Source organism: Phycobacter azelaicus, assembly GCF_014884385.1.
Lineage (GTDB): Bacteria > Pseudomonadota > Alphaproteobacteria > Rhodobacterales > Rhodobacteraceae > Phycobacter > Phycobacter azelaicus.
On the sequence record NZ_WKFH01000002.1, the window covers coordinates 1 to 57,671 of the forward strand.

Below are 57,671 nucleotides of genomic sequence, written 5' to 3' on the forward strand. Positions count from 1 at the left end.
CGATAGCCGGTCAGGGCGTTCAAGAGATCCGCATTGGCCCAGGTGGCGGGCACATCGCCCTTCTGCATCTCCATGTAATTGCGGATGGCCTTTTGCCCCAGCGCCTCTTCGATGGCCTCGATGAAATCCAGGAGGCGCACCTTGTCGAATTGCCGATATTGACGACCGGTAGGGGGCCACCGGCGACAGGCTGTCCCCGGCGGGAATGTCCTCGGGGGTTTCGGGGGCGGCGCGGCACCGCATCGATCAGCAGGCGGATGGCGCGCACAGATCGTCGATATAGGTAAAGTCGCGGTACATGTCGCCGTGATTGTAAATGTCGATGGGCCGCCCATCGAGGATCGCATCGGTGAATTTGAACAGCGCCAGATCCGGCGCCCCCAGGGGCCGTAGACGGTGAAGAAGCGGAACATGGTGGTGGGCAGGTTCCACAGGTGCGCATAGGAGTGCCCCATGCTTTCGCCGGCCTTCTTGGTGGCGGCATAGATGGTCAGCGGGGTGTCGGCCTTGTCGGTCTCGGCAAAGGGCATCTGCGTATTGGCGCCATAGACCGATGAGGTCGAGGCCATCAGCAGGTGATCCACCGCATGCTGGCGGGCGATCTCCATCACGTTGAAGGTGCCCACGATATTGCTGTCCACATAGGCGCGCGGGTTTTCCAGGCTGTAGCGCACCCGGCCTGGGCCGCGAGATGCACGATCACGTCGGGGCGAAAATCGCCTGCGACCTCGGCCAGCAGCTCGGCGTCTTCGACCATGCCTTCGGTGCAGGCAAAGCGGGGCTTTGCGCCAGCATCTGGTGACGGCGCTGTTTGAGGGTGACATCGTAATAGTCGGTCATGCCGTCATAGCCATGCACCGGAAGCCTTCGGCCAGAAGCAGCCGGGCCAGGTGAAAGCCGATAAAGCCGGCGGTGCCGGTGATCAGCACCGGCGGCCCGTTGCCGGGGCGGCGGAAGAGGAAGACGAAAGCGGATCGATCATCGGCGGGCAGGTTTCCAGAAAAGGCGTAACGCTGTGAGGCCTATAGGGAAACGGGGGCAAAAACCATGCCCGATTGCAGGGGATTTTGGCATATATTTACCATAACAATGATTATGGAATTATTCTTGTGCGCGCAAAGCTCCTGAGACCATCAGCGGTAGCCCTCCACCGTGGCCTCGATCGCGCTGGGCGGTTTGGCCAAATTATATCGCGCTCTGGTCGATTGAGCGGCTAAAGGGAAATGCGTGCTTCTTGAACCTCAAAGAGCCATCAGAGATCATCGCCAAACGTCTGATATAATAATATATTACAATTACTTGGTCGATCGATTTCGATTTCGAGGGATATGGCTCCTTCAACATTCTCACTGCACACGCAAGATGTGTTAAAAACTGTTAATGTTTTTGAAAAAATTTCTGAGGAGCACAGGACCGCGATTTGTCATGGATTTGCCGACAGCCCCTGCCCGCCCGACAGGTAGAACCGGAAGGCGACCAGGATGTGATAGAAGGTCGAGGCGGGCATATTCTGCGACAGCAGATCGCTCGCGCTGCTGCGCTTGTCGTACCAGCCGCCGGGCACCGGGGTTTGCAGGTAATCCCGCCACATCAGCGCCAGCACCTCTTCGGGGCTGCAGCCCGCGGGCAGCGCATGGCCGCGGCGGCGCAGGGTAACGCTGGCCTTCAGAAATTCGGTCTGCGGCCACATGCGGCGACTGCCCGAGAGCGGATCCGCCCGGTCCGGCAAGAGACCCGCCGCATCGCGCCGATCAATCACCGCCTGGAACAGATGCGCCAGGTCCAGGCCACTGTTCTGCCCGGTCAGCACCTCGTAGCGGTCGATCAGGTAGATCCATTCCGCCATATGGCCGGGCTCAACCCTTTGCAGATCGGGTGGAAGCGGTAGCCAGTCGGGGTCGAAATACTCCAGCACCCGGCCATCCTCGGTCAGGAAGACCTCGCGGTAGAGCGTAAGACACTCTTCGGCCATGCTGCGAAAGCGCGCCTCTCCCGTGGCCGCAAAAAGCGCGGTTGCGGTCTCGAACATATGCATATGGGGGTTCTGGCGGCGGCGCGCGGGAGCCTCGGCGCTTTCGAACCAGCCCCGGGGCGCCTTGAGCCGGGCCAGTTCGGCCTCAAGCCGGGTCAGATCCGCTGCGACGTCAAAGCCCGCTTCGATCAGGGCGGCGGCGGCCAGCAGCATGAAGGCCAGATCATAAAGGTCATGGGGTGCGCTGATCAGGCTGCAATCGGGCGCAAGGCGGGCGCCGAGGTTGCCGGTGTCGGGATCAAAGCCCTGGTCCATGGCAAAGCGGAACAGCTGCAGCGCCAGGGCCTGATGGTCCGGCTCCTGCGACTGGGCAAAGCAATAGGCCTGGCGCACCTGCACCCGAAGGCGGCGCTCCATATCCGCTAGCGGGGCGCCCGCGTGGTCCAGCGCCTCCCAGACGGTGCCGGTGGCCGCATCCACGCCAGTGCCGGTCCACAGCGGCAGGGCGTCATCAGCCAGCCAGCGGGGCAGCTCGTGGTGCCAGTTGTGGTCTTGGGTCATTGTGAGTGTCCTTTTGTCCGTCGGATCAGGGCGCTGCTCTTGCGCAAGACCTTCAACAGGGAAATCGGATAGACCCCACTGCGCGAGACCCAATCCTGCGGGGGAGTTTTGCGTGCCAGCCGCAAGGAAGGCCCGCCCCGCAGCGGTGCCAAATCCGTCAGCGGTGCCAGTACCGGATTGTCCGCAGCGCGCAGCAGGCGGCAGTCGCCCCGGTCACGCAGGGCCCGCAGGATATCGAGATCCAGCTCCAGCGCATGGAGGTGCTGATCAAAGCCGCGCTGGCCCAGGTCCTGCCCCATCAAGGCTCGAAAATGGGGGCCTGGCTCGAATGGGTAGCGGCGTTTGCCGGTGTAGAAATCAAGACCGGCCAGAATGATCTCTTCAGCGCCCATGGCATGGGCCATGAGCAGGGCGTAAAGGCCGGTGGTGGGGTGACGCTGATGGCGGGCGATCAGGCGCTGCACCTCGGTTTCGATATGGACATCGCGGTAGCGCATCGGCTGATAGAGCGCAGCAAAACGGCGCTGCCCGGCCCGCACCACGCGCGGGTTGTGGCTGGTCCAGCTGCCCAGGTCATAATCCTGGCGGCAGCGATAGAGGGTTTCGAACATGAAGGGGGCCACGCGGGGATCGCCTGCCATGAAGGCCAGATCCACCCGTCGACCAAGGTAGAAGTCCGGTTCAAAAAAGAAGTTGTTGGTGCGGATGATGAAATCATCTGGCAGGATGCGGCCTGGCTCCAGGTCCGCGATCGAGGCACCATTGCTGGCCACCACGACCGGGCGGTCCCGCAGCTGTCGCGTGGGGTCTTTGGTCACGGAGTCGTGGCCTCGGCAGAGCGCAAGACATCGGCCATGGCGCGCAGGGCACCCTTGCCGCCGGGCAGCGGCAGGATCCAGTCGGCGATCCCCAGGATCTCGGGGTGGGCATCGCTGGGGCAGGCAGAGAGGTCGGCCCGCTCCATCGCACCGCGGTCATTGATATCATTGCCCACGAAAAGAAGATCTGCCCAGGTCAGACCCTGTTCCTGCAGCCAGGCCTCAAGCGCGGCCACCTTGTCATCGACGCTGTGGTAGACCTCAAGTTGCAGTTTCTCGGCGCGCCGCAGCACCACCGGGTTCTTTTCCTTGGAGAGGATCATCATCCGGTAACGCCCGGACTGGCGCAAAAGAGAAATTCCCATGCCGTCCCGGCGCGAGGTGCGCACGCTTTCCACCCCGTTCTGATCTGTCAGCACCAGATCGTCCGTATGGACCCCGTCGAAATCCATCACGATGGCCTTGATCTGCTTCAGGCGCGCAGGGGCCAGCTCGCTCTGCCCGCCTGCCTGGGCGATCTGCGAGCACAGGGCGAAATCCTGCAGGGTATCGATCTCGATCGGCGGGTGATCCACCGGGTAGAGCGCCACCGTGCCGCAGAACCGCTGGCCGGTCTTCAGGAACGGCTCCAGCGCCACGCAGTAGATGGCGCCGCTTTCGCAATACTGCGGCGGCAGATCCTGGCGGCGCTTGCGCTGCTCGCGCTCGTTGTGGTTGATCCCCACGCCCAGCCCGGCGTCATCCAGCCCCCAGAGGAAGGAGTGATCCTCGGTCACCGACAGGGCGCAATCGGCGCCGCGCGCCTCCATCTCGGCCAGGCAGCCATCGATGTCATCGCCGCGGGTAAAGGGCGAGGTGCACTGCAAGAAGACCAGCTTGTCGAGGGCGGGAAGATCGGCGCGCACCAGAGGCACCGCATGTAGCCAGCCGGCCTCGGAGGTAGCGGTGTCCCCAGAGAGATCCGCAGGGCGATCAATGATGCGGGCACCGTGCAGGCGGGCCTCGGCCGCAATGGCGGCATCATCGGTGGAGACATAGACTGCCGCCACACGTGTCGCCGCCCGCGCCGCCCGCACCGAACGACCGATCAGCGAGACCCCCCCGACGGGGCGCAGGTTCTTGCCCGGCACCCCCTTGGAGCCGCCCCGAGCCAGGATGATGCAGGCGGTGTCCTGACGGGACGCTGTGGGCATGTTGGAGGGGGAAGGCTGGGTCATACGGTGGTTCTATCTGCTCATTCTTAAATAGGCCTGAGGCCCCAAGAGCCCACCCGGAAACCGGATTAATGTGGACCGTTGACGGCAGCTGGCGCAATCGGCCCTTGTTTACAAAGCCCATAGCGGCGTGTAAATCCCACCACAGTTTCCCCCGACCTGACCCATGTGTTCAATATCCGGCCAACATGCTGCAAAGATTAAAACAGTCTCGTCTTGGCAAGGTCCTTTACCGGCTCTCGCGCAGCTCCTTTGGCAGCCCTTTGCGTCTTTTGGCCCGCCTGGTTCAACATGAGCGCCTGAACCCCAGTCACCTTGCGTGGCGCAACCGGCGCCACAACCGGCAGCAAATGCAAATTCTGGCCCGTTTCGAGGCCAAAACCCGGCGGCCCGGATGAGTGCCCTGCCCGCGCAGCCCGCAGGCCCGGCGCAGGTGCCTTTCGAAGCGCGCCCGGTGCTCTTGCTGTTCTGCGATGATTCCACCCTGTTCTTTGCCCGGCGCATGCGCGACTGCCTGCACGCGGCGGATCCGGACCTTCAGGTACACATGGGCTGGGTGGCAGAAGAAAACGCTCTGTCCTATCGGCAGATGGAACAGCTCCTGCCCGAGGGGCCGGATCTGGCAATCCATGGCGAGACTGCTTTTGAAGAGCTGCTTCTGGGCGGGCGCTATCGGGCCATCCTGACCAGCCGAGTCTACGGGGCGCTTGGCGCCCAGTTGCGCCGCGTCGAAGTCTCCGCTGCGGCCGGGCGTCCTTGCGTTATCGCCTTCCTTGGCGGGCTCGATTTTTTCCCCGAGAACGGCTATTTCCGCCGCCGCAACTGCGATGGGGTTTACCTGTTCCCGGCCAGCGAAATCCCGGTCTATGAACGCCGCGCGGCCACCTGGGGCGATCGCATGTGGCAGGAGGTGGGATTTGGTCATCCGACCTTCCTGGCACCCGAGGCGCTGCCGCCCGAGGATCTGGCGGCGCGGCGCGACATCTATTTCTTTACTCAGGCCCTGTCGCCGACGACCCGGCGCGGACGCATGCACATGCTGGCGGCGATGGCGGCGATCGCCCGCGCCAACCCGGACCGCACCGTCTGGATCAAACTGCGCCATCTGCCCCATGAGAACCAAAAGCATCTGCATCTGGAAAAATACGACTATCCGGGTCTGCTCAAAGCTCTGCCTGATGCGCCGGACAATCTAAAGCTCACCGCCTGCACCATGGATGAGGCGCTAAAGACGGCGGCCCTTGGCATCACCTGCACCTCGACCGCGGCCATCGATGTGATCCGCGCGGGCGCGCCCTGCATGGTGCATCTGGATTTTGTCGACAACTACGTTGACCCTCTGGTCGAGCCCATGCGCAAGCTCTTTGCAAAAAGCGGCCTGATCACCCCGCTTGAGGACATGCTGAACCTGCGCGCGGCGGCCCCGAACCCCGAATGGGTCGCCGACATGTTCTGCCCGCGCGACCTGGGCGCGCGGGTGCTGGACACCGTAACCCGCTTCAATGACCGCGCCTTTCAGGTTGAGGTTTTCGGCGGGGCGAAAAAAGCTGCATTTATCGCTTAGCGAGCCAAGTTGTCAGAGGCTGGTGCCATGGCTTCAATCGTCTAGCAGGTCCCAGCTCATTGGGGTGCCTTTTGCCACGTCGCGACCGACCTTTCGGCCCAAAAGCACGTCGTAATACCGGGGGGCAAGACCCGAGCCTGGGCGGATACGGCGCAGATTTCGTGAGGTCAGCTGATCTCCTGCTTTCATATCCTCGCCGATATAAAGAGAGCGACGTTTCTTGCGCCCTTTTTGCTCCGATTCCGTACCTCCAAACCAGATTTCTCCCATGGCTTGGGCCGCACGTTCAGTTTCAACCACCAATGCGGTGAATTCATCCGGTTCGAGTGAGAATGCACTGTCCACGCCCCCTTCGGAGCGGTCGAGGATAAAGTGTTTTTCAATGACAGTTGCCCCGAGCGCGGTTGCTGCGACGGAAACGCCCGTTCCCATTGTGTGATCGGACAGCCCGAAATTGCAGCCAAAAGTCTGGCCCAGAAGCGGCATGGTTACAAGGTTCGTATTCTCAGGGCTTGCAGGATAGCTCGAGGTACATTTGAGGAGCGTCAGGTTTGTGCACCCCGCGCTCAAAGCGGTTTCCACCGCTTCACCTATTTCGACGGGTGTTGCCATCCCGGTCGAGATGATCATGGGCTTGCCGGTCTCGGCCACACAGCGAATGAGTGGCAGGTCGATCGCCTCGAAGGAAGCAATTTTGTAAAGCGGTGCATCAAGGCTTTCCAAAAGCTCCACCGCGTCTTCCGAGAAAGGAGTGGAAAAAGGAATGATCCCTTTCTTGCGCGCCCGGTCGAATATGGGCTTGTGCCATTCCGCCGGGGTGTGGGCTTCCTCATAGAGTTCATAGAGCGTGCGTCCGGCCCAAAGCGACTTGGGATCGGTAATTGTGAACTCACCCTCGCTCAGGTCCAGAGTCATGCTATCTGCAGTGAATGTTTGGATTTTGATCGCATCGGCACCAGTGGCCGCTGCTGCATCTACGATGGCCAAGGCCCGTTCCAGCGACTGGTTATGGTTGCCGGACATCTCGGCAATGATGAAGGGGCCCTTGCTATCGCGGACGACTTGGGTTGCACTCAGCGCCTGACGTAGGTCCTGCATGAAACTTGCTCCTGCCTGTAGTTACGCGCCCAGCTCCGAGCTCGTAGTATTTAATGTAGTTTTGAAATCGGTGATGCCGGTTTCAAGGGAATAGCGTGGCTGCCAGCCCAGAACGGCCTTTGCCCGATCCAGCGCCATGACGGTTTGCGGCATGGGCGCGTCGCTGTCGGTTTTCAGGGCGACGGGCTGCGGATTACCAAAGATACGGTTGGCCGTTTCAGCGATTTCCGCCACCCGCCATGGCTGTCCGCCGCCGATATTAATCGTGCCCTGCGCATGCGAGGCAAGCGCGGCCTCAATGGCCTCAACCACATCTCGTACATAAATCTGGTCGATCACGTAGTTGGGATTGCCCGTCAGGGTGATCTGCTGTCCGTTTTGGGCGAGGTTGACGAACTTCATCAGCGCTGGCGTGCCTTTTTCTCCCGCCCCGTAGACGGCAGCAATTCGCAAGGCGATGGCGGACACGTCTGTGCCGCGTGTCAGCATTTCGAGATATTGTTCTGCCATCAATTTGGAGAGCGCATAGGCGTTGATAGGAGCAGTATCCGCAGTCTCACGGTAAGGCAGACCGCTGGCCGAAGAGTAAATCGCGATGGTGGAAGCAAGAACGATACGGTTTACTCCGACCGCTTGGGCCGCTTGCACCAGATCACCAATCACGCCCACGTTGGGTCCGTAGAAAGGACCCAAATCCATGGGAGCATCCTCGCGCGTCATACGCCGACCCGCCAGGTGGACTACTGCATCGACCCCCTCGAGTACCCGGGCAAGACTGTCCGCTGTATAATCCGTCTCTTGGCGGCTCAAGGGGCGCACCGAGTGCCCGGCCGTTTCCAGAGACGGACAGAGATAGCGTCCAATGAAACCCGATGCGCCGGTGACGGCAACGACACTCATGCCATCCCCTCCGGCTTATTCCCGGTTCCAGGCCGCACGTAATAGCCGACGACTTCGAGGGTGCCGTTGATGGGACGGACTTCTTCTCCCGGCTGATACCGGTATTCGTGATACAGGCAGTCCGCTGGCGGTGGATAGGTCGACGGATCAAAACGGGTGCCCGGAGGGACCTGCTGGAACATCAACTCAAAAGGTACGTCAGGTGCCTGCCCCTCACCTGCATTGGGCAGGCTGTGCACCGGAGCCGCGCCCGTCAGGACATCAATGGCCATGGAAATTTTGTCCGCGCCGGTAACGGCTTTGATCAATCGCCACATATGGCAGCCATCAAGCCTCGGTGCGATCTCGACAACGCGCGGACCATCTTGTGTTACGATCATCTGAAAATAAAGGACTCCATCGCGCGCGCCCAAGGCTGTCACGATGCGCCGCACCAGATCCTGGGCAACCGCCTGATCCGCAGGGCTAACATGAACGCAAGGTATCAGGTGGCCACGTGGAACCCCCAGAGCATGGGCACCATGTACCAGACGTTCGGAGAGAACCTGCATGCGGATCTGTCCGCCCGCAACAAGCACATTGCAGGAAATCTCGACGCCATCGAGAAATCCTTCGACGATAGCCTGCCCTGTGCGTGAAATCTCCGTGGCCCTGGCAATGGCGAGCTCAAGGTCCTCAGGCTGGTCAATACGCACGACACCGCGTTGGCCTTGCCCATCGGTTGGCTTAACGATGCAGGGAAACGTCGACCATTCTCCAAGCGCTGCAACACTGTCCACCTTGGCAAAAGGTACTGGACCCAAATCATGCTCGGCCAGAAAGCTGCGCAAGGCAGCCTTGTCGTCGAGCAGGCTGATAAAGGCACTGTCATAGAAATGCGGCAGGTTCAGGCGTTCGCTGAGAGCAACGACACTGCTCATGGCAATATCAGACGAGATGGAATAGACCAGATCGACGTCATGCCGCCGTGCAGCGTTTTCAAGCGCGTCCAGGTCAACAATGTTTATGTGCTCAACCACATCACAAAAGGCCTGTCCCGGCTCGCCTACTACAGGCGAGCAGCCAATCACGCGCCAGCCGCGATCTTTCATGTGACGGATGAGATCAGCCTGCCCGGCATTGGTGCCAAGCACCATGATCGTTCTCTGTGCGTCTGTCATTGACTCACCTTATCTTTTTGCCTCGACTGCAGGTTCAACAGAGCATCTACTAGGCGCTCTGCCCCAAGCCCGTCGACCAAGGCGCGACCCGCCCGGGACATCGCGGCTCTTTGGTCAGCATTCTCGATTAATTTCATAACAGCATTGCGCACCATGGTCCCCGATACCACGCTTATATCCCCAAGATAGGGAGCGCCAATACGATCTGTCCAACCGCGACAGGGGCGCTCCTGATTTGGGGCAAGCCCTATGAATATCATGGGCACACCGCAGATTGCGGCTTCATAGCTCATGGTGCCGCCGGCAATCAGCGCAAGATCGCAGTCGGCCATGAGGCTCGCCATGTCCGCAGGTGCTACATGCAATTCGATACCCGGCAAAGATGAGACACGGGCCGTGATGTCTGCAAGGTTTGGATTGGCCGGACCGCACACGACCACCAGGGTGATGCCGTTCCCCAGGTGACCGGCCAGTGCATTGAGGCTGAGAGCAATTGCTCCCCTGTCGTCCCCGCCACCGAAAGCCACAAGGATGCGCCGTACATCCCGTGTATCGGGTTGTGGTGTGATTGTGAGAAAGGCCGGACGCAAGACTGCATACGCCGGGCCAAAAAGGGTCTCTTGTGCCTCTGGTCGTTGTAGCCATCGCATGTATTGAGAGCGTTTTTCATAAGGCGAGGCATTGACCAGCAGGTCGCACCAGTAGTCGAAAGGCAAGCTTGCGTCGAACTGTTGCAACCAGCGTATTCCTGCCTTCATGAGCCGTTGTTGATAGGTCGGCGTGATACGGTAATCATCCATGACGGCAAGGCTCGCCTCATGGCGGGCGCAGCTCTCCAAGACGATGGCGCAGTCTTGATCATCGCTTCCGCGCTCCGGAATTTCCTGCCATTCAATGAACAGATCCATATCCTGTGCTGTCTGAAGGCTTGTCGGAGGGCCGAGGATTACACTGTGCCAGCCGCGCAGTTTCAGAACGCGGGCCATTTCTCGGCACCGCATGAGATGGCCAAGTCCGACCCGGGCGTTTGCATTGCAGCGAAAGACAACGGTGCGTGTCATTACTGCATGTCCTTTAGCGCGGCAAATAGCGCTTCAGCCAGAGCCCAGTCCTGGGGCGTGTCAATATCGACGGCGCGTGTGCGCGGGATCATGAAGGGGCGTGATCGGGGGGAGAACATCGCTGCGCCGCTGATAAAAGCATCCCGGTGACCCCAGTAGAACATACCCAGATCATGGAAGCACTCCGGCAGATCCTGTGTTCGCGTGCCACGATGTTCCGGAAACAGCATTTGCACGCCGCCTTGAGAATCTTGCGTCATGGCCCGATGGACCGGATGAGGATACTCGGCTGCCGCGAAGATGAAATCTACCTCGGATCCTTCCTGCCCAAGTGCGTGGCGCGCTGCATGCAGGTCTTCGGCACGTGCAAAAGCGGCCGTGGCATAAAGGGTGCAGACCCGATCAATCCGGCAACCCATCTGCTCTTCCAGGGCCGTAATGGCGTGGATAATGACTTGACGCGCCGTGGCGTGATCATCGGCTAGTTCTGCTGGGCGCATGAAGGGAACTTCAGCCCCCAGGTCACGCGCGACATCGGCAATTTCCACATCGTCTGTTGAGACGATGATGCGATCAAAACAACCGGCTTCCCGCGCCGTTTCAATCGGCCAGCCAATCATGGGTATGCCGCCGAACAGTTTGATGTTCTTGCGGGGAATGCGTTTGCTGCCACCGCGGGCTGGGATCAGCGCAATGTCCACGTGCGCGTCCTTTCTGGCCTTTGCCGTCTGCGCTAGCCCAGCACCCTGTGCATCGCTGCAACGACAGTGGACTGCTCTTCTTCTGTCAGCTTGGCGTACATGGGCAGGGCCAGCATCCGAGCATAGTAATCCTCGGCGACCGGGCACAGTCCCGCCTCAAAGCCCAGTTTCGCATAGTAAGGTTGGAGATAAACTGGGATATAAAGAACGTTCACGCCGATCCCCAGTGCACGTAGCTGATCAAAGGCTACTTCCCGATTCACAGGTGCCTCATCGCGGAGCAGCACAGGATACAGGTGAAGCCCTGAGTGCTGGAAGTTTGGTTGATGAGGGAGCTTCACAGGAAGATCCGCCAGGGCTTGATCATAGACTTTGCGCCGGGCGTGGCGTGCTGCAGTATAGTCTGCCAACCGAGACATCTGGCTGACGCCAAGGGCGGCCTGCAAATCGGTAATACGATAATTATAGCCGAGGCTGATTTGCTCGTAATACCAAGGACCATGGCTTTGGCCGAGCATGCGCGCCGGATCACGGGTAATCCCGTGGCTGCGCAATTCGGTCAGGCGTGTGGCCAAGTCCGGATCACGAGTGGTTGCAACCCCGCCTTCTGCTGTGGTGACGATCTTCACCGGATGAAAGGAGAAGACACAGATGTCGGAATGGGCGCAATTGCCCACTGGCGCCCCACGGTAGGATCCGCCGATGGCATGACTAGCATCCTCCACCACGCGAAAACCGTAGGTGTCTGCTAGGGCACCTAAACGTTCCATGTCGCAGGACTGTCCTGCGAAATGGACCGGGACGACCACCTTGGGCAACGCCCTTGTCTTTGCTGCCGCCTTTAGCCGTGCTTCCAGCGTATCGAGGCACATCACATAGGTGTCGGGATCAATATCGATGAAATCGACTGACGCACCACAATACAGGGCTGCATTGGATGTGGCCACAAAGGTGTTGGGAGAGGTCCACAAAAGATCCCCTGGCCCCAGATCAAGCGCAAGATAAGCAATGTGCAGTGCAGCCGTAGCCGAACTCACCGCGATGGCATGAGTCACATCGCAGGTATCGGCTATGACGTTTTCGAACTCCGCAATCTTGGGGCCTTGTGTAATGAAGTCGCCAAGCAGAGTTTCGCAGACGGCATCTACATCCGTCTGGGTGATGTCCTGGCGGCCATAAGGGATCATTCCATTGCCATCTTGTTGAAGGCAACAATCTCTTCCACAGTCAGGAAGTGAGGATTGGAGCCCGAGTTATAGGAATATCCCTGTTCGACCGGAACGCCTTTTTCACCAAGCGCATTCTCGTCGAAAGCAGCCTCTCGTTCATAGAATTTGATTGTAGGCTGCAGCACAAAGTGATCATCGAATTCCAGTGTCAGATGGCTGTCATCGGAGGGACACATGACTTCATGTAGTTTTTCACCGGGACGAATGCCAACCACGTGCTGCTCAAGATCGGGTGCAATGGCTGTAGCCAGATCGGGAACACGTACAGAAGGAATTTTCGGCACGAAAATCTCACCACCATACATACGTTCAAAGTTCTTAAGAACGAAATCGACCCCCTGCTGCAACGAGATCCAGAAACGGGTCATGTTGACATCGGTAATGGGCAAGCTGGTGGCCCCTTCGGCCTTGAGCTTTTCGAAGAACGGGACAACAGAGCCGCGCGAACCCACTACGTTACCATAGCGGACAACGGCGAAACGTGTGCGCTTAGAACCAGCCATGTTGTTGGCCGCAACAAAAAGCTTGTCAGAGGCCAGCTTGGTGGCGCCATAAAGGTTGATGGGGTTGGCTGCCTTGTCAGTGGACAGGGCAATCACTTTCTCCACCTTGTTGGCCAAGGCGGCATGGATCACGTTCTCAGCACCATGCACATTGGTGCGAATACACTCCATGGGGTTGTATTCAGCGGCTGGCACCTGCTTCAGGGCTGCAGCATGGATCACGTAATCAACGCCTTCCATGGCCTGGACCAGTCTGTCGCGATCACGCACATCACCAATCAGATAGCGCATCTGCGGCTGGTCAAAAACTTGAGCCATCTCGAACTGCTTGAGCTCATCCCGCGAATAGATGATCAGCTTACGGACCTTGTATCGTTCCAGCAAGGTCTTGACGTATTTACGTCCAAAGCTTCCTGTACCACCGGTAATCAAAACCGTCTTGTCATCAAACATATAGTGCACATCCCTCTGCTTCGATGCCGGGGATAGAGTATCTATTTTGATATTTCAACGCTCTTTGACGCGCTCGCTTTCACATAGGGTACAGGTATATTCTTCATCATTCTGCCGGTCTGAATACAGTCGGATTTCAAGTCTGAAAATTCAGTCAATCTCCCGATTTTTGGAGTTTTTCTTCAAGGCGTTTCAAGTGCTGCTTATATTTTGGATGGTACTGTGAGATGGTAAGGGCCCGACGAAACGACGCCTTTGATGCCAAAAGGTTGTTTTCGGCCTCCTGGGCAAGTCCGAGTGCGGCCCAGGCGCGGTGTTCTCCGGGGTAACGGTCCAGCACTTGCAGGCACACCGCCCGCGACCGGGTCGGGCTGCCACTGCGTCTCAGGGCTGCTGCAAGTAGAACCATACTATCCTTGTCGTCCGTTTCGGTCAGGCAGGCAATTGCAAGCGTAGATGCTGCGGCATTGTACTGACCGAGCTGAAATTGCGCGTGTCCAAGGAGAGTGAGTGCGGCCTCGCCGTCAGGCAGCACCTCTAGTGCCCTTTGAGCCTCGTGTATGGTGTTATTCCACTGCTTTTCGGCTCGGACTTCCTGTGCTTTTCGCAGTGCCTCGGTATACTCGGGGTACCCTAGGGCGCGCCCAGAGAACGGGATACTTGGTAATGGTTTGCCCCCTACGAATGCACGCAGCAACGGACCAAGGAGCGCTTTGCGTGACAAAAAGGATGGGGTGATATGCCCCGCTCCCAAGATAGAGATCGCAGTTACATGTGTCTCTGCTTGCGGGTGGGCATCCATCAATTTTCGAGTCGCCCAAAGGTCGGAAGCATCCCGTTCACCAGCGATCAAGGTGATTTCGGGCGCGTGCTCTGCAACAAGCGGCCTTAGAGAGGTGGTCCTGCTTTTTCGACCAGAATGCAGCCCAGTTAAGGTGGATCAGGGTTTCACATCAGGCTGCCATTTTCATGGGTTCCGGTTTGCTGACATGGACCTCTTCGGGGGTCAATATGCCATGGGTCGAGTGGGGCCGCTCGGCGTTGTAATAGGCCAGCCATTTCCCAATACCGTCTCGGGCCTGTGACCCGGTCTCGAAGGCGCGCAGGTAGACGCATTCGTATTTCAACGACCGCCACAACCGCTCGATCATGCGATTGTCGATCCAGCGGCCCTTGCCATCCATCGATATCTTCACCTTGGCCTCCTTCAGCTCATCGGTCCAGTCGCTGCTGGTGAACTGCGATCCCTGATCGGTGTTGAAGATCTCCGGCGGGCCATATTTGGCCAGCGCCTCTTTCAGCGCCGCGACACAGAAGTCTGCCTCCAAGGTATTCGACAGCCGCCAGGCCAGCACCTTGCGGCTATACCAGTCCATGATCGCCACCAGATACAGGAACCCCCGCTCCATCCGGATATAGGTGATGTCGGCGCACCAGACCTGGTTGGGCCGGTTGATCGCCAGTCCCTTGAGCAGGTAGGGATAGATCTTGTGCGCCGGGTGCTTCTTGCTGGTGTTGGGCTCCTGGTAGATCGGCACCAACCGCATCAGGCGCATCAATCGCCGCACACGATGGCGGCCACATTTGTGACCCTGCCGCTTCATGTGCCGCGCCATCTGGCGAGAGCCATACCACGGGGTCTCCAGGAACTGCTTGTCGATGATCTCCATGAAGGCCAGGTTCTCAGCGCTCTCCCCCTTGGGCCGGTAATACAGCGTCGAGCGCGACAGTTGCAGCAGCCTGCATTGCCGCCGCTGGCTCAGCTCATGATCCTTGCTCACCATTTTTTGCCTCGCGTCCCGAGCAGTTGAACCGAGGCATTCGCTAAAAAATCCCGTTCCACCACCAGCTGCCCGATCTTCGAATGCAGCTTCTCGATCTCTGCCTCCTTCCCCTTCCCGGGATCAGCGCCTCGCCGGGTGAACGCCGTGGCCATGTTCTCGATCGCCGCCCGCTTCCACGTGCTGATCTGGTTCGGATGCACGCCATACTTCTTCGACAGCTCGGCCAGCGTCATCTCTTCTCGGATCGCTTCAAGCGCAACCTTCGCCTTGAACTCAGGCGTATGCGTCTTTCTCTTTGCCATTTCGGATCGTCTCTCTCGTCATACGATCCACCTTAACAACTGGTCCGAATTTCCGCGACCACCTCTTAGGTCCGGAGCGGATAAAGGCGTATTTTTCAGCATATATTTCGCGCTTTGGCTATAAGGTTCGCCAAGGCACACATCCGAAGAAAATGCGAGGATACGTGCTTGCAACAAGCAGCCATAATGGATTGCAGCATACCCGCCCATGGAGGTTCCGATGGTGCAGACCTGCGTCACACCCAACCTCTCCATCCAAGCCTTCAGAGAGGCGACCACCTCCTGTGGCGACGAACCCAAGCCGGGTATGCCATCCTGATACCACCGGTTTGCGCCGTTATTCAGAAAAACGGTGTGTGTTTCTGTCTCACGTCCAGACTGGAAAAAATTGAATGTTTCAGCCCTCAAATCCTTAGCGCCAAAATAGATGGCCAAGCGATCTGAGCTGTCATTGAGGACGATGCGATGACATGGCCCTTCCAGCGGTGTCGGCAAGTTCATTTTCATTCCATTCTGTTGCGATGAATGAACTGATGGCACAGGCATTCGGCACGCGCTAGCATAACTCTGTCATTTAGGGCTACATACCTGTTGTGGGTTTTTCCGGCTTTGAAGCCAATAAGCTTACAGGCCGCGCCTGCGTAGAAAATCACAGGATTTGGCTTTTGCATTGGGCAAGGCGGCGTTAGAAACGCCGAAGGAAAAAATAAGGTGTTCCCCAATGCGGCTCGTTCTATTTCGAATAGCGACCAAACTGCATATTTTGCCCTTGCTGCGGGCTGTGTTTCACAAGCTTCCTCTTGCAATAGCGCGCGGATGTCTGCGCTTGGGGTTGCCACGTTTGGCACTGCTTTTCTGCGCTCTTGCCGGAAAATTTTCCCGAGGAGCGCATCGTGTTGCCTGGGTTAAAGCACAAGCGTTCGAGGCTTTGGGCGAACAGGAAAAGGCGCGGCAGCAGCGGATCTTTCGTTTGCGCCTCCTTCTGGCCGAACAAACTGCGCGCAAGGATCTGGCCAAAGTCCTTGTCAGCATGGCGGATTTGGAGCGCCTTGATGCAGCAGCACCATTGGCTACGGGACGTATCATTGCGGACCATATCGTGCGCGACAAGGGACGCCCAAAACTGCTTAAGGCCGCGCGCAAAGCAAAGAAACGATTTCGTGAAAGCGCGTTTTTGGATCACATTATCGCCTTGTGCGAGTCGATGGATGGAAAGTTTCATGGCGCAGCACAGCGAATTTCTCGGGTCATCGCTTCGCCCTATCCCACTCCTCGATCGGTTAACGCTCTGCAACTGAAGCTGTTGGAAAGCACGTGGCGTGTTGTGGATCAGATCGCCAGAGAACAGATGGACTGGGCCGAAGCACCCGATGTGAAGGTTCCCAAAATTGCCGCGCAGGAACAGCAACCTGCAAACATCCCATCACTTTCTTTTAAGGAACGAGCTTTGCAGCGTCGGCAACGGGATGAATATCTCGAGATGTGCCAGCAGGATTTCGAAATAGCAGATACGCTGGAAAAACGCTTGGCTGCCATCAGTGACATGTTGCGGAGCGGTGTACGGCATGTACCGGATTATACAGCCTCCTATGAGCAAGCCCGCCGATGCCTGGAGCACGTACATCCCGAAATCGAGGCGCTGCAGCAGCCAGGTGCCCTATCTGATCTTAAAAAGGTAGAGTCCGCCGTTCAAAGCATGTGTACCTACATGCGCCTTGCAAAGCGGCTTGGTGAATTAGGCTGCGTATCACAGACCGCAACCTATCTTGGACACCTTTCGGAAAACCCCGAATTCTGTTCGGCCATGTGGATTGCACCGACTGTTTTGCACAAAGACGCAGAGGTCCCTGAGCTCGCTGCCCAAGTTATGCAGCGGGTTCAGCAGGCTCCACCAAAGATCAATGCCGATGTACGGGCGTTTTTCCAATGGGCCATGCATGCGCACCGATACGAAGAGGCCGATTCATTTTTCGAGAAGCTACCCGAGAAGCTGCGCAGCCGCCATGGTGTATTGTACTATGTGAACATTTTGCAGCGCCAAGGACGGTTTGCACAGGCCCTGAAAATACTGCGCGTGGTTCACGCTCAGATCCTACTCAACCCATTGCGCGTTAACGCTTATACGAATTACAGCCTCATCAAGCGCACCGGAGAATTGAGGTTCCTGATAGAGACTGCTCGGCTCTACGAAACGGTACCTCAACCTCAAGATCCCAAAGGTCTGGTCCTCGTTGCCCCGCGCAATATCGATCAGTTGCGGCGTCAGCCCCTGATGGTGCTTCAGGAACTGAAAAAACAAGGCTGGGCGGTGGTTCCCTTGGTCGAGGGGCTGCTTCCTCGTCAGGAAACCGGCATCCCCGGGATCGATTTGCTCAACGGCGCCATACACGCCAATACTGAGCTGTCCACTGCCGCCAATCTCGCCTTGCCAGAACTTGAGAACTTCAACTTTGTACCGGAAAAAGGTCACCTGTCCTGGGGGCAAATAGACCTCTCCCATGCGCTCTGGGAAGATGCCGCAATCAATCGACGACGCCATTCCATTCACTGGACTTGCCCTGAGCTGATTCATTATTTGAGTGGGCTTGCCAAGTGGACACGATCGACGGGTCGGGTGCTGAGTTATGTCACAAACCTGCAGCGTGCGCGGGGTATTCCGGTTTGCAGCTTGGTCCCGTTCAACATTCGCCTCCCGGATGTCGTTTCGCGATTCTATTGTGATTCTTTAGGAAAACCGGATGATTTCTTTTGTGTCCAGTTCGCGAACGGATACCAGAATTACTTCACGAACTTCTCCACAAACGTGTCGCAACGCATGGTCGTGCGCAATGTGACGAAAGCATCCCATGTCAGGTCTGTTGCATTTCCTATCCCGGAAAATTTCGAACGCTATTATGCAGCCAACACCCACCGACTGACCGAAGTCATGGAACGATTTGCTCCGATTACGACGGTCAAACGGTCGACAGAAGGCTCGAAGGGGCGCCCGCCTGAAGCCGATATGCTAGATGAGCGGATCGCAGCATGGCGTGCAAAGGGCGGCAAGGTTGCTTGCGCCTTTGGTAAGGTCGTCTGCGACAGCGGCGTTCCCTTTGATGGAGGTCCTGCGCATAAAGATATGCGCGACTGGATCAACCATTGTATCCGTGCGGTCCAAGGATCAGATACCCTGCTCTTGATCAAGCCTCACCCGCATGAGCTGAACAACCAAATCGCAACCTTCCCCACAGAATATTTTCGCGATCTGATCGACGAGCCGCTGGGAGACAACGCAGTCTTTCTGGGCCACCGCTGGTTCGACATGGATGATATGCGCAGTCGGATGGATGTCGGTGTGATTTATAACGGAACCACCACGATCGAACTCGGGCTCATGGGGATTCCTGCGATTTTGGCAGGACACTATAGCCCAATCGATTATCCGATCGGCCAAGTCACTTTTGATGATGCGGCAGAGTTCGAGGCGCTTTTGCGTTTTGAAAAACCCGCTGTGTCGGCACCGGATGTGCAGGAAAGAGCGGCCATGTGGCTGGATTACATGGCAAATGAAAACTTCACTCAGCCTTACCGTTTCCATGCTCGGCCAGTGACAAACAAGGTGCTCTATCCTCCATATTGGTTCCAGTCGGACTTGAAAGAACATGAGAGGGAAGGCAATCCAGCTGTTGCTGAGCTGGCTGGACGGATTATCGGAACACATTTCGAACCAGGAGATGTCCATGCGACCCACTCGCTGGAGCATCGCGGTCTCGCTTTCTCCATATAATAATGCCATCGCGGACAGGAGCGACCGCGCTACCGCAGATAACGATCGGAAACCGAAATGAACGCTAACCTATCATCCCTGTTTGATCGGCTCTTCCCGATCTGCCGCTCCATTACCGGTCCCGGCCTGCGGGAAAGTCTGGAAATCTTTGCAGAACATATGCCGTTGCAAATGCATGGAGTGGCGAGCGGTACAAAAGTGCTCGACTGGACTGTTCCCCCCGAATGGTCGGTACAACATGCACGGCTCATCGGTCCGGACGGCCAGGTCATCTGTGATTTCGACGATCACAACCTTCACCTAGTGAACTATTCACAGCCGTTCCAAGGTGAGATGAGCCTCGAAGAATTGCAACCGCATCTGCACTCTCTGCCTCATCTACCGGATGCTATCCCCTATGTGACCAGCTACTATCATCCACGCTGGGGTTTTTGTCTCACTCATCGGACGCGTGAAACCCTGCCCCAAGGCACTTATAAAGTCGACATCCAGACGACACATACTCCGGGAGAAGTCAGCTTCGCCACATGCGATCTGCCGGGCGATAGCGATGAAGTGGTGCTAATCTCGTCTTATCTGTGCCACCCCAGCATGGCGAACAACGAGTTGTCAGGTCCTTTGGGGCTGCTTCGGCTCTATGAGCGCATTGCTGCATGGCCCAACCGTCGTTTCACATACCGGTTCCTGCTTTGTCCCGAAACGCTGGGTTCTATCGCCTACCTAGCACGTTTTGGAGCCGACCTGGCCCCCAAACTGCGAGGTGGCATGGTACTGACATGTCTGGGAGGACATCGCGACACCCTCAGCTTCAAGCTCTCGCGGCGTGACTGGCTGGACCGCCCCAGCACGATGGACAAACTCGCCCGCAGCATGGCTGAAACCTACCCACAGGAATTCGAACTTCGCGACTTCACCCCCACTTCGGGATCGGATGAGCGACAATTTTGTTCACCCGGATTTGATTTCCCCATGATCCAGGCAGCACGCACCGTCTACGGTCAGTTCGTGGAATATCACACCTCGGCCGATGACAAGCGCTTTATGCGCATTGAGCAGGTCGAGCGTGCTGCTGACCGGTTGGCCGAAATGTTGGAAGTCTTCGATTATGACGGTGTCGGCCTGCGCTCCCTTGCCCCTTATGGCGAACCACAGCTGGGGCGGCGTGGACTTTACCCTACGATGAACTCACCAATGAATCGCGGCTCTTCCCGTGACGGTGCAACAGACCAGCGCCAAACGCTGAACCGGCTTTTGATGACCTTGTCTTTGGCAGATGGAACACATGACCTAGTCCAGATCGCCGAGCGCATTGGATGTGGGCCGGATGCGCTTTTGCCAATTATCCGTGAGCTGCGTGCCCAGGGCATTCTGAGCCTAGATGAGGAGAACGCGCAATGACCCGCCCTTTAAATGACCTTGTCGAGAGTTGGCAGCGCGCCGGGATCGCGCCGGGCGATACGGTTCTGATTCACAGCAGTATCCGTCGAACCAGTGCGCTTGGATATTCCGCCGAAGACATCAAAACGTCTTTCCTGGAAGCGGTCGGCCCTGAAGGAACCGTCCTGTTTCCTCTGTTCAACTTCGACTTTTGCAAGGGGGTCCCCTTCGATATGCGCAGCAGCCCCTCTCATATGGGAGCGCTGACGGAAGCTGCGCGCCAAGACCCAAGGGCCATACGTACGGGGCATCCGGTTTATTCCTTTGCAGTGATCGGTGCGCATGCAGAAGTGTTCCGCGATTTGTGTAACTCAAGTGGCTATGGGACCGACAGCCCATTCGCCATGTTGCGCCGCATGCAGGGCAAGATCGCCGTGCTGGACTTGATGGGTCAGAACAGCATGACATTTTACCACCATGTCGAAGAAATTCTGGACGTGGATTATCGCTACCACAAGGCTTTCACCGCGCCCTACACGGATCACAATGGAATCGAGACCACGCGCACCTTTTCGATTTTCGTCAGAGACATTGAGCGTGGTGTGCTGACCCATGTTAATCCGATGGATGACAAATTATGGGAGCTTGGGCTCTATAGCGGTTGCAAGCCAAAGGAAGATTACGGCCTACGCGTTATCGACGCCCGCAGCCTTTTTGATGCCGTAGCCGATGTCATCAGGAAAGGACGAGCCGAAGGCCAGCTCTATCGCATCGATAGCACTTAACTCCGGGCATCGAACCAAAGATCTATGCCCAGGCTTCAGTTGCGACGTCCATTCGCCAAAACAAAGCGCACGGCCCTGCCCACCCCTCCCATTCTGCGGCGATGCTTGAGGGCGTAGGCCAGTCGCATCAGGGGCGCCCAAGGTCCGAATACTCTGGAAATCATGGCCTGGCGTGCGCGCATCAGATCGGGATCCGACCAGTTGTCGCCGGTGCTGTCATGGGGATGAGACCCCGTCACCACCGGCAGGGACATCCCGGCAAGACCCGCGCGCAGGATATCGCAGACAAAGATGTAATCCTCGGCCACGGGATAACGGGCGCCAAGACCGAATTCGGTGTCAAACCGCAGGTCCGCCGCGCGGATGGCCGCCAGGCGCACCATGAATTCCGGGGCGCAGATCCGGCCGCTGTTGAGCCGGGTCAGCCTGTGGGCGCGCGCCCGCGACGGCAGGCGTTCGGCGCGCCAGCCCGCAGCCAGGGCGAGCCCCGGATCCTGCACAAAGGCCTGCGCCAGGACCATGATCCCGACCGGATCCAGCACCTGATCATCATCGGCAAAAAGAACCAGCGGCTGATCGGCCTGCGCCAGGGCTGCATTGCGGCTGCGCGACAGCCCCCTGCCCTCAAGCGCCAGCACCCGGGTATCGACTCGTGCCTCAAGCACCTTGCGTATGCCCGGATCCGCCGCCTCGGGGCATTGCAGAAGGATCAGGTAGGTCAGGCCCGGGCGCGGCGCGGGCAGACGAATGCGGGCAAGCCCTGCGCCAAGGGTCGAGATCGCAACCGCAACCCCAAGGGGCGCGGCCCCCGGATCAGCGTTTGAGGCCGGCATAGTTCACCCGGACATTTTCACGCCAACCACCCAGGGCATCGCATTCGATGAGGTTACCGTCGCGCCCGCGCAGATCTCGGCGGCGCTCAGTAAAGTCGAAATCTGCATGCAGGCACTCAAGACCCGGAAACAGCGATTTCAGCCCTTCCGCTGAAAACCGCCAGTAATCGATCGGACAGGGATGATAGCGCCACGAAAACAGGGTGCTGTGAAAGGCGACACCGCCGGGCTTCAGCAGCCGTGTGATTTCCTGCCCCGCCAGCCAGGGCCGGTCGATATGCTCAAAGACATCAAGGCTGAAAATGAAATCATAGCTTTCATCCGGGATATGCGGACAGTGAGTGATGTCACCGACCATGACCTCGACATCGGCGCCCGGCGCATCCTTGAGATCCATCGCATGATAGGTAAAGACGGGAAAAGCCGCCTGGCGCGGATTGAGGCGACCACCGATCTCAAGCATGGTGCCCGAGGTGCAACCGACCTGCTCAAGAAGGGTTCGGGCCAGATGCTCCACCCGCTCTCCGCGGGGCAACTCTTCTTGCCAAAGTTGTTTTTCGGCCTGCGCCTGGCGCAGGGTGTCTGCCGCCGATGGGCTGACCACGCGATCCGGGTTCAAAAACCCCTGCGCGGCCGCCTTCAGCCTCTTCCCAAAGCTCATTAAAATCTCATTTTGCCATTGTTCGCGTTTTCCATGCTCGTACCCCGGATCGGGGGGGCTTGCCAATGGTCTGGCCCTCATGTGCCCTTTGAGCAGTTAGCCGCGCAGCAGGCGGCGCAGCAGATGGTTCGACAGGTACCAGCCCGCGCGCGCAGGCGAAAACCCGAGATGCGTGCGGTACATCTGCCATGTGGCCCGGATCGCGCGCCCTTTCGGAGCGCTGAGCGAATCCGGTTGAACATGATGGATCGCCAGCGGCCGGTCCAGCCCATGCGCGCGCCCGCCCTGCTCCAGCAGTTTCAACCAGAGGGCAAAGTCCTGCCGCATGCGCAGGTCCGGCATTTCAACCGTGCCGAAATGGGCCCGGTCATAAAGCGCGGTCAGGCAACCGATCACATTGCCCTTGAGCAGCTGTGCGCGATCGACCGCTGCGGGCACCCGGACCTGGCGGCGCTGTGCTCCGCGCTGGCGCCAGAAACCGGTATAGCTGAAAGATGCGCCGCTTGCCTCCATGAAGCTCAACTGAGAGGTGAGCTTTTCCGGCAGCCATTCATCATCGGCATCGAGAAAGGCAATGTAACGCCCGCGCGCCTGCGCAAGGCCGGCATTGCGCGCCGCGGCCGCGCCGCTGTTGCGCGACTGGCGCAGAACCCGGATCCTCGGGTCCGCGGCCGCCAGATCCGCGCAAAGATCCGCTGATCCGTCAGAGGAGCCATCCTCGATCAGCACCAGCTCCCAATCGGGATAGTCCTGCGCCTGAACCGAAGCCACGGCCCGCGTAAGTGTCTTTTCTGCATTGAAGACTGGCATGATCACAGAGACCAACCCGTCGACCAGATCAGACCGTGTTTGCGGCACAGGTTCGACGGGGGTGGCGGACTGGGTGCGCGCGGCGGCCAGCGGATCGGACAGGGGTGATTTATCGCCTTTCACGATCGGCCTTTCTGCGCTACCAAGACGCGATCCTGCGGCCGGCGGTCGCATTCGTTTGGGAGCCGCCCTCGCTCACGCCTAGATTGTAGCGCGGTAGAGGCGCAGGTTTCCCGGACGCCACGCATTATGTAACACATTGGGCAGATCTCATGACTGAAGCACATTCTCCGGTAAAGGTTATCGCCGAGATCGGATGCAATCACAAAGGCGAAATGGATATCGCCAAGGAACTGATCCGGGTCGCAGCGCACGTCTGCAAGGCGGATATCGCCAAGTTCCAGAAGCGCCACAACCGTGAATTGCTCACCCCCAAGCAATATGACACCCCGCACCCCAACCCGGCGAACTCCTACGGCGACACCTATGGCGCTCACCGCGAGTTCCTGGAATTTGACACCGACCAGCATAAAGAGCTGATCGACTGCTGCACGGAAAACGGCATCGCCTATTCCACCAGTGTCTGGGATCTGACCTCGGCCAAGGAAATGGCAGCGCTGAACCCGCCGCTTCTGAAAATCCCCTCGGCCACCAACCAGCACTATGACCTGCAGGGCTATCTCTGCGAGCATTACGCGGGCGAGATCCACGTCTCCACCGGCATGTCCACCGGTCAGGAAATCGGCGATCTGGTGAACTTCTACGCCGAGCGCGGCCGCGCCAAGGACCTGGTGGTCTACAGCTGCACCTCGGGCTACCCGGTGGCCTTTGAAGACATCTGCCTGTTCGAAATCCGCAACCTGATGGAGAAATTCGGCGCCACCGTCAAAGGTATCGGCTTCTCTGGTCACCACCTTGGCATTACCGCCGATGTGGCCGCCCTGGCGGTGGGCCGCACCATGGAGGCGGACGGCAAGGGCAAGTTCACCCATATCGAGCGTCACTTCACCCTGGACCGCACCTGGAAAGGCACCGACCATGCCGCCAGCCTCGAGCCCGACGGGCTGCGCCGCCTGTGCCGCGATCTGAAGAACGTGGACAAGGCCCTGGCCTACAAGGGTCAGGACATCCTGCCGGTCGAGCAGGTCCAGCGCGACAAGCTGAAATGGGTCAAGGCGGACCACGAAACCGCCGCCGAATAATCCCCCTGCCCCCGCCTCGACAGCGGGGACAGCGCATTAACAGACAGGCCGTGCTTCCAAAAGGGGCACGGCCTTTTTCATTGAGTCGCTTGCTGCCATCTCCGGGGCAAAGGCACCCTTACTTGTAAAGGATGTCCTTGCTGAACTTGCGCAGTAAAAGGATGCCGAAGAAGCCGGGGATCACCCCGAGAAGTGCCACATATATCAGCGAGATATAGCCCGGGTCGTAGGTGGAATAGAAACCCGTACGGATCAGCCCCGTCAAATGCACAAGCGGATTGAACCAGAGGATGTTCTGAACAACCATGGGCAGATCTTCGTAGATGTAGAAGACGCCGGACACCAGCATCAGGGGCCGGGTCAGCACGCCCCAGATCATCTTGTAGACCGGGAAGGAAAAACTCATGTAGGCGTTGAAGGTGCCGATCCCCACCGCCAGCAGAGTGGTCATCGCATAGGTCAAAAGGATCGGGCCGAAATCCAGGATCGCCCGGATATCCTCCACGATGAAAACCCCGGTAAAGATGATCGCCGACACCATGATCTGGGTGAGAACCGCCAGGATGCTGCGCGAGACCAATGTGTCCACATAGGTGACCCGCGGATAGGCCAGCAGCGCCTGGTTGAAGGAGATCGCCGCCCCCACGGCGGTCGAAACCTCCTGGAACATGCGCAGCACCATGAACCCGGTGGCATAAAACAGCACGAAGCTGGTCCCGAGCGAGGGCGAGCGCAGCAGAAAGGAAAAGGCAAGGGTCAAGATAACGATCATCGCCACCGGCTGCAGGATCGCCCAGATATAACCGCCCGGGCTGCGCCCGTAGGTGGTCGACATCTCACGCAGGATCAGGGCGACCACGGTGCGCAGGCCGCGGTAGCGGAGATTGGACGGCACTGCCGGGGTCATCGCGGGCGGGACACTCTGGGCCTCGGGCAGCTCTGCTATCGGGGTTTGTGTCATTAAGGCTGGTACTTTCGCACGGCTTGTGAAATCTGATAGACAGTTTTGGAAACAATCGTTTGGACCACAGGCTTGGCTGATAATCAATCAAATCCCGCCGCGTCAAAACAGGCAAGTGCTGAGACAGGCAAGACGCCCTCGAAAGCGCCCGCCAAGCCAAAGAGCAAACCGGAGGCCAAGCCAAAGGCCGCGGAGGCTCCCAAGCCTAAGCCTAAGCCGAAACCGGCTGCGAAACCACCGGCCGATCCGATCTATGCCCCGGCCCGCCCGGCCCGGCGCCAGCGGCGTCATTGGATGCTATTCCTCAGTTTCCTGGTCTGTGTGATCCTGCCCAGTTTCATCACCGGTGGCTACCTGTGGACCCGGGCGGTGGACCAGTACACCTCCAGCGTCGGCTTCACCGTGCGCCGCGAGGATACCCCATCGGCGGTGGACCTTCTGGGCGGCCTTGGAGCCTTTTCCGGCGCCAGCTCATCGGACAGTGACATCCTGTTCGAATTCATCCAGTCTCAGGAGCTGGTGGAACGGGTCGACGAAACGCTGGACCTGCACAGTCTCTACAGTCGCCACCACACCACCGATCCGGTCTTTTCCCTGGCACCGGACAGCAGCATCGAGGATCTGGTCGACTACTGGCAGCGCATGGTGCTGATCTCCTATGCGCCGGGCACCGGTCTGATCGAGTTGAAGATCCTGGCCTTCACCCCGGAAGAGGCCCGCGCCATTGCCCAAGAAATCTTCCGCGAGAGCAGCGAGATGATCAACATGCTCTCGGCCATCGCCCGCGAGGATGCCACCCGCTATGCCCGCGAAGAGCTGGACACCGCCGTCGCGCAGCTGAAGCAGGCGCGTCAGGCCCTGACCTCTTTCCGCTCGCGCACGCAGATCGTCGATCCCAGCGCCGATATCCAGATGCAGATGGGGCTTTTGAACACCCTTCAGCAGCAATTGGGCAAGGAACTCATTGATTACGACCTGCTGCTCACCTCGGTCCAGCAGGGCGACCCCCGCCTGCAGAAATCGCAACAGCGCATCGCGGCCCTGCGCGCCCGCATCGAGGCCGAGCGCGACAAATTCGGCAGCGGCCGGGAAACCGCCTCGGGCGAAGGCTATGCAACGCTGGTGGCAGAATTCGAACGGCTGATGGTGGACCGTGAGTTTGCCGAGAAGAAATACACCGGCGCCCTGTCCAACTATGATATTGCCCTCGCCCAGGCACAGCGCCAGAGCCGCTATCTGGCGGCTTATCTGCACCCCACCCTGGCCGAAAGCGCAGAATACCCCCGCCGCCCGCTGCTGATGGGGCTGACCGTATTGTTCCTGCTCATCGCCTGGAGCACCTCGGCCCTGATCTACTACTCGCTTCGGGACAGGCGTTAATTGCGGACGGGCGTTGATTGAGGACGGGCGCTAACCGGCGGGAAGAGGGCTGAGCATGATCACGCTGGAAAATCTGACCAAGAGTTTTCCCACCCCCAACGGGCGCAAATTCGTGGCCCGCAACGTCAACCTGACCATCCCAAAGGGCAAGTCGCTGGCCCTGCTGGGGCGCAACGGGGCGGGCAAATCCACCATGTTGCAGATGATCTCGGGCACGATGAACCCGGATTCGGGGCGCATCATCTCCTCGGGAAATGTCTCCTTTCCAGTGGGGTTCGCGGGCTCGTTTCACCGCGATCTGACCGGCGCTCAGAATGCCCGTTTCGTGGCCCGCATCTATGGTGTGGACACCGATGATCTGCTGGATTTCGTCGCCGATTTCGCGGCTCTCGGCGGCCATCTGCACATGCCGGTGCGCAGCTATTCCTCAGGCATGCGCTCACGCCTGGCCTTCGGCATCTCCATGGCACTGAAGTTTGACACCTACCTGGTGGACGAGGTGACCTCGGTCGGAGACAGCGCCTTTCGCCGCAAAAGCGCGGCCATCTTCAAGGCGCGGATGAAAGAATCAAATGCCATCGTGGTCACCCATTCGCTGATCGAGGTGCGCAATCTCTGCAATGCCGGCGCGGTGCTGGAAAATGGCGAGGTGACCTATTTCGACGACGTCGAAGAAGCCATCGCCCTGCATGTGAGCAATATGAAAAAGGCAAAATGATCCCGGAACACCCCCGGTTTGTTCGCATCATTGGCCCCAAAATAGAAACAATCCTAAACATAATTGACGATTGGGCTGCGCGCGGCTCCACCCGGGGTTAACCCCTGCCCGCCACCTTGGCCGTGAGCAATCACAGGTCAGAATGTCCATGTCACGGTTTTCGGTTTTGGGGCGCGCGGCCCTTCCTTCTCAGTATCACAGCGCCACGGCGCCGGTTCTTGTCAGCGGACAGGGCGCGGCCCTTCTGGAACTGCATGCCGGGCGCGGCAGCGCGGTTCACCTCTTTGATCTTGTCGGCGGGCGCCTGCAGTTGCAGAGCACCCAACAGTCCAGCGGCGAGGCGGCCGCGATCCGCATCCGCAACACGGTCTTTGCCCTGGAAGAGGCGGCGCTGGAGCGGCTTGTGGACCGGGGCGATCAGGGCAGCCTTGGGATCAGCCGGTCCGAGGCCTTTTATTCCGGCCAGTCGGGCTTTGCCGGGGATCTGGCTGCGGTGCTCTCGGCTCCGGTCGCGGGGCGTCAGATCCTGATCGGGGCCGGCGCCGGGCAACAGGGGCTGCAAAGCTTTGAGCGACTGGGCGATGGCAGCCTGCGCCCGCTGCAATGGCTGGGCGACAGCAGCCGGATCTATGCGCGGGATGTCTCGGCCATGGCCAGCCTTGAGCAGGGCGGCACGCGCTATGTGTTCAGCGCCGCCCAGGGCGAATCCGGCATCAGCAGCTTTGCCCTTGGTCAGGGCGGACAACTGACCCTGCGCAGCAGCCTGGGTGCCGCCGAAGGGGTGGGCATGGCCCAGCCAAGCGCGCTGCTGGCGCTTGAGGTCGGTGGGCAGGCGATGCTGCTGGCGGGCGCGGCCGGATCCGGCAGTATCACGGTGATGGCGGTGGCTGCAGATGGCCGCCTGTCTGTGCTTGACCATGTGAGCGACACGCTGGAGACCCGGTTTGGCGGGGTACAGGTGCTGGAAAGCTTTACCCATGCAGGCTGGACCTATGTGGTGGCGGGCGGCAGCGATGACGGGCTGACCCTCTTTGCCCTCTTGCCCGGTGGCCGTCTGATGGTGCTGGACAGTATCGCCGACAACAGCAGCCTCAGCCTGAGCAACGTCAATGGTCTTGCCCTGTCGCTGGTGGGGGGCACGCTACATGTCTTTGCCACCTCCGAAAGCGAGCCCGGCGTCAGCCACCTGCGCATCGACATCGCCCAAAGCGGTGCCATCACCACGGGCAGCGGCAGCCAGCTACGCGGCAGCGCGCGGGACGATATCCTCATCGCCGGTGCAGCGCAGCAGCAGCTCTACGGGGGCGATGGCGCCGATGTCTTCGTACTCTCCGGCAGCCGCAACAGCAGCGCGACCGTGCTGGATTTTTCCCCGTCCGAGGATCGTATCGATCTGGAAAACTGGGCTGGTCTCACCTCGGTGGATCAACTGCAGATCAGCGCCCGCACCGATGGTGCCCTGCTCACCTACCGGGGGCACGAGCTGCGTCTGATCACGCAGGACGGCAGCAGCCTGTCCTATGAGGATTTCATCCGCTCCGACCTTCTGGGCCTCTACCGTCCGCCTCTGGCCAGCGACACCCCGGTGCAGATCCGCGGAAACGACAGCGCCGAACAGCTGGTGGGCGCGGACGGCAATGACAGCCTGCGCGGGATGGGCGGTGCCGACACGCTGTTTGGCCAGAATGGGCAGGACAGTCTTTGGGGCGGCACCGGCGCGGACAGCCTGTATGGTGGCAGCGGTCAGGACAGACTTTATGGAGAGGATGACAACGACCGCCTTTACGGCGAAGACGGCCATGACCAGCTGTTTGGCGGCACCGGCAGCGACAGTCTTTATGGTGGTCTGGGCGAGGATCTGCTCGAGGGGGGCACAGGCGCTGACCGGGCCTGGGGCGGAACAGGCAATGACAGCTTAAGCGGCGGTGAGGGCAATGATCAGCTATACGGTGAAGCTGGCAACGACCGGCTTTATGGGGAGGACGGCAACGACACGCTGACAGGTGGCGTCGGCAACGATCACCTGAACGGCGGCAGCGGCCAGGACCGGATGGAGGGCGGCGCGGGGGCGGACAGCCTTTATGGGGGAAGTGACAATGACAGGATGTACGGTGGCGACGGCTCCGACCGGATCGATGGTGGAGACAGCAACGACAGTCTCTATGGCGGGGCTGGGGAGGATCTGCTGGAGGGGCGCACCGGGGCCGATCGGATCTGGGGCGAGGCAGGAAACGACAGCCTGAGCGGCGCCAGCTCGACCGATCAGCTGTTTGGCGGCGCGGGCAATGACAGCCTGCTGGGCGGCACCGGCGATGACACGCTTTATGGTGGCGCGGGCAATGACACCATCTTCGGCAACACCGCGCTCGATACGATCTACGGCGAGGCGGGGGATGACTACATCAGCTCGGGCGACGGGGTGGATTTTGTCGATGGCGGCGCGGGCAATGACACGATCTATGGCCGCTCGGGCTGGGACAGCCTTTATGGCGGGGACGACAACGATACGCTTTTTGGCTCCGAAGGGGATGACCTGCTGGCCGGGGGGCGCGGCAATGACCGGATCGAGGCCGGCTCGGCCTGGGACCGGCTTTTTGGCAACTCGGGCAATGACACGCTTTATGGCAATTTCGGCTCTGACTGGATCTCCGGCGGCAGCGGCGAGGATGCGCTTTTTGGTGGCACCGGCGATGATACGCTGAAAGGGGGCAGCGGCGAGGATCGCCTGCTGGGGAACCAGGGGGTCGATGTTCTGGAAGGGGGGCCCGGCGATGATACCCTGCGCGGCGGCACCCTGGCGGATACCTTCATCTTCGACAGGGGCTGTGACCGCGATCTGCTGCTGGATTACGAAGTGGACCGCGACACCCTGCGATTTTCGACCGATCTGGTCGGAGCGAACCAGACGGGCCAAAGCGTGCTCAATCGCTTTGCCTCATTTGATCCCGACGGGGTGCGCTTTGATTTCGGAGAGGGCGATACGCTGTTCATGCGCGGTTTAACCGATGTCACCGGGCTGCATGGCACGATAGAGATTTTCTAAAGCCCCGCAGGTCTGCCCCCCTCGCCTTGCACTTTGCCCCCATACCCGGCAAGCATGAGCCAGGCAAACAGGCAAAGGCGCGTCGACCCCGTCATGAAACTTCTCTTTGTGCACCAGAACATGCCCGGTCAGTACCGCGAAATCCTGATGTGGCTGGCCGCGCAGGGTGAACACGACCTGGCCTTTCTGACCCAGCGCCAGGATGTGCAGATCAAGGGGGTGCGCCGGATCAGCTACCGCCCGCATCATAAGGCCGGCAAGGATGCCTACGGGCTGTCAAAGGACTGGGAAACCGCCGCTGGCGCAGGCCTTGGCGCCGCCCTCGCCCTGCGCGCGCTGGAAAAGAGCGACGGCTATCGCCCCGATATCATCATCGGTCATACCGGCTGGGGAGAGCTTCTGTTCATGAAGGAGATCTGGTCGGATGTGCCGGTGATCGGCTTTTTTGAATATTTCTACCGCACCTCGGGGGGGCTGGTGGGCTTTGACCCCGAGACCCCGCCCAACGATCAGGCCGGCTTTTTTGCCAAGGCGCGCAACACGGTGCCCTATGCCAGCATCGAAAGCGTCGATCTGGGGCATGCGCCGACCTATTGGCAGCGCGACCGGTTCCCCGCCTCCTTTCATGATCGCATGTATGTCTGCCATGACGGCATCCGCACCGACCGGCTGACCCCCGATCCGGGTGCCTCGATCTCGCTCGGGCGGCTGGGGCGTGCGCTGACGCGGCAAGATGAGGTGATCACCTATGTGGCGCGCAACATGGAGCGGGCGCGCGGCTTTCACATCATGATGCGCGCCCTGCCCCGGATCCTTGAGGCCCGCCCCGAGGCGCGGATCCTGATGATCGGCGGAAACGAGACCTCCTATGGCGCCGAAAGCAAGCATCCCGGCGGCCTGCGCGGCGAAATGGAAGAGGAGTTGGGCGACAGCATCGATTGGAGCCGGGTGCATTTCCTTGGCAAGGTGCCCTATGACGATCTGTGCCGCATCATCCGCATCAGCCGCTGCCATATCTACCTGACCATGCCCTTCGTGCTCAGCTGGTCCTTGCTGGAGGCGATGTCGATGCAGGCCACGGTAGTGGCCGCCGATGTGGATCCGGTGCGCGAGGCGGTAACCCATGGGGAAACCGGCATGCTGGTGGATTTCTTTGACCCCAAAGCCCTGGCCGATCAGGTGGTGGATGTGCTGGCGCGCCCTGATGCCTATGCCCACCTTGGCCCCAATGCCCGCGCCCATGTGGTGGAGACCTATGATTTCCTAACCCGCTGCCTGCCGGAACATATCGCCCGGATCAACGCACTGGTGCCTTCTGACAAGCGTATCCAGATCTGACCCCTGCCCCCATTGAAGCCCGCAAATGTTTCGCGCGCGAAACATTTGGACCCGGTCACCTGACATGGGAAATGCTCTGAAAAGCTGAAAACAGCCTGCTTAGAGCCTATTTTCAGCTGTCCTGTTTCAATTTCTCAGATTTCAATTTCTCTGAGACCGCTTTTTCACCCAGCCAAGGAAAGCAGCATCGGCCTGGCGCAGGCGCGGGCTGCCCGAGCGGGCCCACATGGCGCGCCAGTCGGCCTCCAGCGCGTAGACATCAGCGCCGGGCATCAGATCACGCGCCGCCTCCAGCGTCTGGGGTTTCAGCATGGGCGCGCCCGCATCCATGCTGCTCACCACGGCGTTTTTCTGGGAAAACCGGATCAGATCGCCGGGCAGCTCTTCCAGCGTGTAATCGGGCAAGGGCTGCGCTGCGATCATGTCGCGCAGCATCTTGCGAAAGACCCGGCGCGGGCTGGCGGAGCCCGATTTCTTGAGGAGGGTCTCAACCGAAATCTGCCAGCTGGCTTGTCGGCCGCAGTGTTTGCGCGCCAGCTCATAGATCCGCCGCTCAAGAGGCTTTCTCAGGCGAAAGTAATCGCGGGAAAGGGTCAGCACCGATTTCGACAGCACCGCACGATAGAGCCAGTCACTGAGCGTGACGGCGACGCTGACCATGCGCCCACCGCGAGCCTTCCTCACGATCTCCCAGCGCTCGATCAGCCCAAAGCCTGAGGTGACCTCCTGCCCGCCGGTCACGATATTCGTGGTGATACGAGTGCCGGCCAGACGTTCAAAAGCCTCGCGCAGACGCCGGTAGGCATCCCCGCTGGTTTCGCGATTGGTCGCCACCAGAAGGTCGTGCGCCTTGAGGTGCAGCGTGCGGCTGACCTGGCGGCCCGCGTTCAAGGCCGCCATCAGCTGGCTGATGCAGAAGATCAGGATGTCCTTGTCGTGGATCGTCGCCAGCCCCTTGACGCTGGGGGTGACGGTGATCTCGGCGCCATTGTGTTCATAGGACAGGATGCGCCGGTCGGGCCGGGTGCCGAGCGAGAACAGCGGATGCTCCATCGAGGCCAGATCGTTCTTGGGGATCGCATCGAAAATATCGCAGAGAAAGAACTCCCCCTGCCCTTCGGGGGGATAGGCCCCCGCTGTCAGACCGCCGCCGGTCACCCCTGTCGCCATTGCTCTTCTGCCTGTCCTTCATCCCCCAGTTGTTCAAAGGGCGTCTTCAGCGCGCCCGCCCAGGGTGACTCGGTTTCGTGGTTTTGATTACGCTCACCCTAAAGTTATCCACATCGTCTCGCAACGGGGTTCCGGAATCGCTTCTTCGGGGGTTTGGAGTCATTTCATCGGGGTTTCAGAGTCACTAAGGTCCAAAATCTGCATCTGATCGCCAATGAAAAAAGGGCTTTGCAGGAAAACTCAATCTCCCTTAACTATAATATAACTCATAAATAACAGGGCAGAAAATTTTCAGGCCCTCAAAACAGCCCGATTTCCCCGATCGCAAACAGCGGATTTGCTTAGAAAAATCCAAAGAGGTGCGCATAATGCTTCCATGTGCGCTGTTTTTTGCTATCTTGTCAAAAAGGCAGCACATCAGGCCGAAGCTACCCTAAAACGGCTGGGATCGTTGCTGAAGAACAGGAAGGCAGGCGATCTCCTATGGCACGAGATATCCACAGAAAAGACGCAGCGCGCAAAGAGACAGGCCGAGGCGCGGATCTGCCCCCCTATTTCAATATCGACCCCGATGCGGCTCTGGCAGATCTTGATGCCCCCACCAGCACCGAAGGGTTTGCGGCCATCGCAGAGGGCTGCGCCCGGGGCCGCGCCGATCTGGCAAGCCGGGGATTGAACGAGGAAGGGCGCAAAAGCTTACGCCTGTTTTCCACCTGGGAAATCACCCGCTACCTGATCCCCGTCGCCCAGGCCCATTTCCGCCGGGTGCTGAAGGCCAACCCCGAGCTGCCGCAGGGGCGTTCGGAAACCGAAGGCGGCGCCAAATGGTTCACCCTCGACGAGGTGCTGACCCTGCGGGCCCATTTCGCGGCGCAAGGATCAAAGGCCAAGGATTACATCCCCTACCGCCCCAAAGGACTGCCCGCCAAGATGGTTGCCGTGGCCAATTTCAAGGGTGGTGTGGGCAAGACCTCCACCGCCGCGCATCTGGCCATGTCGGCGGCATTGGATGGCTACAAGGTGCTGGTCATTGATCTCGATAGCCAGGGATCGATGACCTCGATCTTTGGTGGCCGGGTCGAAGACGAATGGCAGACCGCCTTTCCGCTCTTGGCCCGCCACTACGGCGAACACCTGCGGGTAGAAAACCAGCGCCGCCTGGACCGGGGCGATGCACCCCAGCCGCTGGACGACAGCCTGACCGCGGCGATGGAGATGACGGCCGCCGATGTGATCCAGCCCACCCATTGGCCCAATATCGACCTTATCGGCGCTCAGCTGAACCTTTATTGGGCCGAGTTCCAGATCCCGGTCTGGCGCATGGCGGCGCGCTCCTGGAAGCTCTGGGATGCGCTCACCGACCGGCTGGAAGAGGACGGCGTGCTGGACCAGTATGACGTGATCTTCATCGATACCCCGCCGGCTCTTGGCTATCTCACCATCAACGGGCTGTCGGCCGCCGACATCCTTCTGGTGCCCATGGGGGCGTCCTTCCTGGAGTTCGACAGTACGGGGCGGTTCTTCGACATGCTGCATTCCACCTTTGCCAGCATCGAGGAGGGCGAGAACCTCGCCGCCCGCGCCCTGGGCCGCCCCGAGATGGGCTTTGAATGGGATGCGGTGCGCGCGGTGATCACCCGCTACGACAGCGCCCAGCAGGGGGAGCTGGCGGCGCTGATGCAGGCTTATATGGGGCCGGTGCTCTCCCCTCATAAACAGGATTTCACCGCCCTCATAGGTCAGGCCGGCGAGCAGGTCAGTGGCATCTACGAGGCCGACTATCGCGATTTCAACCGCGAGACTTATGCGCGCGGGCGCGAAACATTTGATGAGACCTATGCCGCCTTCAAACGGCTGCTCATTGGCTGCTGGCGCCGCGCCGAGGTGCAGATGCAGAGCGCGGCCGAGTAAGGCCCCGGCAGGGATGATGGCGCAGGCTGCGCGCCCAAAGGAGACAGCCAGAAGGAGATGGGCAGATGGCCAAACGCAAACGACTGATGCCAGCACAGACCACCTATCTGTCCGGCGCGCCGGAAGGTAAATCCGCCCTTGGCGGGCCGATGTCCGTGGGGGCTGCTCCGATTGCGCAGGTCGCTTCCGAGGCGGCCTCGACCGCTGCCCTGCGGGAGCTGTCCGATGTGCTGGAGACCGCCCGCGCCAAGGGGCTGATGATCGAAGAGGTGCCGCTTTCGGCCATCGATGAGACCCACCTCGTGCGCGACCGGATCGAACAGGATGCCGAGGAAATGGAGGCTCTGGTTGAATCCTTACGCGCCCGCGGCCAGCAGACCCCGATCGAACTGGTGCCGCTGGAAGGCCGCCCGGATGGGCGCAGCCACGGTCTGATTTCGGGTTGGCGCCGCCTTGGCGCGCTAAAGCGGCTCTATGCCGAGACATCAGATCCTAAATTCGCCACGGTCAAGGCGCTGATCATCCGCCCCGATACGGCGCAGGATGCCTATATCGCCATGGTCGAAGAAAATGAGATCCGGGTGAACCTGTCCCATTATGAACGCGCGCGCATCGCGGTGCGGGCGATGAAGGAAGAGGTGTTTCCGACTCTGAAAAAGGCGCTGCAGAGTCTCTTTGCCAATGTGCCGCGCGCCAAGCGTTCCAAGATCCGCAGCTTCGTGACGCTGGTGGAAGAGTTGGATGCAGTGCTCTTCTATCCCACTGCCATCAGTGAAAAGCTGGGCCTCGCCCTGGTGCGGGCCATGGCAGAGGATGAAGGGTTTGCCGAACGGCTGCGCGCCGCCCTGCAAGCCGCGCCGCGCCAGACCCCCGCCGAGGAGGTTGAAATCCTCAATCGGGTGCTGAGCGAGGGGCAGGTTGAAGAGCCTTCTTCGACCCTAAAGGCACCATCAGAGCCGCAAAAGCCGCAGGATGCCGCCCTACCCCGCCCCAGCATCCGAACCCCTGGGGCGCCCGCGTCCGAGCGGGTTACAGTGCAGGCCGCCGCCGGCGTGCGCCTTGGCTTTTCGCAAGCTCAGAACCGGATCGAGCTGACCGGGGAGGGCGTCAATGCCGAGCTGATGGCCGCCCTGAAAGACTGGCTCAAGCATCGCTGACGCTGGGCATCATGACTGCAATATTCGACCCTAAAGGTACCTTTAGGGTCTTTTTCTTTGCTGTGCTCAGTCTCCCAAATGTTTCGCGCGCGAAACATTTGAGGGCCGCCTTGCCTCTTTTGTGTGGCCTCGCCATCCGGCCTGAACGCGGGGAATTCCACCTGCGCCGCGTGTGGTGGCGCTCGCAATCCGCGCCTCGGGAGGGTGCGGAAAATGTTTCGCGCGCGAAACATTTGAGCGTTCGGGCTGTGGGCATGATCCGGCTTGGATTTCGCCTGCGCGCAGGGATTTTGGGCTGTGCACTGGACTTGCCCCGGTTCTTTGGTCAGAACGGATAATCAAAGGATTCAATGCGCCGCCGCCCTCGCGACCGAAGGGCCCGTGGCAGAGAGGAATAGCAGATGAAGAAGGCCTTGATCACGGGTGTCACGGGTCAGGATGGATCGTATCTTGCGGAGTTTCTGCTGGAGAAAGGATACGAGGTGCATGGCATCAAACGCCGGGCCTCGCTGTTCAATACCGACCGGATCGATCACATCTTTGAGGATCCCCACACGGACAATGCGCGTTTCAAACTGCATTACGGCGATCTGACCGACAGCTCCAACCTGACCCGGATCCTGTCGGAAGTGCAGCCCGATGAGGTCTATAACCTTGGTGCCCAGTCCCATGTGGCCGTCTCTTTCGAGGCGCCGGAATATACCGCCGATGTGGATGCCATGGGCACCCTGCGCCTGCTCGAAGCGATCCGCTTCCTGGGGCTGGAAAAGAAGACCCGTTTCTACCAGGCGTCTACGTCCGAACTTTACGGGTTGGTGCAGGAAATCCCGCAAACCGAAACCACGCCTTTCCATCCGCGCTCCCCTTATGCGGTGGCCAAGATGTACGCCTATTGGATCACGGTGAACTACCGCGAGGCCTACGGGATCTATGCCTGCAACGGCATCCTGTTCAATCACGAGAGCCCGCGCCGCGGCGAGACCTTCGTGACGCGCAAGATCACCCGCGGTCTGGCCAATATCGCGCAAGGGCTGGAGCCCTGTCTTTACATGGGCAATATTGATGCGCTGCGCGACTGGGGCCATGCCAAGGACTATGTGCGCATGCAGTGGATGATGCTGCAGCAGGAGGCGCCGGAAGATTTCGTGATCGCCACCGGCGTGCAATATTCGGTACGCCAGTTCATCGAATGGAGCGCGGCCGAGCTGGGCATCACCCTGGAATTCTCCGGGGAAGGTGTTGATGAGATCGCCACCGTGGCTGCTGTCGCGGGCGACAAGGCGCCGGCGCTGAAGGTGGGGGATGTGATCCTGCGTATCGATCCGCGCTACTTCCGCCCCGCCGAGGTCGAGACGCTCTTGGGCGATCCGGCCAAGGCCAAGGCGAAACTGGGCTGGGTGCCGGAAATCACCGTGCAGGAAATGTGCGCCGAGATGGTCCGCGAGGATCTGAAGGCGGCGCAGCGCTCCCGTGTGCTGATGGAGCACGGCTATGACACGCCGGTCGCCCGCGAGGACTGAGGGCATGAGTGCAAAACCACGTCTGTTCCTCACTGGCGGCGGTGGCATGGTGGGGCGCAATATCCAGGATCATGCGGCGGCTGCCGACTGGGAGATCCTGGCGCCGCGCAGCGGCGAGCTGGACCTGACGGATGCGGGCGCGGTGGCTGCCTATCTGGAGGCGCACAAGCCCGATCTGGTCATCCACGCGGCGGGGCGTGTGGGCGGCATTCAGGCCAATATGGCCAATCCGGTGGCTTTCCTTGATGAAAACCTGCGCATGGGGCGCAATGTCATCATGGGCGCGCGGGCGGCGGGCGTCACCCGGCTGATCAATCTGGCCTCCACCTGCATGTACCCGCGTGAAGGTGAAAATCCCTTGCGCGAGGAGAGCATCCTCACCGGCGCGCTGGAGCCCACCAACGAAGGCTATGCCCTGGCCAAGATCATGGCCATGCGCCTGTGCGACTATATCCGGCAAGAGGATCCCGTGGCGCTTTATAAGACGCTGATCCCCTGCAACCTTTATGGCGCCTACGACAAGTTCGACCCCAAGCATTCGCATCTGTTGCCGGCCATCATCCACAAGGTGCATCAGGCGATGAAGACGGGCGCGGCTGAGGTCGAGATCTGGGGTGACGGCACCGCGCGGCGTGAATTCATGTTCGCCGCTGATCTGGCCGATGCCATCTGGAAGGCGGCGGGCGATCTTGAAACCCTTCCCGGCGCGATGAACATCGGTCTGGGCCACGATCATTCGATCAACGACTATTACGCCACGGTGGCCGATGTGATCGGCTGGCAAGGGTCTTTTACCCATGATCTGAGCAAACCCGTCGGCATGAAACAAAAGCTATGCTCGACCGAGCGGCAGACCGCCTGGGGCTGGCAGGCGCCGACCTCGTTGCGCGACGGCATCGCGCAGACCTATCGCTATTACCTGGAAAGCGGACACGCATGACATTCAAGTACCCTCTTGCCACCTCCTCCTGGGATCAGGCGGAACAGGATGCGCTGCAGCGCGTGATCGCCTCGGACATGTTCTCCATGGGTCCCGAGGTGCGCACCTATGAAGACCAGTTCGCCGCCCAGTTCGGCAGTAAATACGCCGTCATGGTCAATTCGGGCTCCTCGGCGAACCTGTTGATGACGGCGGCGCTGTGTTTCACCAAGAATCCCGATCTGAAACTGGAGCGCGGCGACGAGATCATCGTGCCGGCGGTCAGCTGGTCCACCACCTATTACCCCTTGGGCCAGTATGGCCTCAGGATGAAGTTCGTCGACATCGACCGCGAGACGTTGAACTACGATCTGGCGGCGCTTGAGGCGGCCATCACCGATCAGACCCGCGCCATCATGGTGGTGAACCTTCTGGGAAATCCAAATGATTTTGACGCCATCAAAGCGCTGATCGGCGATCGCAAGATCGTCATGATCGAGGACAATTGCGAATCCATGGGCGCCACATACGGCGGCAAGGAGGCCGGCACCTTCGGCGTCATGGGCACGTTTTCCTCCTTCTTCTCGCATCATATCTCCACCATGGAAGGGGGCATGGTGGTCACCGATGACGAGGAGCTGTACCACGTCATGCTGAGCTTGCGCGCCCATGGCTGGACCCGCAACCTGCCGAAATTCAACCATGTCACCGGCGAGAAATCGGATGATCCTTTCGAGGAAAGCTTCCGCTTCGTGCTGCCGGGCTACAACCTGCGCCCGCTGGAGATGTCCGGCGCGCTGGGGCAGGAGCAGCTGAAAAAACTGCCGGGCCTGATCGAGGGGCGCCGCGCCAACGGGGCATTGGTGCAGGAAAAGCTGTCGGATCATCCCAAGTTCATGATCCAGCGCGAGATCGGCAACTCAAGCTGGTTCGGCTTTTCGCTGGTGATCCGCGACGGCGCCGATCTGCCCCGCGCCGATCTGGTGAAACAACTGGCAGCAGCCGGGTTCGAATGCCGTCCCATCGTGGCGGGCAATTTCGCGAAGAACGAAGTGATGAAATATTTCGACTATGACATTCACGGGACCCTGACCAATGCCGATTACATTGATGCCCACGGGCTGTTTGTCGGCAACCACCACTATCCGATCCCCGAGGCGGTAGAGGCTCTGGCGGCGCTCTGAGGGGCGCTGCGGCACAAAAGCGAGCCGGGGCAGCAAAGGAATTGAGGCATGAGTGCAGGTGCAATGATCACTCCGGTTCTGCTCTGTGGTGGCTCCGGTACCCGGCTGTGGCCCTTGTCGCGCAAGAGCTACCCCAAGCAATTTGTGCCCCTGCTGGGCGAAGAGACCCTGTTCCAGGCTTCGGCCCGGCGTTTGTCGGGGGCGGATTATGCGGCCCCCATGGTACTGACCAATTCCGACTTCCGCTTTATCGTGACCGAGCAGCTGTCCGCCGCGGGCATCGACCCCGGCGCGGTGCTGATCGAGCCTGCGGGGCGCAACACGGCCCCTGCGGTGCTGGCTGCGGCTCTATACCTAGAGAAAACCGACCCCGAGGGGCTGATGCTGGTGGCGCCTTCGGATCACGTGGTGCCCGATGCCGAAGCGTTCCGCGCCGCCGTGGCAGCGGGGCAGGGGGCGGCGGCTGCGGGCCAGATCGTGACCTTCGGCATCAAGCCCACCCATGCGGAAACCGGCTATGGATATCTGGAGCTGGACGGGGATCCCCTTCAATTTACACCGGATTTCACCCCCCACGCGATCGGCCTGAGACGGTTTGTCGAAAAACCGGGGGTGGCCCGCGCCGAAGAGATGCTGGCCTCGGGCCAGTTCCTGTGGAATGCGGGTATCTTCCTGTTTTCCGTGAAGACCATTCTGGACGCCTTCCGCGCCCATGCGCCGGATCTGCTTGACCCTGTGCGTGCTGCGATCACCCAAGGGGCGCCGGATCTTGGCTTCTTCCGGCTCGACCCCGGCGCCTGGGAGGGCTGTCCGGCGATTTCGATCGACTATGCGGTGATGGAGAAGGCAGACAACCTGACCGCCGTACCTTTTGCGGCCGGCTGGTCCGATCTGGGCGGCTGGGATGCGGTCTGGCGCGAGGCCGGCCCGGATGAAAGCGGCGTTGTCACCTCGGGGCCGGCCACCGCGATCGACTGCGAGAACAGCCTGATCCGCTCCGAGGACGAAGGCCTTGAGGTGGTGGGCATCGGTCTCAAGGACGTGATTGCCGTGGCCATGCCCGATGCGGTGCTGGTGGCCGATACCAGCCGCGCGCAGGACGTCAAACAGGCGGTTGCGGCGCTCAAGGCCAAGTCTGCCCATCAGGCCGAGGCCTTTCCCAAGGATCACCGCCCCTGGGGCTGGTTCGAAAGCCTGGTGATGGGGGAGCGCTTCCAGGTGAAGCGCATCCACGTGCACCCTGGCGCGGCGTTGTCGCTGCAGTCGCATCACCATAGATCAGAGCATTGGATCGTGGTCGAAGGCACTGCCAAGGTCACCGTCGACGACGAGGTCACACTCGTGACCGAGAACCAGTCGGTCTATATCCCGCTTGGCGCGGTGCACCGGCTGGAGAACCCCGGCAAGGTCCCGATGGTGCTGATCGAGGTGCAGACCGGCAGCTACCTGGGCGAGGATGACATCATCCGCCATGAGGACCTTTACGCGCGGGGGCAGGGGGCCAGGGGCTAACCCGGCCACTGTCTTGAAAGGGCGACCGTTGAAAGAGGCGTTTTTCGCCTGCCTGATCGTGGTTTAGCGATCGGGGGCGACGAGCCATGTAAATTGTCTGCAAAAACCAGGCGAGGTCTCAAGTAGTTATAAACCCTAGGGCGATATGGTCCGTCTGTTTCGCGTATTGTCCCATTGGCCAGTAAGGGATCGGAGGCGGCCTTGGGCGATACAAACCGGGAATGACCAATACGCACATAGGAAACAGACAATGGCCAAAACGCCCCCTTCAGACACGCGGTCCAGAGCGCGCCGCGCCAATTTCCTGTCAAGTATCAGTGCCAAGCTTGTCCTGATCATTCTTGCCATGGGAGGCGTCTCTGCCGGCGCTGCAGTCCTGGTCACAACGGTTTTTGCGCGTGTTTCTGACGATATGGGCGTTCTGACGGGGGACATGCTGCCCCAGATGGAGGTCAGCGCTCAACTGACCGAGGCAACCGGGCTGACGCGGACCGTGATGACCGATATCCTTTTGGCCGACGATCCGGGCGCATTGTCTGCTTTGCGTGAGCAGGCTACGGCGGCGGCCGGACAGGTGCAGGAGGGCGTTGCCGCGCTCCCCGCCGAGCTGCGTGCCGATTATGAGGTTCTGGCCACCGACGCGGCGCAGGCGGTTGAAACGCTGACCGAGGCCCGCGCGACCACCTTTGCCAATGATGCACGGACCATGGCCCAGGTCGATTCCCTGCAAGAGCATGCTTTCACCCTTCAGATGCATCTGATGGAGGCTGCGCAGGAGGCCTCTTCGGCACTTGCGGAGGGGGGCGAGAACACGATGGTTGCCCTTGAAGAGTCCCTGGCCGTTCTGGTGAATGAAGAATTCACCAGGCTGCAGAACCTTCTCGAGGCGCAGGCTGAAATCAACCTTCTGTCAGGTGTGACCATGGCTTTGGGGCAGACCCGTGCCCCGGCCCTAAAACGCCAGCTGGCCGCGATGGCCGAAAACTCGACCGCCGCCCTGGCCGATCTGCCCGAGCAGCTGACCGAAATGGACGTGGATCCGGTCGAGGCTGAGGTGGTGGCCAACGCCCTGGATACTTTTGACCGGATGATGACCGCCAGCCGGTCGGAGCAGAAAGAACTGCGCCCGCTGGTTCTGGACCACCGCCAGGCCAGCGACAACGTGTTGAGAAAAGCGATTGAAGATACGATCTTCACCCTGGAAATCGTCGCCGATGAAACCGCCGAGGACAGCCGCGATGCGGTGCAAAGCCTCTTGGACAACGAAATCGGTTTGCTGAACCAGCTTCTGGAGATCAACACCCAGATCAACGCCCTGCAGGTCAATGCGCTGCAGGTTCTGGCCGCAGACCAGATCGCGGACGTGCGCGCTGCGGCCGAGCCGTTGCAAGCCGCAGCCACGGCCCTGCTGGCCTACCGGGATTTTGCAGATGGCAAGATTGCGTCGGATCTGGAGGGGATTGCCGCCGATACGGACCCCGATACCGGCCTCGTCGCCTCGCGCATTGCCTCCATCACGGCGGAAGGCGATACGGTGGCCGCCTCGCAGCAGGCTGTCGAAGCAGTGGCCATAATTGCCCGCCGCGCCGTCAAGCTCAGTGCGGAGAACCAGTCGGCCATCGCGCAGATGGCCATGTCCGTTTCGGATGAGGTGAAGTCCGCCCAGGTCCAGATGCAGACACTATGGGCGGTTTCGGCCGCTGTGCTGCTGGGGGCGCTGGTGCTGACCCGGCTTTTGATTTCCCGCCCGTTGATGCGGATCAGCCAGACCACCGAAAACCTGGCAGGTGGCGATCTGAGCCCGGTCGAAGGCTTTGAGCGCGCCAGCACGGAAATCCACCGCATCGCCCAGGCCCTGTCGGTGTTCCGCAATGGTCTCGTGGAAAAGGAAGAGATCGCCCGCGCCGCTGAGGCCGAGCGGCAGGAACACCTGGCCCAGCAGACCGCAGCAGTCAGCGCCATTGGCAAGGGGCTGGAGCGGCTGTCTGAAGGGGATCTGACCGTGCGTATCGATGCACCGATGAGCGCTGGCTACACCAAGCTGCGCGACGATTTCAACGCCGCCCTTGAGGTGCTGGAAGACTCCGTGCACAGCCTCAGCCAAAGCGGTCAGTCCACCGCCAGCGGCACCACCGAGATTTCCGGCGCCGCGCGCGATCTGTCCGCGCGTTCAGAGCATTCGGCGCAGACCCTGGCCTCGACCGCGGCGGCGCTCAACCAGCTGACGGTTTCGGTCGAAAGCACCGCTCAGGCCTCGGGAGAGGCCACCGTTTCGGTCGAGACGGCCCATCGCAATGCCAGCGAAAGCCTTGAGGTGGTCCAGCGGACCTTCACGGCGATGGAAGCGATCAAGGAAAGCGCCGCCAAGATCGCCCGGATCATCGACCTCATCGACAGTATCGCCCAACAGACCAACCTGCTGGCGCTCAATGCCGGGGTCGAGGCGGCCCGGGCGGGATCCGTCGGCAAGGGCTTTGCCGTGGTGGCCTCCGAGGTGCGCACTCTGGCGCATCGCTCCAAGGAGGCGGCGACCGAGATTGCCACCCTGGTGGCCGAAAGCCAGGAACATGTGGACATGGGCGCTGAACTGGTCGGGCGCACCGGCGAGGTGATCAACGAGATTTCCCAATCGGTCGCCACGGCGGCGGATCTGATGCAGAATATCTCGCGCGCTTCGGCGGAACAGGCGACCAACCTGCAGGAGGTCAATGGCGCGGTGGCCAATCTTGATGATGCCACCACCAAGAATGCCGCCCTCTTTGAGGAGGTGACCTCGTCCTCCATCGCCCTGTCCCAAGAGGCGCAGGCCATGGCCGCAGCGCTGGAGCGTTTCCGCACCGGTCGCGCCGACGGCGGCCAGTCCGGCACGGGGGACTGGGACGATATGGAGGAGGCCCCGCGCCTGTCGGCCTAGGGGCTTCCGTCTGCGCGAAAGGGGATCAGGCGCTGGCGGCCTCGACGGCGGCGACCACCTGATCCACCGTTTCTGTCAGCAAGCTGTCATCTTCGCATTCCGCCATCACCCGGATCAGCGGCTCGGTGCCGGATTTGCGGATCAGGAGCCGTCCTTGCGCCTTGAGCGCGGCCTCGGCATCGCGGATCGCAGCCTGCACCGGGGCGGCCTCCAGCGGAGTCTGCCCGGCGCCAAAGCGCACGTTCTTCAAAAGCTGCGGCACCGGGGTGAACTGGCGCAGCAGCGCCGAGGCGGGCTTGTTCGTCTGCATCATGGCCGCCAGCATGTGCAGTCCTGCCATCAGCCCGTCGCCTGTGGTGGCATGATCGCTCATGACGATATGGCCGGATTGTTCACCGCCCAGGTTGTAGCCCTCGGCACGCATCTTTTCGACCACATAGCGATCGCCTACGGCGGTGCGCGCCAGGGTCAGCCCCTTGTCCTGCAGGTAGCGCTCCAGTCCGAGGTTGGACATGACCGTTGCCACCAGGGTGTTGCGCGCCAGCTGACCGGCCTCGGCCCAGCGACTGGCCAGCAGGGCCATCAGCTGGTCGCCATCGGCCACCTGGCCGTTTTCGTCGATCAGGATCACCCGGTCCGCATCACCATCCAGGCAGATCCCCACATCGGCGCCATGGGCCACCACCGCCGCGGCCGCAGCATCGGGCTGGGTCGAGCCGCAGCCGAGGTTGATATTGGTCCCGTCGGGAGAGATCCCGAGGGGCACCACATCGGCGCCCAGCTCCCACAGCACCTCGGGGGCGGTGCGATGGGCGGCGCCATTGGCGCAGTCCAGCACCACCTTCAGCCCATCCAGGCGAATGCCGCGCGGCAAGGAGGATTTCACCCGCTCACCATAGCGGAAACGGGCATCGTCGATACGCTTGGCCCGGCCGATGTTCTTGGGCTGGGCCAGGTCGACGCCGTTTTCGATCAGCGCTTCGATTTCCATCTCGGCCTGATCGGACAGTTTGAACCCGTCGGGGCCGAAGAACTTGATGCCGTTGTCTTCGGCCGGATTGTGGCTGGCCGAGATCATCACGCCAAGGTCGGCGCGCATCGAGCGGGTCATCAGCCCCACCGCGGGCGTCGGCACTGGCCCCAGCAGCAGCACATTCATACCGGTGGAGGTAAGGCCCGCCGTCAGCGCGTTTTCGAACATGTAACCGGACAGGCGCGTGTCCTTGCCGATCACCACCCGGTGCACCCCGCCGGCCTCGCGGCGGAAATAGCGCCCCACGGCGGCGCCGATGCGCAGGGCCATTTCGGCGGTCATCGGGTGGATATTGGCGGTGCCACGCACGCCATCGGTGCCAAAGAGCTTGCGCATTTCGTCTCCTGTTCGCGGCGTCAAACCCGCCGTCACACGGTGTGATATGCCCTCTGGCCTGAAAGAGGGCATGCAGGCTGCGAGAAAGTCACAGATAGATGCACCGAAGCGGGCGCGGCTGCAAGAGCGCCGTGGCGGGGCAGGGGATTGATGCCGATGATCGCGCAGGCAGGCGCTGGCTGTGGGGGCTGCGCGCGCCCTGATCGGGAAATCGCAACCTTGTTGCGGCCAGATGCAGAACCTGATGCGCGCCCGCGCCTGACCCTTGCCAACTCCAGCCCAGACCAGACCCGCCAAACCTGAAAGAGTGCCTATGTCCGACAGATCCCCTGCGCTTTCCCTGCCGCTTCTGATGCCCTCTCAGGCGCAGAAACACGTCACCCACAACGAAGCGCTGATGCGCCTTGATATGCTGGTCCAGCTGGCGGTGCTCAGCGCCGATCAGCCTGCGCCTCCGTCCCAGCCGGGTCTGGGGGAGCGTCATATCGTCGGAGCGGGCGCCAGTGGAGACTGGGCGGGGCACGCGCGCGAGATCGCCCTTTGGGACGGAATGATCTGGCTGTTCGTGCCGGCCTCCCCCGGCTGGCGGGCAGATGTCGTACCCACGGGCCAGAGCTTGCGGTTTGACGGCACAGACTGGCAGCCGGCTCTACCGGTTCTGCAGAACCTGCCCGCTCTTGGCATCGGGGCGGCGGCGGATGCTGCGAACCCGTTGAGTGTCGCGGGGCCGGCCACGCTGTTCAGCCATGCCGGGGCCGGACATCAGCTCAAACTGAACAAGTCCGGCGCGGGCGATACTGCGAGCCTTCTGTTTCAGACCGGCTGGTCCGGGCGGGCCGAGATGGGCACGGCGGGGACGGATGATTTTTCGATCAAGGTCAGCAGCGATGGCAGCAGCTGGCACACGGCGCTTGAGATCGACCGCAGCGATGGCCGGATCCGCTTTCCGAAGGGCAGCCCGGATCTGCGCGCGCGGCTTGATGCGGCGCGCCTCTATCATGTGCGCCCGGATGGCTCGGACGCCAATGATGGGCTGAGCGATACCCCGGGCGGGGCCTTTGCGACCGTGCAAAAGGCGATAAATACGGCTCTAACACTGGATAATGGCCCCAATTCCGTGGCGATTGCACTGGCGCCGGGCAGCTACGGAGAGGCGGTTGTGATCGACCGCCCGCTGATTGGTAGCGGCCCCTTGCAGATCACGGGCAACGCGGGTGCCCCCGCCTCGGTCAGCCTGGATCGTGTCACCTGCCGGGATGGGGCGCATGTCCGCCTTGAGGGGGTGGCGCTGGTTGCGGCAGATGCGCTGCGGGCCGAGGCAGGCGCGCGGGTAGAGCTCGCTGATCTGCATCTGATCGGCAGCGGTACCGGGCTGCATCTGGACAGCGCCGAGATCACCTGCAGCGGCACGGATCTTTTTTTGGGCAGCGCTCTGACCGGTCTGGCGAACTTGCGCGGTCATGCCCGGCTACGGGCCTCGGGCAGCAGCTTTACCTTGGGCACCGGGATCACATGGACGAGCGGCGCGCTGGATCTGAGCGGCTTCTGCCACGCGGATCTGACCGGCGTGGTCTTTGCGGGTGATACGGCAGGCTGCGCCGGGCCGCGCTATCTTCTGGCGCAGGGGGCGATTCTGGATAGCGGCGGGGCAGGGGGCAGCTTTGTGCCCGGCTCAACCCCGGGCACCAGCAGCAGCGGTGCGCAGTCCCTTTAGACCTGCATCCTTAGACTGGCGCAGGCTTACAGCACCCCGGCGCGGCTGAAGACGCCGAAGAAGTTGCCGATCAGGTTCGAGATGGTCAGCGCATCGTTGATCGGAGATTCGGTTGCAATCAGCAGATCACCGGGATTGATCCGGAACTTGCGGGCCGAGAACAGCCCGTCCGCTGTGGTCAGATCTAGCGTGAAGACCACCCGTTCATGGCGCGGTCCGCGCGTGTTCGGGGCGACGGCTCCGGCGTCATACTCGCGCAGGACCAAGAGACCCTGGGGGTCGGCCTTGCCGTCCTGGAACCCGCCCGAGATCGACATGGCGTCCATGGCCGACATCTCGTCCTTGCTGAAGATATGCAGATCTTCCTTGCCGGTGGCCCCGAAGGAGAGGAAATAGCGTTCGTCCTCTTCCACGAAAACCCGGTCGCCGCCGCGCAGCAGGGTGTCGAGTTTTGGATTGTTCAGCAGCTTGTCCACCGAGGTGCCATAGATGCTGCGCCCGCGCACCAGTCGGATCTGCGGGTTGTTGAGCGTGGAGCTGATGCCGCCGCCGGCCGAAATCAGCCCCATCACCGAATAATTGCGATCGGGCATCGGATAGGTGCCGGGCCGGGCCACGCCCGAAACCAGGTCGACCGAGTTATTGCGTCCCTCCTGCATGTCCAGCTGCAATTGCGCCGAAGGGACGATGACCTCCAGCTCTGCCTGCAGCTGTTCGCGCGCCAGATCCGGGGTCAGCCCCAGAACATTCACGCTGCCCACATAGGGCATGAAGATGGTTCCGTTGGCGGCCACGCGCACGTCCTGCAGCTGCACGTCCTTCTGTTCGAGCGAGGTCAGAAGCGAGTTGTCGCTGCTGTCCCAGATGCGCAGGGTCAGCGTATCGCCGGGCTGGATGATCTGGGTCTTGGCGCCATTGCTGGCGCTGATCCAGCCGAGGTGATTGCTTTTCCCGGTTTCGGGCCATTGAGAGACGGTGGGCAGAAAGGCGCGGGTCACCGGGTAAAGGGCGAAATCGGCGTCCACCTCGCTGGACTGCTTGATGATCTCTTCCCCCGTGGGGGCCCCGCCGGGCAGGCGCCCGCAGGCGGCTGGCAAAAGGCAGAGGCTGGCAAGTGCAAGCAGCGGGATCACAAGGCGCATGGGAGCTCTTTTCGGAAAGATCTTGATTTTTGGTGTCCGCAAGATACTGCGCTAGGGCGGTGCGTCAACCAGAGGGCGCAAGCTATGGTGTCTTGAGAAGGGGACAAGGGCAACAGATGGGTTTTCCAGCCACAGTCCGGGGTGCAGCGACGCCTGCGGGTTTTCCGTCTACGGTGGTTCTGGGGGCCTCGGGGCGCATCGGTCGGGTGCTGCGCCGGACCTGGCCCGATCTTCTGCCCGGTGCGGCGCGGGTGCTGTGGCAGGCCCGGCGCCCCCAGCCCGATGTGCTCCCTGCCGAAGACTGGGTGATTCTCGACCCCCTTGCGGCGCCAGGGCTTCTGGCCGAGACCATGCGCGGCGCCGAGGCTGTTTTGTGCCTGGCGGGCAGCGTGCCGGGCCGTGGGGCCGATCTGGCGGATAATGCGCGCCTGGCGCTTGCCGCGATCGAGGCGGCGGCCTCTGCCGGGGGCGAACCGGCGCGGGTGTTTCTGACCTCTTCGGCCGCGGTCTATGGCGATCTTGCGGCGGAGGGGGGGCTGCTGCGCGAAGACGCGGCTGTTGCGCCCACCAGCCCCTATGGGCGCGCCAAACTCGAGATGGAGCAGCAGGCGCTTGCACGGGCGAAAGGGCTGGGCGTGCCCGTCAGCATCCTGCGGATCGGCAATATCGCCGGGCTTGATGCCATTCTGGGGGGCTGGCGCCCGGGCTTCACCCTGGACCGGTTTGCCGATGGCCACAGCCCGCGGCGCAGCTATATCGGGGTGCAAAGCCTGGCTCATGTGCTGGCGGCCCTGCTGATCTGCGAAGAAATGCCTGCGATCCTGAATATCGCCCAGCCCGAACCGGTGGAGATGGCGGCGCTTTTGCAGGCGGCGGGGCGGTCCTTTGCCACCCGGCCCGCGCCCGCAAGCGCCATTCCCGAGGTGGCGCTGGATCTGGACCTTCTACGCCGCACCCTGGGGCCAAAGGCGATGCCGGACCCGGCTGATCCGGCTTGTCTGGCAGAGGAATGGGCCTTATTAGAGCCGGATTTGAGGTGATTTCTCGTGATGACACCGACCGGCACTGACAGGGCAGGCGCCCTGATGACATGGATGACCTGATGACCTGGCGCAAACGCATTTTCGATCTTTTCTTTGCCTCGCTGCTGGTGGTGATCCTGGGGCCTATCCTGTTGCTGCTGCTGCTTTGGCTGCTGATCAAAGAGGGGCGGCCGGTCTTTTACGTGGCCGAGCGCATGACCACGCCGACCCGCAGTTTCAAGCTTTGGAAGCTCAGAACCATGACCGTGGTCGATGAGGACAGCGGCGTTTCGGGTGGCGACAAGGAGGCCCGGATCACCCGCACCGGCGCCTGGCTGCGCTCCAAGCGGCTGGATGAATTCCCCCAGCTGTGGAACATCCTGAAAGGGGATCTGTCCTTTGTGGGGCCGCGCCCGCCCCTGCGCCAATATGTGGAGGCCCATCCGGAGATCTATGCCGAGGTGCTCAAAAGCCGCCCCGGCGTCACCGGTCTGGCCTCGATCACATATCACAAACATGAAACCGCGCTGCTGGCCCGCTGCAGCACGCCCGAGGAAACCGATGCGGTCTATTCGCGCATCTGCGTGCCGGCCAAGGCGCGGCTGGACCTGATTTACCAGCGCCACCAGAATATGTGCTATGATTTCGATCTGGTGTTCCAGACCATCGGCAATATCTTCCGGCGCGGCTGAAAGGCGCTGGGCACGCATGCGCCGTCACCATTTGCGGTGTGTTTGGATAATTGTAAAACTTTGCGGCGTGTTGGATGTTTTTCGTTAAGCTTACGTTTGTATTTGGGCGCAAAAAAGGTCACACTTGAGCGGTAGTGGATCATGAGGCGCTGCGGCGGTATTTGAGCGGGCACGCTTGCCAGCCAGGGCATGTCCTGTCACGAGGATGTTAAGGCCGGGCAGGGGCACTGAGGCATGCGTTGTGGGAATTTGGGCCCGTTGTCTGATGTGCGGGGCGTGGGATATGTTTGATCTGATCAGCCGACTTTCGAGAAAACAAAAGTCCTATGTCTTTCTCGCGCTGGATGTGGTGCTGTGCCCGCTGGCGCTTTTGTTCACCTTCACCGTGCAACCCCTGCCGGATCCGGCGCTGACGACCTTTGTGCTCATGCTGCCGGTTCTGCCCTATGCGCTGCTGGCCATGGCGGGGCTGTCGCTCTGGCTTGGCCTGCCGCTGATCCAGCTCAATGCCTATGAACGCCATGCGATGATGCTGACGGCCCTGGTGGCGATCTTTACCGCCACGGTCATGGCCATGATCACCTATGTTGTGGGCCCCAAGCTGCCGCCCGGGACCTATGTGGTCTTTGCCCTGGTTTACTTCCTGTCCATGGTGATAATGCGGGCGGTGCTGCTGCAACTGGTGCTGATGATCTATCGGAGCGCCATGCCCCGCTGCCGGGTGCTGATCTATGGCGCCGGCGCCACCGGCACTCAGCTGGCCCAGGCCCTGAAATCCCATGGTGGCATCGATCCCGTCGCCTTTGTTGACGACAACACCTCCCTGCAGGGGGTGACGCTTCTGGGGCTGCCGGTCTACGCGCCGTCCCGGATCCCCGAGATTGTCGAGAGCCGCTACATCAACCGGGTGTTGCTGGCGATGCCCTCGCAAGGGGTGGCGAAACAGGCCCAGGTGACGCGGCGGCTGCAGGCCATGGGGCTAGAGGTGCAGGTGCTGCCTTCCTTTGCCCAGCTCATCGGCGAAGAGGAACTGGTGGACAAGCTGACACCGGCCCCGGCGCAGACCTTTCTGAACCGGGACAGCCATGATGTGCCGTTGAATACGGCCAGCGTCTCCTATCAGGGTCGCGTGGTGCTGGTTTCTGGGGCGGGGGGGTCGATCGGCTCTGAACTGTCCCGCCAGGTGCTGGCCTGCGGACCGACCAAACTGGTGCTCTATGAGCTGTCGGAGCTGGCGCTTTATACCATCCATCAGGAACTTGCGCCCTTAGGCGAAGAACTGGGCATCGAGGTGGTGCCGGTGCTGGGCTCGGTGACTGATCCGCGTCAGGTCCGCCAGGTGCTGGAGCGGCACCAGGTGCAGGTGGTGCTGCATGCGGCGGCCTATAAACATGTTCCGCTGGTGGAAGCCAACCCGCTGCCCGGTCTGGCCAACAACGTTTTTGGCACCCAGACCCTGGCGCGGCTGGCGGAACAGGCCGGGGTGGAGCGGTTCATCCTGATTTCCTCGGACAAGGCGGTGCGCCCGACCAATGTGATGGGCGCCTCCAAGCGCATTGCCGAGCTTCTGGTGCAGGATCGGGCCTCGCGCACATCGGGGACCATCTTCACCATGGTGCGCTTTGGCAATGTGCTGGGCTCTTCGGGTTCGGTTGTGCCGCTGTTCCAGGATCAGATCAACCGCGGCGGGCCGGTCACCGTGACGGATCCTTCGGTCAAACGCTATTTCATGACCATCCGCGAGGCGGTGCAACTGGTGCTGCAGGCCGGCGCCGAGGCGCGGGGCGGCGAGGTCTTCGTGCTCGACATGGGCAAGCCGATCTCGATCCTGCAACTGGCGCGCCAGGTGATCGAAAGCGCCGGCTACAGCGTGCGCGATGAGGATCATCCCGAAGGCGATATCGAGATCAAGATCATCGGCCTGCGTCCGGGAGAGAAGATGGAGGAAGAGCTGACGCTGAGCGACAGCCTGGCCACCACCAACCACCCCAAGATCTTCTGTGCCCGCGAGGGGGTGCTGTCCGAAATCGAAGTGGCGGCCCTGTTGCGCGGTTTGCGTCAGGCGGTGGTCAGCGGGGACGAGGCGGCGCTGCGGCTACTGATCCGGCGCTGGGTCGAGGGTAACGGAGAAGACACGATCGGGGCACGAAAGACCTCCTGAGGGGGACCTGCTCCATTGCGGCGCGCGGCGCATTCATGTTCTAACGGCAGGCAGGACAGGGTGCCCCTGCCAGGGCCCTTCAGGAACAGAGACTTAAGTGCAGTGGATTCCCCGGTGAGCCAGACGGTGAGCGAGACTTCGAAACCTTCCCTGCGCGCCGCGCCTGTGCTGCTTGCCTGTGTGATGACCCTTGCCAGCCTGGGGCTGGTTGGTCTGGGGCCGGCCGGTACAGGCGGGGGGGTGATTTCTGCGGCCCACGCGCAAGATGCCCCGGCCCAGACAGCGCCCGGCTACCGTCGCCCGCCCGAGCCGTTTCAGACCCAGAGCACGGCCAGCAATGCCGAGGCACCGCGCTATCGCCGCCAGCCGGTGCCCAGCCTGAACTTCTACGGCCTGCCCGGTCTGATGGACATGCCCAGTGCCGAGATGCTGCCCGATGCCCAATGGGGCACCAGCTTTTCCTGGTTCGCGGGCCAGAGCCGCTACAACCTGACCTTCCAAGCGCTGCCCTGGCTGACCGCCTCGTTCCGTTACAACGGTATTCAGGATCTCGCGGGAACCTCCTTTCGCACCTATTACGACCGCGGCTTTGATGTGCGCGCCCGGCTCTGGCGCGAGGGGCGCTGGCGGCCGGCGGTCACCGTTGGCCTGCAGGATTTTGCCGGCACCGGCGTCTATGCCAGCGAATATATCGTCGCTACGAAACGGTTCGAAACGTCGGCCCTGTCACGGGGCGGGGTGCCCGGGCGCCTGAAGCTGAGCGCAGGTCTTGGCTGGGGGCGGCTTGGCACCTATGGGGCCATCGGCAGCCTGGTGGGCAGCCGGGGCGGATTTCAGCCCGGCGGGACTGGCGGGAAACTGGCAACGGACACCTGGTTCCGGGGCGATTTTGCGCCCTTTGCCGGCCTTGAGTGGCAGCCCAATGATCGCTGGGGCTTCAAGGTGGAATATTCCTCGGATGCCTATGAGGCCGAGGCCCGCGATTCGGGGATCTTCGAGCGCAAGTCGCCGCTGAACTTTGGTCTGGAATACCAGGCCAGCCGCGCCACGCGCCTGGGGGTCTACTATCTTTATGGCTCCGAAATTGGGGTGACGGCGCAGATCCAGATCAACCCGAAACATCCGCGCATGCCGATGGTCGTGCCGGCCCTGAGGCCGGTACAGCCGCGCAGCCAGTGGGTCACCGACGATGCGCAGTGGAGCCAGGACTGGGCGGCCAGTGAACCGGCCCGGCGCGAGGTGCGCGACCGCGTGGCCGAGGCGCTGAAGGCCGACGGGCTTTTGCTGGAGGCGGTGCAGTTCAGCGGCACCACGGTCGAGCTGCGCTTCCGCAACAACCGCTATCGCTCCGATGCGCTTGCCATTGGCCGGGTGGCGCGTCTGATTGCCAATGTGCTGCCGCCCTCGATCGAAACCTTCCGGATCGTGCCGGTGCGCGCGGGCATGGGCCTGTCGGCCACGGTCCTGCGCCGCAGCGATCTGGAGGCGCTGGAGTTCGCCCCCGCCGCGCCGGATGCCCTGCAGGCGGTTGCCGCCGTGACCGATGCCGGCCCCACTCCGGACGGCTCGATCCTGTCCTCAGAGCTTTACCCCTCGTTTTCGCACTCGATCAGCCCCTATTGGGCGCAGGGCTATTTCGATCCCAACCGGCCGTTCCGCCTGGACTTCGGCATTGCTCTGCGGGCGTCTTACGTGCCGGCGCCGGGCTGGCGCATCGCCGGGGCGATCAATCACCGCATCTGGGGCAATATCGCCCAGGGGCGGGCCTCAAATTCTGTTCTGCCCCATGTGCGCACGGATCAGGCGCTTTATGCCCAATATGCCACCGTTCTGGCCAATCTCTATGCCAGCCGCCACTGGCAGCCGCGCAACGATGTTTATGCGCGCGTCACGGCAGGCCTTCTGGAAAACATGTATGGCGGTCTCTCGGGCGAGGTGCTGTGGAAACCGGCTGCCAGCCCGCTGGCCCTGGGGGTGGAGGCGAACTACGTGGTGCAGCGCGACTATGATCAGCTGTTTTCCTTCCGCGATTACAAGACCTTCACCGGTCATGCCTCGGCCTATCTGGAACTTGGCAAGGGCTATCTGATGCGGCTGGACGCGGGCCGTTACCTGGCGGGCGATTACGGGGGCACCTTCGACCTCAATCGCACCTTCAGCAATGGCTGGGTCGTGGGCGGCTTCTTCACCCTGACCGATGTGTCGGCGGCCGATTTCGGGGAAGGCTCCTTTGACAAGGGCTTTTACTTCCGAATCCCGCTGGACTGGATGCTGGGCAAGCCGTCCCGCAATGCCTTCGGCATGACCGTGCGCCCGACGCAGCGGGACGGGGGACAGCGCGTCAATGTGCCGGGACGGCTTCATGGTGCCATCCGGGATGCGCATCGCGACAGTCTGAACCGTCAGCGCGCGAGGTTCTGGGAATGACAGGTATATCACGATCACCTTTCGGTCGCCGGCGGCTGCAGATGGTGGCCCTTTTGGGGGGGCTTGCTGTGCTGGCGGGCTGCGCCAAGGGACCGGACAAGGCACCCTTGCAGGTGGAGCTTATCAAGACCGTGGGCCAGACCGTGCAGCAGATCCGCGACAAACGTGCAGGGCCACCGAAACTGCCGCCGCTGACGCGCGCGCTGCTGGAGGCCGAGGCGCAGGTGCCGGTCATCGAGGTCATGATCGAAGAGACTGGTACTTTTGCCTATCTTACTCCGCAGACGGTCAAACGAGACGATTACCCCGGAGAGGTGGTGGTCTGGGCCACCCAGGACGATGTTCTCTTGACTATGCGGGACGGGGTGCTGGTGGCCACGCGGGGGTTGGCGAACGATCTGCTGGGCGCCTCGGCCCTGGTGCGGGAGGGCACAAAGGGGCCTTCAGGCCACGGGCAGCGCATCTATGAGGTGGCGGCACTGGACAATGCTTCGGTGAAATACCCGATGGCCTGCGAGATCAAGGAGTTGGGGCAGGAACGCATAGAGATCGTCGAGCTGGAGTATGACACCCGTCACCTGCGCGAGAGCTGTGCACTGGCGGGCGCGGAGCCCGGAGACAGATATCGGGACGTGCCGGATGCCGCGCGGGCCACGCGCATGGAGAATGATTACTGGATTGATTCTCGCACAGGGCGAATCTGGCAGTCCCGGCAGTGGGCGGGACCAGACATCGGCTATCTGCGTATTCGCCAGTTGACGATATAAGCGGTTTTCCCGCAACGGGCCGAAAAAATGTAGCTTTCTAAGCGAAATACCGCGACCATTCGTTGAATGGAAAGATCTTCTCGCCTATGGTCGCGGTGAGAACATGTCCTCCATAGGAGTCTTTATTATGAAAAATATCTTCGCAGCCTTCGCGCTGGCCGCCATGGCCGCAGCTTCCGCAACTTCCGTTTCTGCTCAGGCAGCCCCTGCACCTGCGGGCGCGGGTGCCGGTGCCGGCGGCGGTGCCGGTGCCGGCGGCGGTGTCGGTGCCGGTATCGGTGGTGGCCTGGGCTTGGGCGCAGGTGGCATCGCAGCAGGCGTGATCGCCGCTGCTGTTGTTGTGGGTGTTGTTGTGAGCGACGACGATACCGTCACCACCACCACCACCACCACCAACTGATCTGGCGCCGGTTTCCGGCCCCTTCTTTGGAATGGATTTCGCAGGCGCGCCTCTCAAAAGGCGCGCCTGTTTGCGTTGCGCTGGCGCCTTTTGAGGCGCTGTGCCTGTCTTTTTTTTGCCCAAGTTCTGTCCCGGAATTTCAATCTTTCGAGGCAAATATACGGGCGGGGCGACACGGAAAGGCTGTACAACCAGAGCGCGTGATCGCATAAAAGTTACAAAATTCTGAAGTGGTCTCAGAGGCCGGAAGACAGGAAATACGATGTGTGATCTCTGCACCATGACCGCAACGTTCGATCCCAAGCGGCATACGGATGGAAACGGGTTTGACGGCAGTATGGATGGTGCGATCCAGGCCACACTTTATGAAATCAGCGATGCATCAGCGAGCCGTTTTACCGCCTATGAGATGTCGGTGGGTGATAGCTTCCGGGGCACGCTTGGCTGGCGCAGCGATCGGGATTGGGTAGAGGTGAGCCTGACGGCCGGGCAGAGCTACGAGATCGCCCTGGATGGTGTCTCCCTGTCTGATCCCTATCTGCGGCTTTATGATATGAGCGGGAGCCAGATCGGCTATAATGACGATGGCGGGCCGGGGCTGGATTCCCTCTTGCGCTATACGGCCAGCACCACCGGCACCTATTATGTCGAGGCAGGGGCCTTCGCTGATTATTACACCGGATCCTACACTCTTTCGGTGATCGATGTCGGCAGCCTCCCGGATACCAGCGGCACCCTGGATGAGTTGGCCCGTTTCCTCACGCATGGTTTCTGGGGCGGCACTTCGCGTAGTTTCAACACCAGCGGCAGCAACCAGATCACGGTGAATATCACCGCGCTCACCGAGGATGGCCAGAAACTGGCCCGCTGGGCCTTTGAAGCCTGGGAAGCGGTCGCCAATATCGATTTTGTCGAGGTGAGCGGCACCGCTCAGATCACCTTTGATGACAATGCCAGTGGCGCCTATGCCTCTTTCTCGACCAGCGGATCCACGCTTCTGTCCTCCAATGTGAATGTTGGGACCAGCTGGCTGAGCACCTATGGCACGACCATGTCCAGCTATTCCTTTGCCACCTATATTCACGAGATCGGCCACGCGCTGGGGCTGGGGCACCAGGGGGATTACAACGGCTCGGCCACCTACGGGATCGATGATACCTATTCCAACGACAGCTGGCAGATCTCGGTCATGTCCTATTTCGACCAGGATGAGAATACGACCACCAACGCCAGCCGTGCGGCGCTGATCTCGGCGATGATGTCGGATGTGGTGGCGATCCAGAACCTCTATGGTGCGCCCGGCGCCTCGAGCGAGACCGCAGGCAATACCACCTGGGGCGCGAACAGCACCCTGGGAGGTTATCTTGGCGATGCCATGTCCGCGCTTGAGACCAGCGGCAACGGGTCGGTCAGCAACCGGTCCGTGGCCTTCACCATCTATGACCGCGATGGCCTGGACACCCTGGATCTGAGCTACAACAGCACGAATGACCGGG

The 57,671-nt window shown here is 61.0% G+C and carries 45 protein-coding genes and 1 pseudogene (1 of these 46 running past the window's edge); 25 read left to right on the forward strand and 21 right to left on the reverse strand.

Annotated features, from left to right (window positions below; genetic code table 11):
- Window positions 1-739 (reverse strand): annotated as a pseudogene (locus INS80_RS00850) (NAD-dependent epimerase/dehydratase family protein); the annotation flags it as partial.
- A 151-nt stretch (window positions 740-890) separates the two neighbouring features.
- On the opposite strand from INS80_RS00850, the gene INS80_RS19380 reads away from it, so the two are divergent.
- Entirely contained in the window at window positions 891-1,019 is a 129-nt protein-coding gene (locus INS80_RS19380) for a hypothetical protein (RefSeq protein WP_255430516.1), read from the forward strand.
- A gap of 404 nt (window positions 1,020-1,423) precedes the next feature.
- On the opposite strand, the gene INS80_RS00855 is transcribed toward INS80_RS19380, so the two are convergent.
- Genes INS80_RS00855 through INS80_RS00865 form a run of 3 tightly spaced genes read right to left on the reverse strand, consistent with a single transcriptional unit; the run spans window position 1,424 to window position 4,544 of the window.
- On the reverse strand, window positions 1,424-2,533 hold the full coding sequence (locus tag INS80_RS00855; protein WP_192963739.1) for an AGE family epimerase/isomerase: 1,110 nt from the start codon (window positions 2,531-2,533) through the stop codon (window positions 1,424-1,426).
- Window positions 2,530-3,351: a hypothetical protein gene (locus INS80_RS00860; protein WP_369411345.1), complete on the reverse strand. Its 822-nt coding sequence runs from the start codon at window positions 3,349-3,351 to the stop codon at window positions 2,530-2,532. The genes INS80_RS00855 and INS80_RS00860 overlap by 4 nt, the downstream gene beginning before the upstream one ends.
- Entirely contained in the window at window positions 3,348-4,544 is a 1,197-nt protein-coding gene (locus INS80_RS00865) for an acylneuraminate cytidylyltransferase (RefSeq protein ID WP_192963740.1), read from the reverse strand. Before INS80_RS00865 ends, INS80_RS00860 begins: the two co-directional genes overlap by 4 nt.
- A gap of 415 nt (window positions 4,545-4,959) precedes the next feature.
- Here INS80_RS00865 and INS80_RS00870 point away from each other — a divergent pair, with 415 nt between their 5' ends.
- Window positions 4,960-6,129 carry a DUF6716 putative glycosyltransferase gene (locus INS80_RS00870; RefSeq protein ID WP_192963741.1) on the forward strand — a complete coding sequence of 390 codons (1,170 nt, stop codon included), beginning with the start codon at window positions 4,960-4,962 and terminating at the stop codon, window positions 6,127-6,129.
- A 33-nt stretch (window positions 6,130-6,162) separates the two neighbouring features.
- Here the strand turns inward: INS80_RS00870 and pseI are convergent, their stop codons facing one another.
- The 10 genes from pseI to INS80_RS00920 all read right to left on the reverse strand — a co-directional run bounded on the left by pseI (window position 6,163) and on the right by INS80_RS00920 (window position 15,821).
- Window positions 6,163-7,227 carry a pseudaminic acid synthase gene (gene pseI, locus INS80_RS00875; protein WP_192963742.1) on the reverse strand — a complete coding sequence of 355 codons (1,065 nt, stop codon included), beginning with the start codon at window positions 7,225-7,227 and terminating at the stop codon, window positions 6,163-6,165.
- Window positions 7,228-7,248: 21 nt separating this feature from the next.
- The gene (locus INS80_RS00880; protein ID WP_192963743.1) at window positions 7,249-8,127 is read right to left on the reverse strand and encodes an NAD-dependent epimerase/dehydratase family protein; all 879 of its coding nucleotides are present in this window, start codon (window positions 8,125-8,127) and stop codon (window positions 7,249-7,251) included.
- On the reverse strand, window positions 8,124-9,287 hold the full coding sequence (locus tag INS80_RS00885; protein WP_192963744.1) for an ATP-grasp domain-containing protein: 1,164 nt from the start codon (window positions 9,285-9,287) through the stop codon (window positions 8,124-8,126). Before INS80_RS00885 ends, INS80_RS00880 begins: the two co-directional genes overlap by 4 nt.
- Window positions 9,284-10,348, reverse strand: a complete 1,065-nt coding sequence (gene pseG / locus INS80_RS00890; protein WP_192963745.1) for a UDP-2,4-diacetamido-2,4,6-trideoxy-beta-L-altropyranose hydrolase — start codon at window positions 10,346-10,348, stop codon at window positions 9,284-9,286. The genes INS80_RS00885 and pseG overlap by 4 nt, the downstream gene beginning before the upstream one ends.
- Window positions 10,348-11,049 (reverse strand): pseudaminic acid cytidylyltransferase, encoded by a 702-nt coding sequence (pseF, locus tag INS80_RS00895; RefSeq protein ID WP_192963746.1) that lies wholly within the window; start codon window positions 11,047-11,049, stop codon window positions 10,348-10,350. Before pseF ends, pseG begins: the two co-directional genes overlap by 1 nt.
- Before the next feature lie 32 nt (window positions 11,050-11,081).
- The gene (pseC, locus tag INS80_RS00900) at window positions 11,082-12,236 is read right to left on the reverse strand and encodes a UDP-4-amino-4,6-dideoxy-N-acetyl-beta-L-altrosamine transaminase (RefSeq protein ID WP_192963747.1); all 1,155 of its coding nucleotides are present in this window, start codon (window positions 12,234-12,236) and stop codon (window positions 11,082-11,084) included.
- Window positions 12,233-13,234, reverse strand: a complete 1,002-nt coding sequence (gene pseB / locus INS80_RS00905; protein ID WP_192963748.1) for a UDP-N-acetylglucosamine 4,6-dehydratase (inverting) — start codon at window positions 13,232-13,234, stop codon at window positions 12,233-12,235. The genes pseC and pseB overlap by 4 nt, the downstream gene beginning before the upstream one ends.
- Before the next feature lie 154 nt (window positions 13,235-13,388).
- On the reverse strand, window positions 13,389-14,036 hold the full coding sequence (locus tag INS80_RS00910) for a tetratricopeptide repeat protein (protein WP_226892514.1): 648 nt from the start codon (window positions 14,034-14,036) through the stop codon (window positions 13,389-13,391).
- A gap of 151 nt (window positions 14,037-14,187) precedes the next feature.
- A protein-coding gene (locus INS80_RS00915; RefSeq protein WP_226892492.1) for an IS3 family transposase occupies window positions 14,188-15,320 on the reverse strand; the annotation gives its coding sequence in 2 pieces (ribosomal slippage) (window positions 14,188-15,053 and window positions 15,053-15,320; 1,134 coding nt in all).
- 18 nt (window positions 15,321-15,338) lie between these two features.
- Window positions 15,339-15,821 carry an alpha/beta fold hydrolase gene (locus INS80_RS00920; protein WP_226892515.1) on the reverse strand — a complete coding sequence of 161 codons (483 nt, stop codon included), beginning with the start codon at window positions 15,819-15,821 and terminating at the stop codon, window positions 15,339-15,341.
- A gap of 220 nt (window positions 15,822-16,041) precedes the next feature.
- Between INS80_RS00920 and INS80_RS00925 the strand changes: the two genes are divergently transcribed.
- The 3 genes from INS80_RS00925 to INS80_RS00935 are packed head-to-tail and all read left to right on the forward strand — an operon-like array spanning window position 16,042 to window position 21,248.
- Window positions 16,042-19,086 carry a hypothetical protein gene (locus INS80_RS00925; protein ID WP_192963751.1) on the forward strand — a complete coding sequence of 1,015 codons (3,045 nt, stop codon included), beginning with the start codon at window positions 16,042-16,044 and terminating at the stop codon, window positions 19,084-19,086.
- Window positions 19,087-19,143: 57 nt separating this feature from the next.
- Window positions 19,144-20,484 carry a DUF4910 domain-containing protein gene (locus INS80_RS00930; RefSeq protein WP_192963752.1) on the forward strand — a complete coding sequence of 447 codons (1,341 nt, stop codon included), beginning with the start codon at window positions 19,144-19,146 and terminating at the stop codon, window positions 20,482-20,484.
- Window positions 20,481-21,248 (forward strand): AAC(3) family N-acetyltransferase, encoded by a 768-nt coding sequence (locus tag INS80_RS00935; protein WP_192963753.1) that lies wholly within the window; start codon window positions 20,481-20,483, stop codon window positions 21,246-21,248. The genes INS80_RS00930 and INS80_RS00935 overlap by 4 nt, the downstream gene beginning before the upstream one ends.
- A gap of 35 nt (window positions 21,249-21,283) precedes the next feature.
- Here INS80_RS00935 and INS80_RS00940 read toward each other — a convergent pair whose 3' ends face one another.
- The 3 genes from INS80_RS00940 to INS80_RS00950 form a co-directional block, all read right to left on the reverse strand.
- Window positions 21,284-22,081, reverse strand: a complete 798-nt coding sequence (locus INS80_RS00940; protein ID WP_192963754.1) for a glycosyltransferase family A protein — start codon at window positions 22,079-22,081, stop codon at window positions 21,284-21,286.
- Window positions 22,062-22,742: a class I SAM-dependent methyltransferase gene (locus tag INS80_RS00945; protein ID WP_192963755.1), complete on the reverse strand. Its 681-nt coding sequence runs from the start codon at window positions 22,740-22,742 to the stop codon at window positions 22,062-22,064. Before INS80_RS00945 ends, INS80_RS00940 begins: the two co-directional genes overlap by 20 nt.
- A 96-nt stretch (window positions 22,743-22,838) precedes the next feature.
- The gene (locus INS80_RS00950) at window positions 22,839-23,675 is read right to left on the reverse strand and encodes a glycosyltransferase family 2 protein (protein ID WP_369411346.1); all 837 of its coding nucleotides are present in this window, start codon (window positions 23,673-23,675) and stop codon (window positions 22,839-22,841) included.
- A gap of 149 nt (window positions 23,676-23,824) precedes the next feature.
- On the opposite strand from INS80_RS00950, the gene INS80_RS00955 reads away from it, so the two are divergent.
- Window positions 23,825-24,754: an N-acetylneuraminate synthase family protein gene (locus tag INS80_RS00955; RefSeq protein ID WP_192963756.1), complete on the forward strand. Its 930-nt coding sequence runs from the start codon at window positions 23,825-23,827 to the stop codon at window positions 24,752-24,754.
- 118 nt (window positions 24,755-24,872) lie between these two features.
- Here the strand turns inward: INS80_RS00955 and INS80_RS00960 are convergent, their stop codons facing one another.
- The gene (locus INS80_RS00960) at window positions 24,873-25,715 is read right to left on the reverse strand and encodes an ABC transporter permease (RefSeq protein WP_192963757.1); all 843 of its coding nucleotides are present in this window, start codon (window positions 25,713-25,715) and stop codon (window positions 24,873-24,875) included.
- Between the two features lie 72 nt (window positions 25,716-25,787).
- On the opposite strand from INS80_RS00960, the gene INS80_RS00965 reads away from it, so the two are divergent.
- The 4 genes from INS80_RS00965 to INS80_RS00980 all read left to right on the forward strand — a co-directional run bounded on the left by INS80_RS00965 (window position 25,788) and on the right by INS80_RS00980 (window position 32,194).
- Window positions 25,788-27,095: a KpsE/RkpR family capsule polysaccharide export protein gene (locus INS80_RS00965; protein WP_192963758.1), complete on the forward strand. Its 1,308-nt coding sequence runs from the start codon at window positions 25,788-25,790 to the stop codon at window positions 27,093-27,095.
- A 55-nt stretch (window positions 27,096-27,150) separates the two neighbouring features.
- Window positions 27,151-27,813: an ABC transporter ATP-binding protein gene (locus INS80_RS00970; protein ID WP_192963759.1), complete on the forward strand. Its 663-nt coding sequence runs from the start codon at window positions 27,151-27,153 to the stop codon at window positions 27,811-27,813.
- A gap of 148 nt (window positions 27,814-27,961) precedes the next feature.
- Window positions 27,962-30,856 (forward strand): calcium-binding protein, encoded by a 2,895-nt coding sequence (locus INS80_RS00975; RefSeq protein WP_192963760.1) that lies wholly within the window; start codon window positions 27,962-27,964, stop codon window positions 30,854-30,856.
- Window positions 30,857-30,949: 93 nt separating this feature from the next.
- Window positions 30,950-32,194 (forward strand): glycosyltransferase family 4 protein, encoded by a 1,245-nt coding sequence (locus INS80_RS00980; protein WP_192963761.1) that lies wholly within the window; start codon window positions 30,950-30,952, stop codon window positions 32,192-32,194.
- Window positions 32,195-32,335: 141 nt separating this feature from the next.
- On the opposite strand, the gene INS80_RS00985 is transcribed toward INS80_RS00980, so the two are convergent.
- Window positions 32,336-33,364, reverse strand: coding sequence for a replication initiator protein A (locus INS80_RS00985; RefSeq protein ID WP_192963762.1), 1,029 nt, complete (start codon window positions 33,362-33,364; stop codon window positions 32,336-32,338).
- A gap of 483 nt (window positions 33,365-33,847) precedes the next feature.
- On the opposite strand from INS80_RS00985, the gene INS80_RS00990 reads away from it, so the two are divergent.
- The 7 genes from INS80_RS00990 (at window position 33,848) to INS80_RS01020 (ending at window position 44,481) form a co-directional block, all read left to right on the forward strand.
- The gene (locus INS80_RS00990) at window positions 33,848-35,275 is read left to right on the forward strand and encodes an AAA family ATPase (protein ID WP_192963763.1); all 1,428 of its coding nucleotides are present in this window, start codon (window positions 33,848-33,850) and stop codon (window positions 35,273-35,275) included.
- Window positions 35,276-35,340: 65 nt separating this feature from the next.
- Window positions 35,341-36,432 carry a ParB/RepB/Spo0J family partition protein gene (locus INS80_RS00995; protein WP_192963764.1) on the forward strand — a complete coding sequence of 364 codons (1,092 nt, stop codon included), beginning with the start codon at window positions 35,341-35,343 and terminating at the stop codon, window positions 36,430-36,432.
- Window positions 36,433-36,833: 401 nt separating this feature from the next.
- A complete protein-coding gene (gene gmd / locus INS80_RS01000; protein ID WP_192963765.1) occupies window positions 36,834-37,952 on the forward strand; it encodes a GDP-mannose 4,6-dehydratase in 1,119 nt (372 codons plus the stop codon).
- 4 nt (window positions 37,953-37,956) lie between these two features.
- Complete coding sequence (locus tag INS80_RS01005; RefSeq protein ID WP_192963766.1) at window positions 37,957-38,892, forward strand: GDP-L-fucose synthase family protein; 936 nt, start codon at window positions 37,957-37,959, stop codon at window positions 38,890-38,892.
- Window positions 38,889-40,055 (forward strand): DegT/DnrJ/EryC1/StrS family aminotransferase, encoded by a 1,167-nt coding sequence (locus tag INS80_RS01010; RefSeq protein ID WP_192963767.1) that lies wholly within the window; start codon window positions 38,889-38,891, stop codon window positions 40,053-40,055. Before INS80_RS01005 ends, INS80_RS01010 begins: the two co-directional genes overlap by 4 nt.
- 63 nt (window positions 40,056-40,118) lie before the next feature.
- Window positions 40,119-41,567: a mannose-1-phosphate guanylyltransferase/mannose-6-phosphate isomerase gene (locus INS80_RS01015; protein WP_192963782.1), complete on the forward strand. Its 1,449-nt coding sequence runs from the start codon at window positions 40,119-40,121 to the stop codon at window positions 41,565-41,567.
- 250 nt (window positions 41,568-41,817) lie between these two features.
- Window positions 41,818-44,481, forward strand: a complete 2,664-nt coding sequence (locus INS80_RS01020) for a methyl-accepting chemotaxis protein (RefSeq protein ID WP_192963768.1) — start codon at window positions 41,818-41,820, stop codon at window positions 44,479-44,481.
- A gap of 25 nt (window positions 44,482-44,506) precedes the next feature.
- Here INS80_RS01020 and glmM read toward each other — a convergent pair whose 3' ends face one another.
- On the reverse strand, window positions 44,507-45,850 hold the full coding sequence (gene glmM, locus INS80_RS01025) for a phosphoglucosamine mutase (protein ID WP_192963769.1): 1,344 nt from the start codon (window positions 45,848-45,850) through the stop codon (window positions 44,507-44,509).
- A 313-nt stretch (window positions 45,851-46,163) separates the two neighbouring features.
- Between glmM and INS80_RS01030 the strand changes: the two genes are divergently transcribed.
- A complete protein-coding gene (locus INS80_RS01030; RefSeq protein ID WP_192963770.1) occupies window positions 46,164-47,564 on the forward strand; it encodes a DUF2793 domain-containing protein in 1,401 nt (466 codons plus the stop codon).
- Between the two features lie 26 nt (window positions 47,565-47,590).
- Here INS80_RS01030 and INS80_RS01035 read toward each other — a convergent pair whose 3' ends face one another.
- Window positions 47,591-48,706 carry a polysaccharide biosynthesis/export family protein gene (locus INS80_RS01035; RefSeq protein ID WP_192963771.1) on the reverse strand — a complete coding sequence of 372 codons (1,116 nt, stop codon included), beginning with the start codon at window positions 48,704-48,706 and terminating at the stop codon, window positions 47,591-47,593.
- Between the two features lie 116 nt (window positions 48,707-48,822).
- On the opposite strand from INS80_RS01035, the gene INS80_RS01040 reads away from it, so the two are divergent.
- The 7 genes from INS80_RS01040 to INS80_RS01070 form a co-directional block, all read left to right on the forward strand.
- Window positions 48,823-49,746: an NAD-dependent epimerase/dehydratase family protein gene (locus INS80_RS01040; RefSeq protein ID WP_192963772.1), complete on the forward strand. Its 924-nt coding sequence runs from the start codon at window positions 48,823-48,825 to the stop codon at window positions 49,744-49,746.
- A gap of 62 nt (window positions 49,747-49,808) precedes the next feature.
- A complete protein-coding gene (locus INS80_RS01045; RefSeq protein ID WP_192963783.1) occupies window positions 49,809-50,420 on the forward strand; it encodes a sugar transferase in 612 nt (203 codons plus the stop codon).
- 283 nt (window positions 50,421-50,703) lie between these two features.
- On the forward strand, window positions 50,704-52,581 hold the full coding sequence (locus INS80_RS01050; RefSeq protein ID WP_192963773.1) for a polysaccharide biosynthesis protein: 1,878 nt from the start codon (window positions 50,704-50,706) through the stop codon (window positions 52,579-52,581).
- Window positions 52,582-52,695: 114 nt separating this feature from the next.
- The gene (locus INS80_RS01055; protein WP_369411347.1) at window positions 52,696-55,008 is read left to right on the forward strand and encodes a YjbH domain-containing protein; all 2,313 of its coding nucleotides are present in this window, start codon (window positions 52,696-52,698) and stop codon (window positions 55,006-55,008) included.
- Between the two features lie 41 nt (window positions 55,009-55,049).
- Window positions 55,050-55,775, forward strand: coding sequence for a YjbF family lipoprotein (locus tag INS80_RS01060; RefSeq protein WP_226892516.1), 726 nt, complete (start codon window positions 55,050-55,052; stop codon window positions 55,773-55,775).
- A gap of 127 nt (window positions 55,776-55,902) precedes the next feature.
- On the forward strand, window positions 55,903-56,175 hold the full coding sequence (locus INS80_RS01065; RefSeq protein ID WP_192963775.1) for a hypothetical protein: 273 nt from the start codon (window positions 55,903-55,905) through the stop codon (window positions 56,173-56,175).
- A 280-nt stretch (window positions 56,176-56,455) separates the two neighbouring features.
- Window positions 56,456-57,671, forward strand: the 5' portion of a protein-coding gene (locus INS80_RS01070; RefSeq protein WP_226892517.1) for a M10 family metallopeptidase C-terminal domain-containing protein. The gene runs 1,022 nt beyond the window's last position; the window shows 1,216 of its 2,238 coding nt (coding positions 1-1,216); the start codon lies at window positions 56,456-56,458; its stop codon lies off the right edge, out of view.

Bases quoted from the DNA above. Each gene is read 5' to 3' on its own strand.
- INS80_RS00910 (WP_226892514.1), bottom strand. From the start codon at position 14,036: ATGGATGCCCACCCGCAAGCAGAGACACATGTAACTGCGATCTCTATC.
- INS80_RS00885 (WP_192963744.1), bottom strand. From the start codon at position 9,287: ATGACAGACGCACAGAGAACGATCATGGTGCTTGGCACCAATGCCGGG.
- pseC (WP_192963747.1), bottom strand. From the start codon at position 12,236: ATGATCCCTTATGGCCGCCAGGACATCACCCAGACGGATGTAGATGCC.
- INS80_RS00930 (WP_192963752.1), top strand. From the start codon at position 19,144: ATGAACGCTAACCTATCATCCCTGTTTGATCGGCTCTTCCCGATCTGC.
- INS80_RS01060 (WP_226892516.1), top strand. From the start codon at position 55,050: ATGGTGGCCCTTTTGGGGGGGCTTGCTGTGCTGGCGGGCTGCGCCAAG.
- INS80_RS00940 (WP_192963754.1), bottom strand. From the start codon at position 22,081: ATGCCGGCCTCAAACGCTGATCCGGGGGCCGCGCCCCTTGGGGTTGCG.
- INS80_RS00925 (WP_192963751.1), top strand. From the start codon at position 16,042: ATGCGGCTCGTTCTATTTCGAATAGCGACCAAACTGCATATTTTGCCC.
- INS80_RS00865 (WP_192963740.1), bottom strand. From the start codon at position 4,544: ATGCCCACAGCGTCCCGTCAGGACACCGCCTGCATCATCCTGGCTCGG.
- INS80_RS01050 (WP_192963773.1), top strand. From the start codon at position 50,704: ATGTTTGATCTGATCAGCCGACTTTCGAGAAAACAAAAGTCCTATGTC.
- INS80_RS01030 (WP_192963770.1), top strand. From the start codon at position 46,164: ATGTCCGACAGATCCCCTGCGCTTTCCCTGCCGCTTCTGATGCCCTCT.
- INS80_RS01005 (WP_192963766.1), top strand. From the start codon at position 37,957: ATGAGTGCAAAACCACGTCTGTTCCTCACTGGCGGCGGTGGCATGGTG.
- INS80_RS01015 (WP_192963782.1), top strand. From the start codon at position 40,119: ATGATCACTCCGGTTCTGCTCTGTGGTGGCTCCGGTACCCGGCTGTGG.
- INS80_RS00955 (WP_192963756.1), top strand. From the start codon at position 23,825: ATGACTGAAGCACATTCTCCGGTAAAGGTTATCGCCGAGATCGGATGC.
- pseB (WP_192963748.1), bottom strand. From the start codon at position 13,234: ATGTTTGATGACAAGACGGTTTTGATTACCGGTGGTACAGGAAGCTTT.
- INS80_RS01020 (WP_192963768.1), top strand. From the start codon at position 41,818: ATGGCCAAAACGCCCCCTTCAGACACGCGGTCCAGAGCGCGCCGCGCC.
- INS80_RS00985 (WP_192963762.1), bottom strand. From the start codon at position 33,364: ATGGCGACAGGGGTGACCGGCGGCGGTCTGACAGCGGGGGCCTATCCC.
- pseI (WP_192963742.1), bottom strand. From the start codon at position 7,227: ATGCAGGACCTACGTCAGGCGCTGAGTGCAACCCAAGTCGTCCGCGAT.
- INS80_RS00995 (WP_192963764.1), top strand. From the start codon at position 35,341: ATGGCCAAACGCAAACGACTGATGCCAGCACAGACCACCTATCTGTCC.
- INS80_RS01065 (WP_192963775.1), top strand. From the start codon at position 55,903: ATGAAAAATATCTTCGCAGCCTTCGCGCTGGCCGCCATGGCCGCAGCT.
- INS80_RS00935 (WP_192963753.1), top strand. From the start codon at position 20,481: ATGACCCGCCCTTTAAATGACCTTGTCGAGAGTTGGCAGCGCGCCGGG.
- INS80_RS00970 (WP_192963759.1), top strand. From the start codon at position 27,151: ATGATCACGCTGGAAAATCTGACCAAGAGTTTTCCCACCCCCAACGGG.
- INS80_RS00975 (WP_192963760.1), top strand. From the start codon at position 27,962: ATGTCACGGTTTTCGGTTTTGGGGCGCGCGGCCCTTCCTTCTCAGTAT.
- INS80_RS01045 (WP_192963783.1), top strand. From the start codon at position 49,809: ATGACCTGGCGCAAACGCATTTTCGATCTTTTCTTTGCCTCGCTGCTG.
- INS80_RS00920 (WP_226892515.1), bottom strand. From the start codon at position 15,821: ATGAACTTGCCGACACCGCTGGAAGGGCCATGTCATCGCATCGTCCTC.
- pseG (WP_192963745.1), bottom strand. From the start codon at position 10,348: ATGACACGCACCGTTGTCTTTCGCTGCAATGCAAACGCCCGGGTCGGA.
- INS80_RS00870 (WP_192963741.1), top strand. From the start codon at position 4,960: ATGAGTGCCCTGCCCGCGCAGCCCGCAGGCCCGGCGCAGGTGCCTTTC.
- INS80_RS01035 (WP_192963771.1), bottom strand. From the start codon at position 48,706: ATGCGCCTTGTGATCCCGCTGCTTGCACTTGCCAGCCTCTGCCTTTTG.
- INS80_RS00880 (WP_192963743.1), bottom strand. From the start codon at position 8,127: ATGAGTGTCGTTGCCGTCACCGGCGCATCGGGTTTCATTGGACGCTAT.
- INS80_RS00990 (WP_192963763.1), top strand. From the start codon at position 33,848: ATGGCACGAGATATCCACAGAAAAGACGCAGCGCGCAAAGAGACAGGC.
- INS80_RS00980 (WP_192963761.1), top strand. From the start codon at position 30,950: ATGAAACTTCTCTTTGTGCACCAGAACATGCCCGGTCAGTACCGCGAA.
- INS80_RS01010 (WP_192963767.1), top strand. From the start codon at position 38,889: ATGACATTCAAGTACCCTCTTGCCACCTCCTCCTGGGATCAGGCGGAA.
- INS80_RS00945 (WP_192963755.1), bottom strand. From the start codon at position 22,742: ATGAGCTTTGGGAAGAGGCTGAAGGCGGCCGCGCAGGGGTTTTTGAAC.
- INS80_RS00960 (WP_192963757.1), bottom strand. From the start codon at position 25,715: ATGACACAAACCCCGATAGCAGAGCTGCCCGAGGCCCAGAGTGTCCCG.
- INS80_RS00855 (WP_192963739.1), bottom strand. From the start codon at position 2,533: ATGACCCAAGACCACAACTGGCACCACGAGCTGCCCCGCTGGCTGGCT.
- glmM (WP_192963769.1), bottom strand. From the start codon at position 45,850: ATGCGCAAGCTCTTTGGCACCGATGGCGTGCGTGGCACCGCCAATATC.
- INS80_RS01040 (WP_192963772.1), top strand. From the start codon at position 48,823: ATGGGTTTTCCAGCCACAGTCCGGGGTGCAGCGACGCCTGCGGGTTTT.
- gmd (WP_192963765.1), top strand. From the start codon at position 36,834: ATGAAGAAGGCCTTGATCACGGGTGTCACGGGTCAGGATGGATCGTAT.